Raw genomic sequence first — 57671 nt, forward strand, 5'->3', positions numbered from 1 at the left:
CCTAAAGCGTCTGGAAGCACGTGACTTCAGTCATGTGAGGATAGAGTTTTTAATTCACATAAAATTCAAAGAATCAAGGCAACCAGTGCGGAAAATATATGGCAAAACGGACGTGTTAGCGTTGACTGACAACTTGTGTATGAGATATAATAAATTCTAACAGCAGACAGGATGACTTGATCTACCTGAATGCAACTACACAGACACGTTCAAATTTTATAAATACTAAAGAACAGACTCTGATGGCGAGGAAACATATGTATAGGGGTTACTTGTTCACAGGTAGTATCCCGCGAGGCGTTTTGCCATGAATATGGCAAAATCCCGAGAAATACAGGGCAAAATCCCATCACCGAAGGTGATTTGGAATGGATTTTGACCAAGTTACTGTGAACGGAGTGAACAGTAACTTATAGGACCGGGTAGGTCACTGCAGATCCGAGCAGGAATAGTTGTTGGCATGAATTTACAGGACTTCTCTACCCTGATGGGCGAGGAGTCTTTTTGTGTATAAGGGGGAAAATAATGAGAGGACTACGGAAATACCTGACGCCATTTGCACCAGATCAGTCAGGTGCAGTATCGGTACTTTTTGAACTGGGAGGTATTGTGGTGATCTGCGATGCGGGGGGATGTACCGGTAATGTATGCGGATTTGACGAGCCGCGGTGGTTTGAACAGAAAAGTGCGATCTTCAGCGCCGGACTTCGAGATATGGATGCGATCCTTGGACGTGATGACCGTCTGGTGACGAAGCTTGCAGATGCAGCACAGAAGGTAGATGCAACGTTCGCAGCAGTGATCGGAACCCCGGTTCCGGCGGTGATCGCAACGGATTATCTGGCATTGAAACGCATGAGTGAGAAGAAGATAAATCTGCCGATCCTGACCGTTGATACAGATGGAATGGAACTTTATGACAAAGGCGAGGAGAAAGTTTTTGTGGAGCTTTTCAAAACTTTTGCAACGGAAAAATATCCAGTGGAAGAGCGCAGGATCGGTATCCTCGGAATGACTCCGCAGGATGTCAGCGACCTTGCGGCAGCAGACAAAATACGTGCCCTGTATCAGCAGAAATATGGTCAGCAGGCGGTCTGTTACTGTATGGGCGACGGACTGAAAGAAGTAAAAAAAGCTTCCTCAGTGAGTAGAAATATCGTGGTTTCTCCGGCGGCACTTATGGCGGCGAAATATCTGGAAAAGACATTTGGAACGCCATATGAAATCCACTATCCACTGGTAGAGGAACTGCTTCCGAAACTGGATTATACCGGCAAAAAAGTCCTTGTTGTACACCAGCAGGTGATCGCCGATTCCATCCGCAGAGAACTGCTGGAGAGAGGCGCAAAGACCGTCCAGACAGCAGGCTGGTTTATGATGAAAAAAGAACTTCTGGCAGACGGAGATATGTCTCTTCGTGACGAGGATGACTACATAGAACTGGTACAAAATGGAGATTTTGATATCATTTTTGCAGACGGATGTATGGAGCGCATGACACCGGAATTTAAAGGAAGCTTCATAAATACAAGACATTTTGCAGTATCAGGGAAGCTGATCGGGAAGTAAAGTCAGCTGATCACGAGCAGACAATTGTAAATAAAAAATCCTGCTGTATCTATGGAGTGATATAGCAGATTGGAGAAGATTATGAGTGAAGAAATCACCAGACAGATCCGCATTTACGGAATCGTACAGGGGGTAGGATTCCGGCCAACGGTCAGCCGCCATGCGGCCACGCGGGGCATCCGTGGAAATGTCTGTAACAAGGGACCTTATGTGGAAATTTACGCACAGGGATCAGAGGAAGCGGTCAGAGGATTTATCTCAGATATCCAGAACCGGCCGCCGAAACGTGCAGCGATCCTCAAAGTAAATGTCGAAAATGTAGAGCATCCGGAAGCGTATACACAGTTTGATATCATCGAAAGTGAGAAGACAAAAGGAGAGATTTTTGTCTCACCGGACATTGCAATCTGCGATGAATGCAAGGAGGAAATATTTGATCCCAGGAATCGGAGATATCTACATCCGTTTATCAACTGTACCTGCTGCGGACCGAGACTGACGATTCTGGATTCGCTTCCTTATGACAGAGAACGGACCAGTATGAAAGAGTTTCCGATGTGCCCGGACTGTGCAAAAGAATACTATGATCCGGCGACAAGAAGATACGATGCACAGCCGGTCTGCTGCAATGACTGTGGACCGGAAGTATACCTGATCGGCAGAGAAGAAAGAGGCAGGGCTGCGATCACTTATGCGAGAAAAACGATTGCAGAGGGCGGGATTGTTGCGATCAAAGGCATCGGTGGATTTCATCTCTGCTGTGATGCTTCAAATGAGGGGGCAGTCAGCCGCCTGCGGCAGCTCAAACGTCGTCCGATGAAGCCTTTTGCAGTGATGGCAAAAGATCCCGAAGCTGTCAGAAAAGAATGTGAAGTTAGCGCAGAACAGTCCAAAATTCTCGACGGACATCAGAAGCCGATCCTGCTTCTGGATAAGAAAAAAGAGGCTGAGATCCTCTGTCCATCCGTGGCACCGGGCAATCCAAAAGTCGGTGTGATGCTGCCATATGCACCGGTACAGCTTCTGATCTTTACGTATGATGACGGGATTGAAATGCCGGAATTTCTGGTAATGACCAGTGGAAATATATCCGGTGCGCCGATCTGTCGTGACGATCGGGAAGCAGAGGCAGAACTGTCTGGATTCTGCGACTGCATGCTGTCCCATGACCGCAAGATCCGTATCCGCGCAGACGATTCTGTAATGGATTTTTATGAGGATAAACCATATATGATCCGCCGTTCCAGAGGTTATGCACCACTTCCGTTTATGGTTTCCACACCATATCAGGGACAGGTGCTCGCAATCGGTGGAGAACTCAAAAACTCCTTCTGCATCGGTGTGGATAACCGTTTTTATCCGTCCCCATATGTGGGAGACCTGGAAGATCTGCGGACAGTAAAAGCACTTCGTGAGACAGTCGGAAGACTGGAAACACTGCTGGAAGTGGAGCCGGAGATCGTATGCTGTGATATGCATCCGAAGTACAATTCTGTGATGGTCGCAGAAGAACTTGGATTACCGGTAGTGAAGGTACAGCACCATTATGCACACATTCTTTCCTGCATGGCAGAGAATGACTGTGCGGATCAGGTGGTCGGCGTATCGTTTGACGGAACCGGCTATGGAACAGACGGTACGATCTGGGGAGGAGAAATCCTTCTGGCAGATCTGAATGGATTCGAAAGAACAGGAAGTGTCATGCCATTCCTGCAGATCGGCGGAGATGCTTCTTCAAAAGAGGGATGGCGTATCGCAGTTTCCCTGCTCTATGGAATGACAGGTGACAGGGAAAAAGCATCTGAGATCATAGAGAAATTAGAACTTTGTACGAAGCAGGAAGCAAATGTACAGTTCACCATGGCAGACCGTAAGATCAATGCCGTGATGTCAACCAGCGCAGGCCGTTTGTTTGACGGTGTGAGCGCGATACTTGGAATCCGCAGGAAGTCCACATTTGAAGGAGAGGCGTCCATGGCACTTGAATTTGTCGCGGAAGAGTATCAGAAGAACAGGTTAAAAAATGCGAAAAAGATGCCGGAGATATCGACTTATGAACTATTAAAAGAAGGCAATGACCGGCTGCTTCTCAACACCGGCTCCCTGATAAAAGAAATCCTGTACCGCAGGTTAAACGGTGAAGATTCTGACCGTCTGGCATACATTTTCCATCAGGAACTTGCCCGCCAGATCACGGCATCCTGTGTGAAGATCAGAGAGCAGAGCGGCTGTAATAAAGCAGCTTTAAGTGGCGGTGTTTTTCAGAACCGGCTGCTTCTGGAACTGACTGATCATATGTTGAAACAGCAGGGATTTGAAGTGCTGAAACATCAGCTTGTACCGCCAAATGACGGCGGGATCGCACTTGGACAGGCAGTGTATGCGATGGCATATTTAGATAGAAATAAGTAAAAAGGGAGGCATTACCATGTGTGTAGGTTTATCAGCAAAAGTAGTAAAAATCAGTGAAGGAACAGCAGTTGTAGACGCTGGCGGAGCTAAAAGAAAAGTTTCCGCACAGCTTCTGGAAGACCTGGAACCGGGTGATTATGTGATGGTCCATGCAGGTGTTGCAATCGCAAAGATCACTGATGAAGATGATGACGAAACAGATCAGTTAATGGAGGAACTGCTGTAATGGGAGAAGAGAGAAAAAAAACAGCCCGCGAGATCATAGAGAACTATGACGGTCCGGCAGTCCGCATCATGGAAGTCTGTGGAACACATACACACGAGATCTTTCGACTGGGAATCCGCAAACTTCTGCCGCCGCAGGTAGAACTGATCTCCGGTCCGGGATGTCCGGTCTGTGTGACACCGGTTGGATTTATTGATGAAGCAGTGTGGCTGGCACTGGAAAAAAATGTAACGATCTGTACCTTCGGAGATCTGGTACGAGTACCGGGAACGAAAATGAGCCTTGCAGGAGCGAGAGAAAAAGGCGCAAAGATCCGTATCGTTTATTCTCCGGCAGATGCAGAAAAATATGCACTGGAACATCCAGAAGAAGAGGTTGTCTTCCTGTCTGTCGGATTTGAAACTACAACACCGGCAGAATGTCTTTCTGTAAAGCAGGCAAAGAAGGATGGTCTTTTCAATTATTCTCTGCTGATGGCAAATAAGACCATGCCGCAGGCATACGAGGCACTAAAAGGAAGTGCAGATGTTTTTCTGTATCCGGGACATGTCAATGCGATCACAGGAACAGAACTCTGCGAACATCTGACAGAAGAAGGTGTAAGCGGTGTTGTTGCCGGATTTACTGCGAAAGAGCTTCTCACAGCACTTGCCGTTTCCCTGGTGAAATTCCAAGAAGGAAAACCATTCTTTGTAAACTGCTATCCGAGAGTCGTGAAACCGGAAGGAAGTCGCGAAGCACAGCAGCTCACTGAAGAAATGACAGAAGCCTGTGACAGTGAGTGGAGAGGGCTTGGCGTGATTCCGAGATCAGGTGTCTGTCTTAAAAAAGAGTGGAGCGATTTTGACGCAAGAAAGAAATACAATATTCCACCGATCCAGGGTAAAGCAAACCCGGCATGCAGATGCGGCGATGTCCTGCAGGGCAAATGCAAACCATCCGACTGCAAAGTATTCGGGAAAGTCTGCACCCCTCAGCACCCGGTAGGAGCATGTATGGTTTCAAATGAAGGCGCATGTTCGGCTTATTATGCGTATGGGGACAATAAATAATACCAGGGATTAAAGTTCCAAATGCTGAGTATGTTTACAGGTATAATAATGTTAAGAGAAAAGAGGACAATCCTATGAGCAGTTTAAAAGATAAAACAGTAACAATGGCGCACGGCGCAGGCGGCCGCCAGACTTCAGAACTGATCGACCAGATCTTTGCAGCACACTTTGCCAACCCGGATCTGACAGCAGATGATGCGGCAGTCCTGACACCACCGGCAGGAAAAATGGCAGTTTCCACAGACGGATTTATCGTCTCACCGGCATTCTTTCCGGGCGGAAATATCGGTAAACTTTCCATTTGCGGTACGGTCAATGACCTCGCATGTATGGGTGCAAAACCACTGTACCTGACCTGTGCATTTGTCATCGAAGAAGGCTTCCCGATGGAAAAACTGGAAGAAATCGCCTCCGCAATGGAAAAAACAGCCGCAGAAGCAGGCGTACATATCGTGTCCGGTGATACCAAAGTTGCAGGCAAAGGACAGGTAGACGGCGTTTTTATCACAACGACCGGAATGGGACAGATCGAAGACGGCGTAAAAGTCGGCGGAACCCTTGCACAGCCGGGAGATGCGATCATCGTAACCGGTGATGTTGGAAGACATGGATGCACGATCCTTCTTGCGAGAGAAGATTTCGGGATCGAAGCAGATGTCACCAGCGACTGCGCGCCGCTCTGGAAAGCAGTAGAAGCTGTCATGAACACTACCCACGATCTCCATGTGATCCGTGATGCCACAAGAGGCGGTGTCGGAACCGTCCTCTATGAAATTGCAGGACAGAGCAACGTCGGGATCCGCCTCGATGCAGCCTCCGTCCCGGTAGCACCGGAAGTTAAAGGAGTCTGCGGTATGCTCGGACTTGAACCGCTCTATCTGGCATGCGAAGGCCGCATGGTCATCATGGCTCCAAAAGCTGAAGCAGAAAAAATCGTCGAAACCCTCCGCCAGTGTCCATACTCCAAGGACGCTGCCATCATCGGAGAAGTCACCGCCGACCAGCCAGGCAAAGTAGTCATGACAACTGAGATCGGCACCCAGGCACTCCTGCCACAGCCGGGAGGAGAACTTTTACCACGTATCTGCTAATTGCGAAACAATGGAGCATTCTGTAGAATTATTATTAAGGAGGATAACCATGGACACAAGAGTAGCAGTAATATCCATCATCGTCGAAGACAGCGATTCCATCGAAACCCTCAACCAGCTTCTTTACGATGCCCGCGACTACATCATCGGCCGCATGGGCATCCCATACCGTGAAAAAGGAATCAGCATCATCAGCATCGCCATCGATGCCTCACAGGACATTATCAGCGCCCTTTCCGGCAAGATCGGCCGCCTCAAAGGCGTGTCCACCAAGACCGCTTATTCCAATGTCATCACACACGCGGAGGAAAAACATGATTAAAATAGCAGTATACGGCAAAGGCGGAATCGGCAAATCCACAACCGTATCCAACGTGGCAGCCACCCTCGCAGAAAAAGGACTGACCGTCATGCAGATCGGCTGCGATCCAAAAGCAGATTCCACGATCCAGCTTCGGCATGGAAAACAGATGCGGACCGTACTCGATCTCTATAATGAGAAAAAACAGAATCTCAAGCTCGAAGACATGATCACAACCGGCTATCAGAGCGTGATCTGCGTAGAGGCCGGAGGCCCCACGCCAGGACTTGGCTGTGCAGGACGCGGGATCATCACTGCCCTCGAAAAATTAAAAGAAACAGGAGCTTACGAGACTTATAAACCGGACATCGTCCTCTACGACGTTCTCGGAGACGTCGTCTGTGGCGGTTTCTCCATGCCGATGCGAAAAGGCTATGCAGACAAAGTTTTTATCATAACTTCCGGTGAAAACATGGCAATCCATGCCGGAGCCAATATTGCCATGGCCGTACAGAACTTCAAAAACCGTGGTTACGCAACCCTTGGTGGCATCATCCTGAACCGCCGCAATGTAAAACGAGAAGAAGAAAAAGTACAGGAACTTGCCGATGATTTTGAAACGCAGATAATCGGAAAACTCACCCGCAGCGACCTGGTCACAGACGCAGAAGAACAGGGCAAAACCCTGATGGAATGTTACCCGGACAGCGAAATGGCAGCAGAATACCGCACACTGGCAGAAAACATTCTGGCTATCTGCAGAAAGGACGGGCTATGCTGAAACGAGTTGGCGGTGAAATAAACCCGGAAGGTGCAGTCATAACGATCGGAGAAGCTGATTTTCCTGTTCCATTTCCGCTCGGACTGGAATTCAACTCTCCGGCACATGGCAACTGGAATATCGTCCACACCGGAATGCTTATGCCTGAGGCGATCCAGATCTATGTCTGCGCAGACAACTGCATGCGAGGCGTCGTTCTGACAGCGGCAGAGATGAATGCGGCAGACCGTTTTTCCTTTGTCACTGTGGAAGAAGAAAATCTCCTGAACGGAAATCTGGAGGATGTGACGATCGAAGGAGTGACAGATGTCCTCAATAAATTAGAAAAGAAACCAAAAGCAGTGCTCCTTTTTACTGTCTGTCTGCATCATTTTCTGGGATGCGACCTGGACAGAGTCTATGAAGAACTAGGCACACGTTTCCCGGAGATCGTTTTTGTGCGCTGCTTCATGGATCCGATCATGCAGAAACATGGACTGACACCGGATCAGAAACTGCGAAAGGCAATGTACGATCCGCTTATCACGAAGGAGCCAGATCCGCTGACAGTAACGCTCGTTGGAAGCGACTTTGTACTTGATGAAAGCAGTGACATCAAACGATTGCTGAGAAGTACCGGTCACACTTTGCGGGAACTTCCAGCCTGTAAAACATGGGCGGAATACCAGCAGCTTGGAAGTGCAGAAATTTTTGTTTCCTGTTACCCGCCGGCAAAATACGGTGCAGCCATGCTGACAGAACGCCTGAACAGAACACATCTGTATCTTCCGGGTTGTTTTGATTATGAGGAGATCAAAGAAGAAATTCGAAATCTGATAAAGGAGCTTCAGGCAGGATGGAGCCGGGAGGATACTTCGAATACAAAGTGTGCAGATATCACATCCGAAGAAATAGAAGCATTTTACCAGAGAGAGATCACTCTTTGCGAAGATTCCATCAACCACGCAAAATCCATCATCGGCGGCACCCCGGTCGTTCTGGATTATCTGTACCACCCAAGACCATTAGGTCTCGCAAAACTTCTTCTGGAACACGGTTTCCATGTAACAACCGTCTATCTCGACAGCATAAGTTCGGAAGAAAAGCCGGCCTTCGACTGGCTGAAACTTCATCATCCGGACCTGGAACTGCGTGCCACGATCCAAACCAAGATGCGTGTCCTTCCGCGCGGGACAGAAGGTAAAGTTCTTGCTATCGGACAGAAAGCCGCCTGGTTTTCCGGCAGCAGAAATTTCGTCAACATGGTACAGGGTGGCGGCTTGTGGGGCTTCGATGGGATCCGAGGAACCATGGAACTGATGACAGAAGCTTTTCTCGAAGAAAAAGATCCCGAGGATCTGATCGTTCGTAAAGGATGGGGGTGCGAAAGCTGCATATGAGACAGTCATACAAAATCATACCGATCTACACCGCCGATGTTTCTGGTGTATGCTCTGCCCTGTATGACCTGGGCGGCATGGTAGTCATACACGACCCGTCCGGCTGTAATTCGACTTATAATACACATGACGAGATCCGCTGGTACGACCAGGACAGTCTGATCTATATTTCCGGGCTGACAGAGATCGATGCAGTTATGGGAAACGATGCAAAATTCATTCACGATATTGAAGAAGCGGCGAAAGAACTAAAACCGAAGTTCATCGCACTTGCAGGCTCGCCGATCCCATTTATGAACGGGACAGATTTTCCTGCAATCGCGCAGGTGATCGAAACAGAGACAGGAATCCCGGCTTTTGCAGTTCCGACAAATGGCATGCATGATTATACTTACGGAGCAGGTCTTGCACTGGAGAAAATCGCAGAACGATTTGTTAAGAAACCGCATCATATCAGACCGCATACCCTTAATCTTTTCGGCGTAACCCCGCTGGATTTTGGCCCGCAGGCAAACGTAGATGCCATGAAACAGACTTTACGCCAACGTGGCTGGGAGGTCATTTCTACCTGGGCGATGGGAGATACGCTTGAGGATTTATCCCATGCAGGTGAAGCAGAAGTAAACCTGGTCGTATCCTCCGTAGGTCTTCCGGCAGCAAAGATCCTCCAGGAAAAATTCGGAACTCCATATGTTATTGGAACTCCGGTTGGAGGATTTACAGAAGAACTCATCCAGGCAATAAATGAAGAAGTTTCACATCATAATGAAGCAGACAAGAACAACATTCTCGCGGCATATCTTAAGAACCGTCTGGCAGGAACTCCGCAGATAACTCTGATCGGAGAAGCCGTGACCATGGGCTCCCTGGCAGTAACCCTCGAAAAACAATACAACAAACCAGTCCGTGTCATCTGTCCGCTGGAAACTCACGAAGGTCTTCTCGCACCGAATGACTGTACAGCAGATGGAGAAGAAGAAATGGAGCAGCTTCTAAAGGATGCAGGGATCATCTTTGCAGATCCTCTTTACCGCCCGATCTGTCCGCCGGATTCTACATTCATCGAACTTCCGCATATCGCTTTTTCCGGCAGGATTTTTCTGAAAAAGATCAAAAAATGCGGGATCTTTGGAGAGTTAAACGATATAAAATTGCCGTAAAAACGTACATTTTAGTGGATAAAAGCGTTGAAGACTTCTATAATAAATATAGTATGTTTTGGACTTAAGAAATCTTATTCAGCTTTCAGACCTACATGCAGCACTGTAGCGACTGGAAGCTTTTTTTAATACAGGAAGGAAAAGAATGGAAATTTTTACATCTCTTGCAGCAACTCACCTGGAGGATCCTGAGCGGCTCAAAGGTTATCTCAGCAAGATCATGGTCTCCAGCAATCATCTCCTTTCCCTGATCAATGATGTGCTTGATATGAGCTGCATTGAGAGTGGCAAAGTCAAAATAGAAGAAAATGAATGCAGTATTCCTGTAGTGATGCATGACCTCCGAAATATCCTTCAGTCAGACATCAAGGCGAAGCGATTGGATTTCTTTATTGATACAGTCGATGTAGTACTGATGGATGTTCAGATGCCGGAAATGGACGGCTACGAAGCAACAAGACGGATCCGAAGACTGGAAAATCAGGAGATCGCATCGAAGCCGATCATAGCCATGACAGCCAATGCCTTTGAAGAGGACGTACAGGAGGCACTTAAGGCAGGAATGAATGACCATATGGCCAAACCGATACGGATTGAAACACTCTATGCACTGATGAGAAAATATTTGTAAAATATTACATTGACTAAACAAAAATTCAGTGATATGATAAAGAAAAAAGTACGGGAGGAATTCATCATGAAAACACTTGAAACTAAAAACGCACCAGCAGCAATCGGACCATATTCACAGGCAAAAATGGTAGGAAACTTCGTATTCGCATCAGGTCAGATCCCGGTAGACCCGGCTACAGGCGAAGTTGCAGGCGACAAGATCGAGACTCAGGCAGAGCAGTCCTGCAAGAACGTTGGAGCAATCCTCGAAGAAGCTGGTCTTACATTTGACAACGTTGTAAAGACAACATGCTTCCTTGCTGACATGGCAGATTTCGCTGCATTCAATGCAGTTTATGAGAAATACTTCACAAGCAAACCGGCTCGTTCCTGTGTTGCTGTAAAACAGCTTCCGAAGAACGTTCTGTGCGAAGTAGAAGCAATCGCAGTAGCAGAATAAATCATAAGAAATACAGCACAAGAAGGGGATGTTTCGACACCCCCTTTTTGCGTTGCAGGAGAATAAAATGAAAGACCATCATGTGAAATTAACGGAAACAGACCGTGAGATCCTGAAATCCTACAGCATGATGCTGGAAGGGCTGTCCATGTATCTTGGGGAAGGGTACGAACTGGTGCTTCACAGTCTGGAGGATTACTCAAGCTCTGCGGTCAAAGTAATTCATGGGCTTCACACAGGAAGAACAGAAGGCGCGCCTCTCACAGACCTTGCACTTGATCTTCTGGAAGAGATGCAGAAGGAAGATGCAGATAGCCGCGGGATTACGTATTTTACTCACAATAAGAAGGGGGAACCGCTGAAATCCGTGACGATTCCTGTCCGCGGAGAAAAAGACCGCATCATCGGACTGCTCTGCATCAATTTTTATCTGAACACACCATTCTCAGAATATATCAGCAACTTCGTGGCATGCGGCTTGAAACCACAGGAGCAGTACGAAAACCGCAAAGAGAATTTTTCCTCCAGCAGCGTGGAACTTCTGGAAGACATGGTAGAGGAGATCCGACGCGAGGTCATTGAGGACAAAGACATCCCGACCTCCAACCGAAACAAGGAGATCATCCAGAGACTTTATCAGAAAGGCATCTACAACATGAAAGATGCGGTAGTCAGGACCGCGGAAATCCTTGGAATCAGCAAGAATACGGTGTATCTGCATTTGAGGAATCTGGAGCAGGAATAGAACAGGAGGCAGCATGGCAAAGAAGAAATTTTATGCAGTAAGACAGGGAAGAAAGACCGGGATGTTCCTTACCTGGGACGAGTGTAAGAAGCAGGTGATGGGGTATCCGGGCGCGATATATAAGAGTTTTGGGACGGAAGCGGAAGCGAAGGAGTATCTGGGGATTAGGCAGGAGGCAGGTATATCTGGTGCTTCTGGTTCTGGTGTGGGAAGTGTGGTGGCTGCAAATGGGATGCAGGCAGACAGTAATGCAGCAGACGCAGTAGAAATCTACGTCGACGGAAGTTACCACGCAGGCACGAAAGAATTTTCTTACGGAATGGTCGTTCTGATCGATGGAAGAGAAGAAAAGTTTTCACAGAAAATGTCCGACCCGGAGCTGGCACAGATGCGAAACGTGGCTGGTGAGATCAAAGGAAGCGAGGCGGCGATGCAGTACGCTCTGGATCACAAAATTCCTTCTATTATCATCTACCACGATTATCAGGGGATTGCGAGCTGGTGCAACGGCGACTGGAAGGCAAATAAAGCCGGGACGATCGCGTATCGCGATTTCTACCAGAAAGCGAAAAAGAGTGTTCATATTGAATTCCGCAAGGTTAAGGGACATTCTAATGATAAATATAATGATATGGTGGATGAACTTGCAAAAGAAGCACTTGGAATCCATTGACAAAATCCGTCAAAAAGCCTTATACTATCACTGACTCTGGCATGACCAGAGCAGAACTTTTTGAGGAGGATATTATTATGAAAAACAACAGCAGTATCAAAACCGTAGTTGCTGTCGGAATCGGCGCAGCATTGTTCTTTGTACTCGGACGTTTTGTTGCAATACCGAGCCCGGTACCAAATACAAACATCAGCCTTCAGTATGCAGTACTTGCACTTCTGGCTGCTATGTACGGACCGGTTGCAGGCGGACTGATCGGTTTCATCGGTCACGCTCTGATCGATCTTTCCTGGGGTGGAAGCCCGTGGTGGAGCTGGGTTATCACATCTGCATTTGTCGGTGTGGTCATCGGATTATTTGCCAAGAAACTCAACGTTCAGGACGGCGAGTTCGGTAAAGGCAAAGTTGTAGTATTTGTAGTTTCCAACGTGATCGCACACGTGATCGGCTGGGTAGTTGTAGCTCCTGTTCTTGACATCCTGATCTATGCAGAACCGGCAAACAAAGTTTTTGCACAGGGTGTGTTCGCAGCAGTTTCCAACAGCATTACCGGCGTGATCGTAGGTGGACTTCTTGTTCTGGCATATACCAAGACCATTGCAAAAAAAGGTTCTCTGGATATGGAATAAGATGGTTGCTTAAAAGTAATAAAGCCTTCTCATATGGCTGTTCTGGCTTGTGAAAAGGCTTTTTCTATTGCATTTGTTATTTATTGTGAGTATTAAATTTGAGGTGTTTAAATGACTGAAAAAAAATCCCCTGTTATTTCATTCAAAGATTTTTCATTCCAGTACCGGGCGCAGAAAAAGCCCACACTGACCGGAATCAATCTAGATATTTATCCGGGCGAAAAGGTGCTGATTGCTGGCCCATCGGGAAGTGGTAAGAGTACACTCGCTGGTTGCGTGAATGGTCTGAATCCTTTTTCCAATCCAGGCGAGTGCAAAGGTACGCTGACAGTAGATGGCGTAGATGCACCGCACAGCAGTATTTTTGAACTGTCTGCACATGTAGGAACTGTTCTGCAGGACCCGGATGGTCAGTTTATTGGTCTGACTGTCGGCGAGGACATTGCGTTTGCACTGGAAAACAGTTGTACACCTCAGGATGAAATGCATGAAATTACGAGACATGCCGCAGAATTGGTAGGAATCGAGAGTCATCTGGATTATGCACCGCATGAACTGTCTGGCGGACAGAAACAGAGAGTCAGTCTTGCAGGAGTCATGGTGGATCAGGTAAAAATCCTTCTGTTTGATGAGCCTCTGGCAAATCTCGATCCGGCCGCCGGTAAACAGGCAATCGAGCTGATCGATGAGATCCAGAAAAAAACAGACACGACGGTTCTGATCATTGAGCATCGTCTGGAAGATGTCCTCTGGAGAAATGTTGACCGTATCGTACTGGTGAACGAGGGAAAAATCCTCGCGGACATGACGCCGGATGAACTTCTTTCTACAAGTCTGCTTGCAGATAACGGAATCCGTGAGCCGCTTTATGTGACTGCCATGCGTTACGCAGGAATTGATATTACAAAAGAGAAGAAACCTGCACACGTAGATTCTGTTGTGCTGGACGATATAGACCGTAAGAAACTTCAGGATTGGTTCGAGGCACAGCCGATTCAGGAAGATGCAGGAGAACGCGAAAAACTCCTGGAAGTCCGCAACTTAAGCTTCGGTTATACGAAAGACCATCAGACACTGCGAAATGTAAGCCTGTCGATCGATAAAGGTGAGATGGTCAGCATTGTGGGACGAAACGGTGCAGGAAAATCAACATTTTCCAAGCTGGTCTGCGGATTTGAAGACCCGGATTCCGGAGAGATTTCCTTCCACGGAAAAGATCTGTTGAAAGAAAATATCCGTCATCGTGCGAAATACATTGGATATGTCATGCAGAATCCAAACCAGATGATCTCCAAGACAATGATCTATGACGAGGTAGCACTGAGCCTTCAGAAATCTGGAATGGCAGAGGCGGAAGTTCACCAGAAAGTAGAAGATACGCTCAAAATCTGCGGGCTTTATCCATTCCGAAACTGGCCGGTATCGGCATTGAGTTTCGGTCAGAAAAAGCGTGTGACGATCGCAAGTGTACTTGTGCAGGATCCGGAACTGATCATCCTGGATGAGCCGACTGCAGGACAGGATTTCAAGCATTATACAGAGATCATGGAGTTTTTGCGTAAGCTCAATGAGCGTGGAGTGACGGTTGTTATGATCACGCATGATATGCATCTGATGCTGGAATATACACCAAGGGCACTTGTGTTTTCAGATGGACAGCTGATCGCAGACCGCAGAGCTTCTGAAGTACTCTGTGATCCGGAACTGATCGAGCGTGCCGCGCTGAAAGAGACAAGTCTCTTTACACTGGCAAACCACTGCGAGATCACACCGCCGGAGGTATTTGTAGAAAGATTTATCGGAGAAGACAGGGAGGTGAGAAGCCATGGCCGCTAAGACTGTATTAAACTATCTGGACCGCGACAGCGTAGTACACAAGATGACAGGAACTACCAAGCTGGCATTTTTCCTGCTGTTTACGTTCGCAAGCATGATCACTTATAATATCTGGGTGCTGCTGGGGCTTTTTGCAGTCAGTCTTGCAGCGTTTAAGCTCAGCAAGATCAAATACCGCGAAGTGCGGTTTATGATGATCTTTATGCTTGTTTTTTTGCTTTTGAATAATGTGTTTATTTTCCTGTTCGACCCGAATCAGGGAACGAATCTGTATGGAACGAGACATGTGCTTTGTCATTTGTTCTGGAGATATGATGTGACCGCGGAGCAGATGTTTTATATGCTGAATATCTCTCTGAAATATTTCGTGGCATTGCCGGTAGCGATTCTGTTTATTTCTGCGACAAACCCGAGTGAGTTTGCGGCGAGCCTGAACAGCATCGGAATTTCCTATAAAGTAGGATGTTCTGTGGCGATCGCGCTTCGTTATATCCCGGATATCCAGAGAGATTATCACAGTATCAGCCAGGCACAGCAGGCAAGAGGAGTGGAGCTTGGAAAGAATGAGCATTTCTTCTCCAGGTTGAAGAACTCTGTCAATATTTTGTTGCCACTGATACTGACAAGTCTGAATCGCATTGATACAATTTCCAATGCGATGGAGTTGCGTGGTTTTGGAAAAAATAGGAAACGGACCTGGTATACCAGGAGGCCGTTTGCAAGACGTGATTTTATTGCCCTGGGGCTGGGCGTGGTGCTGTTGATTGTAAGTTTTACTGTAACTATTAAGTTTGGACGGTTTTATAATCCTTTCATATAGTAAGAGTACTAACTTTGCTGGGAATGGAAACTTAAGGTAGTTGGATGGGTGTTGGATTTACTGGGAAAACGGAAATTAAGGGTATTGGGATGACTGGTAGAAGAGTAAGTATATATTGGACCAAGAGAAATTTAGGTGGAAAATGGCCTGTAGAAGAGTAAGGTGTCTGGGAGTCCATAGAGCGACCGAAAATAGATGGTTTGAATTGCAATCATTTCTACTCAGGTCAATACAAGCTTTAAAATTAGATGCTCCAGCCCCTGGAATCTTGATTTACGACCAATAAACCAATAGTATGCTAAAATGGCAGGACATCTTCTCCATATAAAAGAGAAGAATCCTGCCATTCTTACATATTGCGATATCATTCATACGAAAGTCTTCTGACCTGAAACACCAAGAGAATTTTTCAAAGGGTACTACATAAGAAAAAATTCCCGTCAAACACCCAGCCCAGGGGTGGCGAGGGGACGGGCGACGTCCCTTCGCGGTTTTCTTACATTCCAAATGTAAAACAAATCCCCCAGGGTACACACCCTGAAAAAACCAAATGTCAATGAAATTAACGGGTCAAAGGGCAGTCCCCTTTAATTACTGAATTGCAGCCTTCTTAACCTGCACCAGTGCCTTCGCCACCGCCGGAATAGAAATCACAATTACAGTAATAATAGCTTCTGCAACCAGATAGCTATAATTATACACAATAGGATAAACCGCAGTCAGAGATTTCGGGAAATTTTCCGGCATATAACTCATCCAATACAGATATCCCCCAAGTGCATGAAACGCACCCCTTGCGATAACCGCCGCAATATATCCCTTAAGCAGTCCATGGCTCTGCTTTGCAAAAAATCCCGCAACGCCAAGTGCAGCAAACGCAAGAATATAATCACAGCAAACCTGGAAGAAGGAAAGTACATATGGCTCCTGGATAAACTGCAGGATTCCATAAGCAAGACCGACAGTAATACCGGTTCCAACACCATACCAGTTAGCAACCAGTACAATGAGCAGCATACTGCAAAGAGTAACACTTCCACCCCACGGCAGAGTAAAAATCTTCAGATAAGAAGTAACAAAAGCAAGCGCCATTGCCACAGCACAGAACACAAGCTGCCTTGTAGTAAGCTTCTGTTTCTCTGAATGCTTGCCTGCAAAATAGATCGCAGCCAGAAACAGAACGATTCCGGCGATGATCGCGATGGCATATCCGGCTGTAGTCAGCCCGCCGTCACTTGTAACCATAAAGTTAAACATAAAATAAGACCTCCCTCGTCTTCGATTGAAATAACAGCCTTCGAAAAAGATGACAAGATTACCTTCGTCATCCTGAACCGGACCGATGAAGAACTCACAGCACATATCCGCCTCGGAGAATACTGTACAGAGATTACTGTTCAGCCGAAGTCCATCGGGTCCGGCGTGATGACGGAGTGGAAATAAATTAATAGTTGACATTTCGATAACTATGGCATATGCTAATAATAGCTAAGAAGTGAGGATAAACTTCCATAAGGCAAAACGAAAACCCCCAGAGTTGCCGCTCTGGGGGTTTTCTTGCTCGTTAACGGTGAGCTGTTCCGTTTAGGCTGTTGCTGCCTATCGTCTTCCGCTCAGCCATTTGCATATGTAGTAGCTAACTACGTTTGCTAACACGGAGACAAGAAATGAGGATAAAAATTCTTCCATAAGATTCACCTCCTTCCTGCTGGAGGGTCGGCAGCATTTATAGTATAACACAAATAAGAACAAAATGGGCGTAAAATATAAAATGTTTAGTACTGAAATATAAAAATGTAATCTTTAACGTTTTCAAGTTTTTTGACTTTAAACCCCAAAAGTACTTGTGTTTACAGGTTACTATGAGCTATACTGAAATGGTATCTGTCCGGAGCCTTATGTTTCGGTCGTGTGTGAAAATTGGGAGAGGATTTAAATTATGATTGTTACTTTAATTGAGAAAGTTTACAGCTTTCTGTGGGGAAATCTGGTGCGGATTCCGCTGCCGGGAGGCAGTTCACTTGGAATTTCACTGTTGATCATCCTGCTGATTCCTATAGGAATCTATTTTACGATCAGGACACGTTTCCTGCCGATCCGTCTGTTTCCGGATATGGTAAGTGCGCTGGTTGAGAAGAAGAAGGACAAAAACAGCCTGTCATCGTTCCAGACACTGGTCGTATCGACAGCGACCAGAGTTGGTATGGGAAATCTGGTCGGCGTGGTTGCGGCGATATCAGCCGGAGGAGCCGGGGCAGTGTTCTGGATGTGGATCACAGCACTGATCGGTTCGTCCACCGCCTTTATCGAGGCGACACTGGCACAGCTCTACAAAGAAAAAGACCCGCTGTATGGCGGTTACCGGGGCGGTCCGGCATACTATATCCATGCATACATAGAAGAAAAACAGCACAAAAAGAGAAAGAAAGTCGTGCTCTCTGTATTATTTGCAATCTCCGGTCTGATCTGCTGGTGTGGTATCAGCCAGGTTATCAGCAATTCTGTTGTTTCTTCCTTTAAGAATGCATTTTCTATTCCGCCGATCTATACGACGGTTGTACTGGTTGTAGTTGCTGCAGTGATCGTGCTTCGTAAGAATGCGACAGTCAAAGTGCTTGATATGGTTGTGCCGGTAATGGCAGTGTGCTATTTTGCAATCACAATTTTAATTATTGTGATGAACATTGGAAGCCTTCCGGGAGTTTTTGCAAGGATCTTTCAGGAAGCATTTGGACTTCGTCAGGCGGCAGCCGGCGGTTTCGGCGCAGTACTGATGAATGGAATCAAGAGAGGTCTGTTTTCCAACGAGGCAGGTTCCGGCTCTGCACCGTGTGCGGCAGCAGCGGCAGAATGTGATCAGCCGGTTAAGGCAGGACTTGTACAGGCACTTGGTGTTTTTGTAGATACGATCGTGATCTGCAGCTGTACTGCAATGATCATGCTCCTCGCACCGGAAGAAAAAGTCGCAGGACTTTCCGGGATGGATCTTCTGCAGACGGCAATGGAACATCATCTCGGAAGATTCGGCGTGATCTTCATTGCAGCGACACTGTTCCTGTTTAGTTTTTCCACCTTCCTTGGAATCCTGTTTTATGCGAGAAGCAATGTGGCCTATCTTTTTGGAGATAACTGGGCATCCCAGACTGCATACAAAGTTCTTGCACTTATTATGCTGTTCATCGGCGGTCTTGCGGCCTATACTTTTGTATGGGACCTTGGCGATGTGGGAATCGGCCTTATGACAGTCTTCAACATCATCATCCTGTACCCGCAGGGCGAAAAAGCATTGCGAGAGCTCAAAAAATACGAAGAAAGCAAAAAAGCAAAATAAATCAAAAGTCTTCCGGAACAAAAATTCTGGAAGACTTTTTTTATAAAAAACAAATTTGCAAAACTCCGGAGTATACTGAAAGTATAAACAACAGAACATACTTCTGAAGGAGGAAACATGATGGAAAATTTAAAGATAATGTGGAAAAAGACAGCGTGTGCAATTATGATCGTGGCAGTATTGGTCACTGGAATCCTGACACCGACACAGACGACACAGGCGGCAGTTTACAGTTGGATGAGGACTGCAAAAACAATGTATCTTAACAGGACGATCAACGGAACGGCAAGAAATAATGTAAAACCGACGCTGATGGATCCATATGACTGTTATGACGATTATTTTTATGTGAAAATTCCGGCAAGAATGGAACTATATCTTTCCATTTCTGTAGAGGGAACTTCTCCGTTTGATTTTATCAGAGTTTATAATAACAGTGGAAATGAAATCGGTTCTGTGTACAGTGGATGGTCTTATAACAGAAGCTCAAATAGATGTTATATCAAGATAAAAATGAATTTAAACGGCGGTTCTTATTATATCCGTCAGGCAGATATTTATAGATCCAACAGCGAAAAACACCGCTATTCCGTACGGCTTACCGGTCAGTTTGCAAATGCAGTTTCCTTTAGCGGACTCAGAAAGGCTTACTCCGGAGCCGCGAAATTAACATGGAGACGATTCAGTGGTGTAGATGGCTATGAAATCTTCCGGAGCACTTCTGCCCGTGGCACTTACAGACGAATTGCAACCGTCGGAAGAGGAACTACTTCCTGCACAAACCGCGGACTCAGAAGAAACGCCAGATACTACTACAGAATCCGTGGCTACAAAAACATAAACGGAACAAGAGTATACACAAAAACTTCTGCAACAAGATCTGTCAGAGTATAGCAAAATAATAAAATATCTGTATATCCCAGGCATCCGGCTTTTCGAAACCGGGTGCCTGATTTTGAGTTCACCTGCTTAATGCAACATCCCATTGGTTTTTGCACAGAAAAATGGTATAATTTTTTCAGCAAAACTTAAAGGGGAAGAAGGAGCATATATGGCGTCGACATTCGAAAAAATGATACAGGATTTCAGCAAAAAAGACACAACGAAACTTCTTGAAAAAGAAAAATGGTGATATCATTACAGCGACAACATATTCCGCAGATACGGAACTTGCTGATGGCGGAAAGGCAAAAATGCTGTCCATTCGTATCGAATAATATCAGGCGGCAGTCTGAAATACCATAAAAAAAACAAATATGCAAATCTTTTATTGTAAAATTATAGTGTAATATTATAATTAGAATAAAGGGGCGTGTATTATGGAAAATGGAGATATTGGATTATTAAGATACTGTTTTTCAGCAGCGGGTCAGAAAAATCAGAAAGAGACAGCAGACTGGCTTCAGAAAGTTTCAGACTGTCTGCAAAATGCCGGAGCAGGGAAGGTATTTATGGATGAAAAAAAGGACGAAATACTTTTCCGGGTCAATCACCGGAAAGCATCAGAGAAAAAAGACATTATAGAATACAGAGTAAAAATAATACCGGGCAGCAGCCAACTTACACTTGTACAGACAAATCTATGGGAGAACGAAGCACAGGCCAAAAAACTGATGTGCTGGTATGCGGCAAAACGTAATGAAAGACTCACGCATGATATACAGTATTCCATGAACCCGGTCCAACTAAAAGGAAAGGTCATACTCAGAAATGGATGGGAAACGGAACTGATACGTAGAACAGGAGAGATGAATCGCATCGTCATGAATGACAGAGAGATTTTTGAGGCATTGAGCAGAGGAAAGGTGCCGGACTGTATACAGAATCAGGTTCGCCAGGAGTACCAGGAGTATGAAAGGGAAATCAGACATGGCGTCGATATTTGAAAAGATGATACAGGATTTCAGAAGGAAAGATATGGCACAGCTTCTGGAGGAATGCATGAAGCCAGATGTGAAAAAAGCGAAAAAAATTCCACTGAGGTATCGTCTTATTGCAATAGGCTTTGTTTCACATATGACACTGGATGAGCTGGACAGCAAGTTAAAAGAGAACGGGTGTGAACAGCTGTATGCCCGTAATCAGGTGGAGGCAACGCTGATCTATGCTTTCCTGAAGGGATTTTCTTACGAAGAGTGGCTGAATCTGGAAAGGATCTGCCGGGAAATGAATGATGACAGAACCGATATGTGGTTTAACAGTTCGACCGTAACATATCGGGAACTTCGGGAATATGTCCGCCAGAATTCTGACATCACAGAAGAGGAACTTCAGACTCAGAAAGTTACAAGAAAGCTTCGCAGACAGATCGAAAAAAGTACTACCGAAGAAGATTTTCTGAAATTTATGGAGGACAACCGGGAAGATTTCTGTGTGGTCCGTGAGAAAGCCAGATATTATTTCTGCAAATATCTGTGCTATTATATCGAAGAGAAAACAGAAGCATACCTGGCAGCAAGAAAGAGTGGTTTTGGTCAGGAACAGACACTTGCAGAACTGAATGTACTGAAGTGCGTAGAGCTTCTTCGAAAGAAGTTTAAAGATGACCAGGAAATTCGTGAAGCGCTTCTGGACTGTGCGATTTCTTTTGGAAATATTTATGATGCATTTAATTATTTTTATTTTGAGTATGTTTCTACAGACTGGATGGAAATTCTGATGGATGGTTATCAGGGAAGCCTCAGTAGAATGTCAGAGAAAGAAATCGAATTTCTTGCCCATGCGATCCGGTCATATGAGGATGGATGGGATGAATTGTCAGATGAAGAAGTAATCCAAAGAAAAGTGCAGGAGATAGAAGAACAGGAATGTCTGAAAGACAGTCAGTATGCAAGGGAAGAAAGCAAGAGACAAACTTATCAGAAGAATCGTTCCGGAGAGAAATCGGTCCGCAGTTATATCAAAGGAGTGACGGATCTGGACAGGACGACACTTATCTGTTATCTTCTGTTTATGGGACAGGAATCTCTTGAAAACAAAGAAAGAGTGATGACCAGAGAAAGACTGGATCAGATTCTTCTGGAATGTGGATATGCAATGCTGCGGGACGGCGATGACTTTGATCGTTTTGTGATCCAGTATTTAGAGGTGGATGACCGCATGGGATTTCTCATGGAGAGTGTTGCAGATGCGGCAAGAAGCGAAAAGAATTTTTATCTCTATCATATGTATCAGGGAGCTGTAAGTGAAAATAAAAAACTCAGAACTCTGATAGACTGAGAGATTGCAATAAAAATCTGCATAACGGATGGAGAACAGAGCACGTATGGGAAAGATAACAATAACACTTAGAGAAGATCGCCTTCCGGAAGGAATCGTTTTGGCTGGAAAATGCCGTATTTTGAGGACTTTGCGGATGGGAGAATTTTCTGTTACTTATGAGGCAATGCTTGGAAACAGGAAAGTAGCTGTCAAAGAGTTTTATAACAGGGGCTGTATGTACCGGCAGGGTAACAGAGTTGTTCTGACAAATGAAGAAGACCAGCAGGAATTTGAGAAAGCAAAGCAGAAATTTGTAGAAGAGGCACGACGGCTCAGTAAGTTTGCCTCACAGCCGAATGTGGTTCGGGTGTATGGTTATTTTGAAGCAAATAATACGGTTTATATTATCATGGAGTTTCTCGATGGTCCCGGGCTGAATGAATATTTCCGAAAAAAAGGAAGAGTAGAGGCGGCAGAGATGTTTGGCATGCTGCTTCCGGTAATGCGGACACTGGACAAAATTCACGAGTCTGGAATCATTCACAGAGATATCAGTCCGGATAATATTAAATTTGCACAAAATGATGCTTCAGGGACAGGATTGAAGCTGATGGATTTTGGGTCTGCCAGAGATTATCTGAACAGAAATACCTATACTATGGAACTGAAGGATGGCTATGCTCCGCTGGAGCAGTACTCAGAACATGAACAGGGACCATGGACAGATGTTTATGCGCTCAGTGCAGTTATATATCGTGGAATCACAGGACAGAGACCAATGAGATCCGTCAGACGGGCAGAACATGATGATCTGCGCATGCCGTCGCAGCTCGGAATCCCGATTCCTCCTGTAATAGAAGAAATATTAAAAAGAGGATTGAGTATTCGGAAAGAAAACCGCTATCAGAAAATGGCGTCTATGATAAAAGATGTAGAAAAATTTTCGGGAGGAATGTGAAATGAGAGAAGCAGCAGAGAAACGACGGAAATTGTGGATACTGTTACTGGCTGTAATCTGCAGCAGCTTTGTAGTGGCAAACAGCAGTGTGATGCCTGTTCAGGCGGCAGAAGATACGGATGCGAATACCGGGGAAGTTGTGACTTCCGGCACATTTGGAGAATATAATGGAGAAATCTATACTGTGGATAAGGTTGCAAAGAAAGGGTATCACTGTATCTCCGGACAGTACAAAGATACGATGGCAATTTATCAGGACAAGATCTACTGGCGCAAATCCAGCACAGTTTCTGGTCAGTCGAGTGAGATCATCCGTATGGATCTGGACGGAGATAATCAGACGGTTCTTACAAATTCAGCGAAACCTAATGCAAAATTCTGTATCTATAATAATTATTTGTATTATACCTCCGGTGATGGCAGTCAGAACTACGATGGAAGAAAGATTGATCTTGCGACAGGAGAGGATGTAGAGAGCGGCAGTTATGTTTTTCGTTATGGAAATGAAAAGATATGGGTCTCTACGGGGATTGAAGACGGAGACTGGTATGTTTCAGAGCCCGGATTTGAAAATATACAGAAGGACGACAGTATCGAAGGTTCTGTACTGGGAATCGTAGGAAGCAAAGTCTGCTATATCTATCAGGATGGTGATACCTGGACAACCTGTGGATATGATATAAAAACAGGAAAGAAAGTAGTTCTTGAAAAGGGAAATGCTTCCAGATCAGTTGTCACAGGAGATGGACTTTACTACAAAAAGACAGAAGATGGAAATACTGTACTGTACAGAAGAAATATGCGAGATGGTTCTGTATCACAATACGATTTTGGCGGAATGAATCTGTATATAAGTGGCTGTAATGAAGTTGGAGATGCGACTTTCTTTATACAGTTCCTGCCGGATCAGGGTGAAAATAACACAGAATTATGGAGACTGGACCGCAGTACCGGGGAAAAAGAACGGATTGCTACCTGGTACAATGAAAATGCAGAAAATGCAGCAGAGGAACCATAAATACAAAAAAATGCCTCAGGGCAGTTTTTTATTAAAGAAACAGAAACTTGTATAGAAAAGAATGCAGTCAGAATCGTGTGGAATGCTTGCTGTAAACTGGCAGAAATGCTATATTTATTTTACAGACATAAATAAGAAAAGAATCGCTGTTTTTTGTATGGCGGGATCAGCTGTACAGGGAAGAGCGGGATGCGGAGGCATAGATCATGTTTAAAAAAATAGGAGATGAACGTGCATTTAACGGGATTCTGAATCAGATCATAGATAATATCCAGAATGGAAAACTAAAGGCAGGTGACGCACTTCCGGCAGAGCGGACAATGGCAGAGACTATGGGCGTGTCCAGACCGGCGGTAAGAGAAGTACTGCGGGCACTGGAACTGCTTGGGATCATCAAACCGGTTCCGGGAGGCGGGAATTATATTACTGAGAATCTGGATACCTGGCTGATCGGGCCTTTGACTATTCTTTTTAAGCTGAATAATGGATATCTGAAACAGAACCAGCAGTTCCGTGCAGCATTGGAGAGAGAAGCGGCAATCCTTGCTGCAAAGAAATGTACTCCGCTGGATGCAGCAGAACTCTGGATGATCCTCGACCGTCTGGATTCAGAGGAAGATGAGAAGACAAGGGGAGAGCTGGACCGTGAACTTCACACCAAAATTGCAAAGATCGCGGATAATCCGATGGTCTACAGTGTTCTGGCAGCAGCAGACCAGCTCACGGACAACATTGTATCCGGCACCAGAGATTATATCATGAGAAAAAATAATTCATCCAAAGACATAGATGAGCAGCATCACCGTCTGGTAGAGGCAATCATCAACAACGATGTGGAACAGGCAGAACACTGCATGTCTGAACACATGGATACGATCGAGCGTTATATGGATGAAATGCAGAAAGAGCGCAAACCAGAGGGAAAACGTATCTGAAAGTGTTGAAAGTAAATAATGAATAGATTACAATAGAGACATTAAAACAGCAACATCAAAATACTAAGATTCCACGGAGGATAACAGAAATGGATTACGCAAAAGAATCTTTAAGATTACATGGAGAATGGAAGGGCAACATCAGACCGGAAGCCGGCATGCCTGTTATGGAAGGAAAATGTGCATTATTCAAGGCTTTTGGTGATGTAGATGCATTCCCGCTCTGTATCAAGAGCAATGATGTGGATTAGATTGTAAATACGATTTATCTGATCTCAGGATCTTTTGGCGGAGTCAATCTGGAGGATATTTCCGCACCGAGATGTTTCGAAATCGAAAAGAAACTCAAAGAAAAATGTGACATACCGATTTTCCACGATGACCAGCACGGAACTGCGATCGTAGTATCTGCGGGGCTGACTAATGCGCTCAGACTTGTGAATAAGAAATTCTCAGAGGCCAGGGTAGTCATCAATGGTGCCGGATCTGCAGGTATTTCTATCTGTAAACTCCTTCTGGAACTTGGAATCGGTGATGTTGTTATGGTTGAACGCAAGGGAATCCCTGCACCGGGAGAAGAGTGGATGAACCCGGCACAGAAAGAAATTGCAGAAAAGACAAACAAAGAACAGATCCATGGAGACCTCAAGACTGCTATGAAGGGCAGAGATATCTTTGTCGGCGTATCTGCACCGAATATTGTCACAGCAGAGATGGTAAGCACAATGGCAGACGATGCGATCGTTTTTGCCATGGCAAACCCGCCACCGGAGATCATGCCGGATGAGGCAAGAAAAGGCGGAGCCAGAGTTATTGCAACAGGACGTTCTGATTTCCCGAACCAGATCAATAATGTACTGGTATTCCCGGGCGTGTTCAGAGGTGCTTTTGACGTAAGGGCAAGTGATATCAACGAAGAAATGAAGATTGCAGCAGCAAAGGCTATCGCAGATCTGATTTCAGATGAAGAACTTTTTGAGGACAATATTATTCCGAAGGCATTTGACAAGAGAGTGGGACCGGCAGTTGCGAAAGCAGTTGCAGAAGCGGCAAGAAAAACAGGCGTAGCCCGCATCTGACCGTATGATTCGGTAGTTGTATTTCAGGATGAAAAAAGAAGAAAATACAAGACTAAAAGAAATTCGAAGCCATGGGACCAAAACGTTCCCCTGCGCTGTATACAGAACAAGTTCAAAAGGTCAGGGTGTTATGGTGAAACATCACTGGCACGATGAAGTAGAGATGCTTTATTTTGATAAAGGTGGCTTTCTTTTGGAAGTCAACATGGAAGTTTATCCGGTTGAATCCGAATGTATCTGTTTCATTAATCCGGGAGAACTGCACAGCATTACAAAAATCTGCTCAGAGGAGTCGGGAGAGGACGCAATTGTGTTTCACCCGGCTGTCCTGAGTTTTGAATCTTATGATGCAGCGCAGATAGAACTGCTCCAGCCGATCCAGAACGGGCGGCTGCTTTTTCCGAGGCAGATTTTTCCAGGAGATGCTGTTTTTGAGGAGATTCGCCAGTACTTCAAAGAGATCCTGATGATTTTTCACAAAGACGGGACGGAGAAACTCTGGATGACCAAAGGCGGCGTTACCGATGATGTGGTGAGCCAGATGTACATTAAGTCCTCTTTGCTCCGGATCCTTGCAGTTCTGTGGAAATATCAGCTTTTTACTGTTATGACGGAGAATGGCAATAAGCGTGTTGAAGAGATCAAGAAAGTTCTTTCTTATATAAAGGGACACTATGACGAAAAAATATACATAAGAGATCTGGCGAAACTCATTAATATGAATGAACAGTATTTCTGCCGCTTTTTTAAGAAAAGCATCGGACGTTCACCGATGGTATATATCAATGAGTTTCGGATCCGTCAGGCAATGCATTTTCTGGAGGATACGGACGAGTCTGTGACAGAAGTTGCAATGGAGTGTGGATATAATAATCTCGGCAATTTTCTGCGGGAGTTTCACAGGCAGACGGGGACAACACCTCTGAAGTACAGAAAGAACAGCCAGAATAAGAAGAAATCTTTGACAAATATCTAAAGAATAGGTACAATAGCAGATATGTGAAAGGGGATTAAGATATGGCAAACTGGGAAAACAATATCCGCAAAGTTGTTCCGTATACTCCGGGAGAACAGCCAAATCAGCCGGATATGATCAAACTGAATACAAATGAAAACCCATATCCGCCGGCGCCGGGAGTACGAGAAGTGCTTCGCAATATGGATACCGATACACTGAGACTTTATCCGGATCCGGCAGCACTGGATCTTGTACGCGCAATTGCTGATACTTACGGGCTTTCGGATAATCAGGTGTTTGTAGGCGTAGGGTCTGATGATGTACTTGCAATGAGTTTCCTTACTTTCTTTAACAGTGAGAAACCAATCCTGTTTCCGGATATCACTTATTCTTTCTACGATGTATGGGCAGATCTTTTCCGTATTCCGTATGAGAGGCCGGTACTGGATGAGCATTTCCACATTCGCAAAGAAGATTACTTCGGGGAAAATGGAGGAATTGTATTTCCGAATCCAAATGCACCAACAGGTGTGGTAATGCCGCTTTCTGAAGTGGAGGACATTGTTGCACACAATCAGGATGTGATTGTGATCGTAGATGAAGCCTATGTGGATTTTGGCTCACAGTCAGCGCTTCCTCTCATCGAAAAATACGAGAATCTTCTGATCGTTCAGACATTTTCCAAGTCCAGGTCTATGGCGGGAATGAGAATCGGTTTTGCAATGGGTTCACCGAAACTGATTAAATATCTGAATGATGCCAAATATTCTTTCAACTCTTATACTATGGACAGAACCGCCCTGGCAGCAGGTGTGGCAGCAGTCAAAGATCAGGAGTATTTCTGCGAGACCTGTCATAAGATCATAGAGACAAGAGAGTGGACAAAGAAGGAACTCAGCAAACTCGGCTTTTCTTTTGAGGACTCCAAGGCAAACTTTATTTTTGCAACGCATGAGACCTGTCCGGCAGAGGATCTGTTTAAAGCACTGCGTGAACGCCACATCTATGTGAGATATTTCCCGGGTGGACGAACAGGAAATCATCTTCGCATTACTGTAGGAACCAGAGAAGAAATGGAAACTTTTATTGGATTCCTCAGAGACTATTTATCTGAATAAGGAGAAATATATTGGAAGTTTTAGTAAACTGGTTTACAAATACTCTTGGGCAGCATATCTCAAGAGAAATGGTGATCTTTATTATTTCCATGATTCCAATCCTGGAACTAAGGGGCGGACTTCTGGCAGCATCGCTTCTTAATATATCTATGGTGAAAGCGATTCCCATCTGTATTTTAGGAAATATAATTCCGATCCCGTTTATTCTGTTGTTTATCAAACAAATCTTCAAATGGCTCAAAAAAACAAAAATTTTCCGTGGACTTATTATAAAAATGGAAAACCGTGCAATGGGCAAGAGTGACCAGATCAAGAGATATGAATTTCTGGGGCTTTTGCTGTTTGTAGGAATCCCGCTTCCGGGAACCGGTGCATGGACAGGCTCACTGATCGCATCTCTTCTGGAAGTAGATATCAAGAAATCTTCGATCGCAATTTTCTGTGGTCTTATTATGGCAACTGTTATCATGAGTATAGTTTCTTATGGCGTTCTTGGAAATCTGATTCATTAAGGACCTGTAAGAAGAAAAATGAGAGGTTTTTTATGAGAGAAAAATATGAATCGTTGCCGCTGGCAACATTGAAAGACCTTGCAAAAGCAAGGGGATTAAGGGGAATTTCCACTCTGAGAAAGCCGGAACTGATCAACCGTATGCTTGAGGAGGATGAGAAGGAGGCTGCTCAGAAAGAATCTGCACCAAAGGTACAGAAGAGCGTTCAGACTGAAAAACCACAGGAAGTGGTGAGAGAACAGAGATATTTTGAACGGGCAAATGAAAAATCAGCACGTCAGAGTTTCAGAACTCGTGAAAACCGTACTTTTTATGATAATAATGAGAGACGAAATTATCAGGAGCGGAACAACTATCAGGAACGAAATCCGGAAGGTTATGCATATCGCAGTCAGGAGGACTATCAGGAGAGAACTCCGGAGTTTTTTAAAGCCCCGTCAGAGACAGCGCAGCTTGACAGCGGCGAGAAAGCAGATGGCATTCTGGAAGTGCTTCCGGATGGATACGGTTTTATCCGCTGTGAAAATTATCTGCCGGGAGAAAATGATATCTATGTTTCACCGTCCCAGATCCGCCGCTTCAATCTGAAGACCGGCGATATCCTTAAAGGAAGCATCCGCATCAAGACACAGGGTGAGAAGTTCAGTGCACTTCTCTATGTGGATTCGATCAATGGATTCCATCCAAGTGAAGGACAGAGACGTTATAATTTCGAAGATATGACTCCGATCTTCCCGAATGAGAGACTTCGTATGGAGCGTCCGGGCGGTACAGTTGCCATGCGTATCATGGATCTGTTAAGCCCGATCGGTAAAGGTCAGCGAGGCATGATCGTATCTCCACCGAAGGCTGGTAAGACCACACTTCTCAAGGATGTGGCCAAATCTATCCTCAAAAACAGCCCGAATATGCATCTCATCATTCTTCTGATCGATGAGCGTCCGGAGGAAGTAACTGATATCAAGGAAGAAATCCAGGGCAGCAATGTAGAGGTTATTTATTCTACATTTGACGAACTTCCGGAGCATCACAGACGAGTTTCAGAGATGGTCGTTGAGCGTGCACGCCGTCTTGTAGAGCATAAGCAGGATGTTACGATCCTCCTTGACTCCATTACGAGACTTGCCAGGGCATACAATCTCTGTGTAAATCCAAGTGGAAGAACGCTTTCCGGTGGTCTGGATCCGGCAGCCCTTCATATGCCGAAGAGATTTTTTGGCGCGGCACGTAATATGAGGGAGGGCGGAAGCCTGACGATCCTTGCAACGGCACTTGTAGAGACCGGAAGCAAGATGGACGATGTCATTTATGAAGAATTCAAGGGAACCGGTAACATGGAGCTTGTACTTGACCGTAAACTCCAGGAAAAACGAGTCTTCCCTGCAATCGATATTCAGAAATCAGGTACCAGAAGAGAGGACCTTCTTCTTAGTAAAGAAGAGCAGGAAGCTGTCTATAATATGCGTAAAGCACTGAACAGCCTCAAGGCTGAAGATGCAGTAGAGCAGATCCTGAACATGTTCTCCAGGACAAAGACAAATGCAGAATTTGTCCAGATGGCAAAAAAACAGAAATTTTTATAAATAGCTTGCAATTCAATATTCATTGTGTTATAATCAGAAAGCTGTGAAATAGTAAATTCGTCAAATTAATACGAATAGAAAATAGAACGAACATAGAGAGGTGAAAATCATGCGTGAAGGAATCCATCCGAACTACTATCAGGCAACTGTAACCTGCAACTGTGGAAACACATTCGTAACAGGATCTACAAAGAAAGATATCCACGTAGAAATCTGTTCCAAATGCCATCCATTCTACACAGGACAGCAGAAAGCGGCTCAGGCTCGCGGACGTATTGATAAGTTCAACAGAAAATACGGCTTAAACAAATAATCAGACAGAATAAGAAACTAGAGAACAGGTTGAGGTTGGGAAATCTCAACCTTTCTTTGCTTCTGTGGATAATTGGAGTGATATATGAAACCATCAAACATTGGCGGACAGGCGGTAATGGAAGGTATCATGATGCGCCACAAGGACAAATATGCAGTTGCAGTACGCCGTCCGGATAAAGAAATAGAATTGAAGGTTGAGGATTACAAGTGCACCTTCGGTAAGGCTTCTTTCCTTAAGAAGCCGATCATCCGTGGTGTGGTCAGCTTTGTGGACGGACTTGTAGTCGGAACCAAGTGCCTCATGTACTCGGCAGAGATCGCAGGAGACGAGGAGGACGAGGAAGAAGCGGCAAAGAATGCGAAACTTTCAGAGGAAGAACTTTCTGCCAAGAAAGAGAAGGAAGCAAAGCAGTTCCAGTGGCTTCTGTACATAACGGTTGCGATTTCCATTGTTGTCTCCGTAGCAGCTTTTATGCTGCTTCCGTATGCACTGGCAAGCCTTCTTCGTAAGGTCGGAGCTTCTGAGTTTGGAGTGACTGTGGCGGAGGCTTTTGTGAAACTGGCACTGTTTCTGGGATATATGTTCCTGATCTCCAGAATGAAGGATATCCAGAGGACCTTCATGTATCATGGAGCGGAGCATAAATGCATCAACTGTGTGGAGCATGGAATGCCTCTGACAGTAGAGAATGTAATGGCAAGTTCCAGACAGCATAAGCGTTGTGGAACCAGTTTCCTGTTTCTGGTCATGCTGGTGAGTATCTGCCTGCATTTTGTTTTTGTGCTGGTGCCTGTTTACTGGGTCCGCCTTTTCGGACGTCTCCTGATGGTGCCGGTCGTGGCGGGAATCTCCTTCGAGATGATTCAGTGGGCCGGAAGAACGGACAGCAAACTGGCAGATTTTTTCAGTAAGCCGGGTCTGGCAATGCAGAAACTTACGACCAAGGAGCCGACACCGGACATGGTTGAGGTTGCAATCAAGGCAGTAGAAGCAGTTTTTGACTGGAAACAATATCTGAAAGATGAGTTCGGCTGGGAGCCGGATGAAGAAAATGAGGAAGACCATGCAGACATTTCATGAGCTGTTGACTGAGGGAACACAGCTTCTTGTAAGTGCGGGGATTGAAGAAGCCAGGTTGGATGCCTGGCTCCTTCTGGAGTATACGGCAGATATCGGCCGTGCCTGGTACTATGCTCACCCGGAAACGGAAGCAGGAGAAAAAACAGCCCTCAAATATCTTGAATTATGTAAACAAAGAGCAGAGCATATCCCGCTTCAGCATCTGACACATCAGGCGTGCTTTATGGGATATGATTTTTATGTGGATGAGAGAGTCCTCGTGCCGCGGCAGGACACAGAGGTTCTGGCGGAGGAAGCACTGGACCGTCTGAAGGAGATCCCGAATCCGAAGATCCTGGATATGTGTACGGGATCTGGATGCCTGCTTTTAAGTATCCTTATGGAGAGATCGGATGCTTTTGGAACCGGCGTTGATATTTCTGAGGACGCACTTAAGGTTGCCGGACAGAACAGAAAAAACCTGAATCTCGAAGAACGGGCAGTTTTGGTACAAAGTGATACATTTTCGGGAGATTATTTTCAGAAAAACAGTGGAAATACATCCTTGGAATATGATATGCTTATTTCAAATCCGCCTTATATACCTACGGCGGATATTCAGCAGTTGATGGATGAAGTAAGGTTTCATGATCCGGTACTGGCTCTGGACGGGCGCGAGGATGGCCTTTATTTTTACCGCAGGATCACCGAACAGGCGGGCAGCTATCTCAAACCGGGCGGCTGGCTGATGTACGAGATCGGCTGTGAGCAGGGAGCAGATGTATCTGCGATCATGAGACAGAATGGCTTTGTCGATGTCGCTGTAAAGAAAGATCTTGCAGGACTTGACAGAGTGGTAATTGGTAAAAAGCAAATGCAGGAGGAACAGCATGTTTGATAAACTTGATGACTTGCTGATTCGTTTCGAGGAAGTTCTGAATGAACTCGGAGAACCGGGCGTGACAGACAACCAGGAACGTTTTCAGAAGCTGATGAAGGAACAGAGTGATCTGCAGCCTATCGTAGACACTTATACAGAATACAAGAAAAACAAAGAAACCATCCAGGACAGCCTTTCCATGCTGGAAGAGGAGAAGGATGAGGATATGCGCGAAATGCTCAAGGAAGAACTTTCCGATGCCAAGAAGCGCGTGGAAGAACTGGAACAGGAACTCAAGATCCTGCTTCTTCCAAAAGACCCAAATGACAGCAAGAACGTTATCGTGGAGATCCGTGCAGGTGCCGGCGGTGATGAGGCGGCGCTTTTTGCAGCAGAGATCTACCGTATGTATGTGAAATACGCAGAATCCAGAAGATGGAAGACAGAGATGATGAGTCTCAATGAGAACGGCATCGGCGGATTCAAGGAAGTCACTTTCATGATCCAGGGACAGGGTGCTTATTCCCGCCTGAAATATGAGAGCGGAGTACACCGTGTACAGCGTGTACCGGAGACAGAATCCGGCGGACGTATCCATACTTCCACCTGTACTGTAGCGATCATGCCGGAGGCAGAGGAGATCGACTTCCACCTGGATATGAATGACTGTAAATTTGACGTATTCCGTGCGTCCGGTAACGGTGGACAGTGTGTCAACACCACGGACTCTGCGGTACGTCTGACACATATTCCGACAGGAATCGTTATTTCCTGTCAGGATGAGAAATCCCAGCTCAAGAACAAGGACAAAGCACTCAAGGTACTTCGTTCCCGTCTGTATGAGATGGAACTGGCAAAGCAGCATGACGCAGAGGCAGAAGCAAGAAGAAGCCAGATTGGAACCGGTGACCGTTCCGAGAAGATCCGTACTTACAACTTCCCGCAGGGACGTGTGACAGACCACAGGATCAAACTTACTCTTCATCGCCTGGAAAGCATTCTCGGTGGTGACCTGGATGAGATCATCGACAGCCTGATCGCCGCAGACCAGGCAGCTAAATTAAGTTCATTAAATGAAGAAGAATAAAGGGAGGAACTTCAAATGAAAAAAACTGCACTTGTAATCATGGCAGCCGGAATCGGAAGTCGCTTTGGAAAAGGAATCAAACAGCTTGCACCAGTAGGACCTAATGGTGAGATCATTATGGACTACTCTATTCATGATGCACTGGAGGCAGGATTCAATAAAGTTGTATTTATCATCCGCAAGGACCTGGAAGAAGAATTCCGCCGCGTGATCGGTGAGAGGATCGAGAAAGTTACAGAAGTTGCATACGCATTCCAGTCCCTGGATGATCTTCCAGAAGGATTTGAGAAACCGGCAGACCGTACAAAACCATGGGGAACAGGGCAGGCAGTCCTTGCTGCAAAGGCAGTTCTTGACGAGCCATTCATGGTAATTAATGCAGATGATTATTACGGTAAGGAAGCATATGTCAAAGTCCATGATTATCTGGTACAGGAACAGCCAGAAGATGGAATCCATCACATCTGCATGGCAGGATTCCGTCTTGGAAATACCTTAAGTGATAACGGAAGCGTTACCAGAGGTGTATGCCACATCGAGGACGGTGCACTGGTTGGTGTTACAGAGACACACAATATTTTCAAGACAGCAGACGGTGCAGAAGCAAGAGATGACAATGGAAATGTAGAGAAACTGGATATCAGAAGTCTTGTTTCCATGAACATGTGGGGACTGACACCGGCATTCATGGATACTCTGGAAAAAGGTTTCGTAGATTTCCTTCAGAATGTAGAAGAGGGAGATATCAAGAAAGAATATCTTCTTCCGGAAATGATCGACCGTCTCATCAAAGATGGCAAGGCAAAAGTAGATGTACTTGAGACAAAGGATACCTGGTTCGGCGTAACTTATCAGGAAGATAAAGCTGCTGTAACAGCCGCATTCAAAAAACTTGTAGAAGACGGAGTATATCCGGCACAGCTTTATAAATGATTTAATCTGGATCTAAGGAGAGTGACATAAGATGGGTAAATATTTTGGAACAGATGGTTTCCGTGGAGAAGCCAACGTACAGCTGACAGCAAATCATGCATTTCAGGTAGGCCGTTATGTGGGCTGGTACTATGGTCGTGAGCACAAAGCAAAGATCGTGATCGGCAAGGATACAAGAAGAAGCAGCTATATGTTTGAATATGCACTGGCAGCAGGACTGACCGCTTCCGGAGCAGATGCATATCTTCTTCATGTAACGACAACTCCAAGTGTTTCTTATGTTGTCCGCACAGAGGATTTTGACTGTGGAGTCATGATCTCTGCAAGCCACAATCCATTTTATGATAATGGAATCAAGCTTCTGAACGGAAACGGACAGAAGATCGAAGCAGAGGTAGAGGCAAGGATCGAGGCATATCTGGACGGCAGACTGGAAGAACTTCCATATGCGACAAGAGAAGATATCGGACGTACCGTTGACTTTGCTTCCGGACGTAACCGTTATATCGGTCATCTGATCTCTATCCCAAGCTGTGATTTCAAGAATATCAAGATCGGTCTTGACTGCTCCAACGGAAGTTCCTCTGCGATCGCCAAGAGTGTATTTGATGCGCTGAGAGCCAAGACTTATGTGATCAACGATGAGCCTGATGGAACAAACATCAACAGAAACTGCGGTTCCACACATATCGAAGTTCTGCAGAAATATGTTGTAGATCATGGACTGGATGTAGGCTTTGCCTATGATGGTGATGCAGACCGCTGTATCGCAGTTGACCATAAGGGAAACATCATCGATGGCGACAAGATCATGTATGTCTGCGGTAAATATCTCAAATCACAGGGCAAACTCAAGGGAAATACTGTTGTTACTACGGTTATGTCAAACATGGGTCTGTACAAAGCCCTTGAAAGAGAAGGAATCAATTATGAGCAGACAGCAGTCGGCGACAAATATGTAGCAGAGAACATGATGGAAAACGATTACAGTATCGGAGGCGAGCAGTCCGGACATATCATTTTCAGCCGTTATGCAGCTACCGGTGACGGTATCCTGACATCTCTCATGCTCATGGAGGCATGTGTCGAGCAGAAAGCAACTCTCTGTGACCTTGCAAAAGAAATGAAAGTGTACCCGCAGATTCTCCGCAATGTCCGTGTGGCAGACAAGAAGACGGCAAGAGAAAATCCGGCAGTTGTAAAAGCTGTTGAGGATGTTGCAAGAGCACTTGGAACAGACGGCCGTATCCTTGTGAGAGAGAGTGGAACAGAACCACTGATCCGTGTTATGGTAGAAGCTGGTACAGAGGATATCTGTGCAGAGCATGTAAATCATGTGGTACAGGTGATGGAATCAGAAGGATTAATTGTAGAAGGATGAGAAACAAAAAAATCATATGTCTGCTGGCAGCCGGTCTTGGAGCATTGCTCCTGACCGGCTGTGGTGGAGAAAATCAAAAAACATATGAGCAGGCAAATGCAGATCTGGAAGAGGCTAACTATGATTATGCACTGAATGAATACCAGGCCTGTATTTCTGCCGGATATAAGCTGGCACAGTCTTACAGGGGATCAGGAATTGTCAAACTGCGTACCGGCGATTATCAGGGGGCGATCGATGACCTGACAAATGCGCTGAATGATGAGAAAACGGGCAAGTCTGACAGAAAGGATCTTCTGGAATACCGTGCTGCAGCAGAACTCAAGGCAGAATTGTATGATCAGGCGATGGCAGACTGTCAGACGCTGGCTGAGGATTATTCGCTGAATGCGAATGATTATTATCTTACGGGCTGTGTGGCGCTTGCCATGGATTCTTATGATGAGGCTTCCTCCAATTTCTCAGAAGCCTATGGAAGTGATTCTACTTATGAGATGGCGATCCAGATCTACGAGGCATATCTGGGACAGGATATGGAAGCTGACGGCACGAGATACCTGGAAGCTGCACTTAAGACAGAGGCAAAGACAGCCGATGATTACTGCGAACGTGGCAAAGTTTATTATTATATGGATGATTATGAGAATGCCAGGACAGAGCTTACAACAGCTGCTGATAAAGGCAGCACAGAGGCAACACTGATCCTTGGCATGGTATATATGGCGCAGGGAGATACTTCCAATGCCCGTAGCTTTTATCAGCAGTATATTGATGCGGATGGAGATGATCCGGCGAAGGGCTATAATGGTCTGGCACTCTGCGATATCTCAGATGGAGATTATGACAGTGCACTTCAGAATATCAGCCAGGGTCTCGGAGATGCGACATCGGATGAGATGAGAGATCTTCTGTTCAACGAGATCGTTGTCTATGAGAAAAAACTGGATTTTTCTACCGCACTTTCCAAAGCCCAGGAATATGTACAGACATTTAAGGATGATGATGCAGCAGCGAAGGAACTGACCTTCCTTCAGTCAAGAGTTGGAAACCAGGCAGCGGCAGGGGATGCCAGTGAGGCAGACACTTCCAATGAAAGTACAGCGGAGGAATCAGCAGATACTGGCACAGACGAATCTTCCGAGGAGAGTTATTAAGTTATGCAGTTTTATGAATTTAAGGAAACCCAGGAGAGGGTGATCCTCATTGGTGTTCAGACAGAAGTGGGAGACGATGTAGAAGCTTCTCTGGATGAACTTGAAGAACTTGCTGAGACTGCCGGAGCAGAGACAGTAGCGAAGGTGATCCAGAACAGAGAGGCAGTCCATCCTGGAACCTATATCGGCAAAGGCAAGATTGAAGAAGTGGCATCCCTTTTACGCGCTCTGGATGCCAATGGAGTCATCTGTGATGATGAACTTTCTCCGGCACAGCTGAACAATCTGGAACGGGAACTGGACTGCAAGGTTATGGACAGAACCCTTCTGATCCTGGATATTTTTGCAGGACGTGCTGTATCCAGTGAGGGTAAGATCCAGGTCGAACTGGCGCAGCTTCGTTATCGTGCGGCGCGCCTCGTCGGACTTCGAGAATCCCTGTCCCGTCTGGGCGGCGGTATCGGTACGAGAGGACCTGGAGAGAAGAAACTGGAAACAGACAGACGACTGATCCGTACCAGGATCTCTGCACTCAAGGCAGAACTTGCACAGGTGGAGAAACACAGAGAACTGATCCGCGGTAAGCGTTCCAGAGGAAACCTCAAGACAGCGGCGATCGTAGGATATACGAATGCAGGAAAGTCCACTCTTTTGAATACACTGACAGGAGCGGGGATCCTGGCAGAAGACAAGCTTTTTGCCACGCTGGACCCGACAACGAGAGTGCTCGAACTCAAGGACGGACAGCAGATCCTGCTTACAGATACTGTAGGATTTATCCGTAAACTGTCGCATCATCTGGTAGAAGCTTTCAAGAGTACACTGGAAGAAGCAAAATATGCAGATTATATCATCCACGTGGTGGATGCATCCAACCCGCAGGCGGAGCTTCAGATGTTCACAGTTTATGAAACTCTCCGGGAACTGGGAGCGACCGGCAAAAAGATCGTTACACTTCTGAACAAACAGGACCAGGTAACAGGAAGCGGTATCCGTGATCTCAAAGCGGATTATACTGTGAAATGTTCTGCACGAACAGGAGAAGGTCTGGATGAATTTAAGGACGTCCTTGCGAAACTTCTGGCGGAGGATCAGATCTATCTGGAGGAATTGTACCCGTACAGTGAAGCTGGCAAGATCCAGAAGATCCGTGAGTTTGGAAGCCTTCTCTCAGAAGAATATCGTGAAGATGGAATTTTTGTAAAGGCACGTGTACCGGCAGAAATCTTTGTTTCTGTGATGCCGAAATAACGTGCGAAAAGCCCGAAAATACGGGCAAAACCGGCAGATATCATAAGAAAAATATAACAAAAACAAACACTATATAGTTGTGAAATGATTAACATGACACAATATATAGTGTTTTTTATATATTGACGCAAAGGGCATAGTTTGATACAATAGGTCTACAGCGCATGACAGGGAGGTATGGTGTAGCATGTTTCAGGTAGTTAAACGTGACGGAGAGATCGCAGACTTTCAGATGTCCAAGATCACTTCAGCCATTGACAAAGCATTTGACGCAAAAGAAAAAATTTACAGTAAGGATATGATCGATCTTCTCGGACTTCGGGTTACGGCAGACTTTCAGAATAAGATCCAGAACAATAAAGTAACCGTAGAGGACATCCAGGACAGCGTGGAGAACGTACTGATCCAGGCCGGATACAGCGATGTGGCAAAGGCATATATCCTTTATCGCAAACAGAGAGAAAAGATCCGTAATATGAAATCAACGATCCTCGACTACAAAGAAATCGTAGACAGCTATGTTAAGGTCGAGGACTGGCGAGTAAAAGAAAATTCAACAGTAACATATTCCGTCGGAGGTCTGATCTTAAGTAACTCCGGTGCAGTAACAGCCAATTACTGGCTTTCAGAGATCTATGATAACGAGATTGCAGAAGCGCACAGAAATGCAGATATCCACATTCATGATCTGTCCATGCTGACAGGCTACTGTGCAGGATGGTCTCTCAAGCAGCTGATCCAGGAGGGACTTGGCGGAATCGAGGGCAAGATCACATCCGCCCCGGCGAAGCACTTAAGCGTTCTGTGTAACCAGATGGTCAATTTCCTTGGGATCATGCAGAATGAATGGGCAGGAGCACAGGCATTTTCTTCTTTTGATACTTACCTTGCTCCGTTTGTCAAGGCAGACGGACTTGCTTATCCGGAAGTCAAGAAGTGCATTGAATCCTTTGTTTATGGCGTAAATACCCCAAGCCGCTGGGGAACACAGGCACCGTTCTCCAATATCACACTTGACTGGACCGTTCCAGACGACCTCGCAGAGCTTCCGGCGATCGTAGGCGGCAAGGAAATGGACTTCAAGTACAAAGACTGCAAGAAAGAGATGGATATGGTCAACAAGGCATTCATCGAGACAATGATCGAGGGTGATGCCAACGGAAGAGGATTCCAGTATCCGATCCCGACCTATTCCATTACGAAAGATTTTGACTGGTCAGATACAGAGAACAACCGTCTGTTATTTGAAATGACAGCGAAATACGGAACTCCGTATTTTTCAAACTATATCAACAGCGATATGAAACCGAGCGATATCCGCAGCATGTGCTGCCGACTTCGTCTTGACCTTCGTGAACTCCGCAAGAAGAGCGGCGGATTCTTTGGTTCCGGTGAGAGCACAGGTTCTGTCGGCGTAGTAACGATCAATATGCCAAGGATCGCATACCAGTCCAGGACACCGGAGGAATTTTACCGTAGACTGGACCGCTTGATGGATATTTCCGCAAGATCACTGCATATCAAGCGTGAAGTGATCACGAAACTTCTGAATGAGGGACTGTATCCGTACACCAAGAGATATCTGGGAAGTTTTGACAACCACTTCTCGACAATCGGTCTTGTAGGAATGAATGAAGCTGGTCTGAATGCGAGATGGCTCGGATGCGACATGACTGATGAACGTACTCAGAAATTTACCAAAGAAGTTCTGACACATATGCGTAACCGACTTTCTGATTATCAGGAGGAATATCCGGGAGAACTCTTTAACCTGGAGGCGACTCCGGCAGAGTCCACCGCATACCGTCTGGCAAAACATGACCGTAAACGCTGGCCGGACATCCGTACAGCAGGAAGCAAGGGCGACACACCGTATTACACAAACAGTTCCCATCTTCCGGTCGAATTCAGCTCTGATATCTTTGATGCACTGGATATCCAGGACGAGCTTCAGACGTTGTATACTTCAGGAACTGTATTCCATGGATTCCTCGGAGAGAAACTTCCGGACTGGAAAGCAGCAGCATCTCTGGTACGCAAGATCGCAGAGAACTACAGACTGCCGTATTACACGATCTCACCTACCTACTCCGTATGCAAGGAACATGGCTATCTGAGCGGTGAGCACTTTACCTGTCCGAAATGTGGCAAGAAGGCAGAAGTTTACAGCCGTATTACAGGATACTATCGTCCGGTACAGAACTGGAACGATGGTAAGGCACAGGAATATAAGAACCGTACTTTATATGATGTGATGCATTCTTCACTCAAGAAGGTACACACCAGCATGGTGACAGTGACAGAGGATGATGTCAAAGTAGAACCGGTGGAAACACATAAATACCTGTTTACTACAAGTACCTGTCCGAACTGCCGTATGGCCAAGAAAATGCTGGAAGGCGAAGATCTGGAGATCATTGATGCAGAGAAGAATCCGGACATGGCGCGCCAGTTCGGGATCATGCAGGCACCGACTCTGGTCATCACAGATGGAGAGCATCTTAAGAAATATGTGAATGCATCCAATATCCAGAAATATGTGGATGAAGAATTAGACTAAAATATCAGACCGTCAGGAGCACAAGAAATGTTTCTGACGGTTTACTTTTTGTATAAAGGTGAGTATAATGAAAAAAGTTAGTATATTTATACATACAGGACGAGGAGAGAGAAAATGATCAAACAGAATATCGTATTCATCGAAAACAAAGCAGGAAGCCTTCAGAAAGTAACAGGTCTCCTCAAAGAAGCAGGAATTGACATCTATGGATTTGCATGTTTTGATGCACCGGAATTTGCACTGTTCCGTATGGTGACAGACAAAGCAGATGAGGCAGAGAAGATCCTTACAGAGAATGGATATATGAACCGTGTGACAGAGGTCATTGCCGTAGACATCAAGGATGAAGTCGGCGGCCTGAATGCTGTTCTTGAAGTTCTCGGAAACTGCAATGTAAACCTTGATTATATTTATACATCTTATCATAGAGGAAACAGTCTTCCGATCATGATCCTTCAGACAGACGATGTTTTTGTCACAGAAAACGTACTGACCAACAATGGCTTCCGTGTACTGAACAGTCTGGAGGGCTAAAGATCATCATGAACAGCACTGCTTTTAAGAAGGGACTCCATGACGGAGTCCCCATTGGTCTGGGATACTTTGCGGTATCCTTTACTTTTGGTATGATGGCGGTTGCAGGCGGGATCTCAATCGCCGCCGCCGTACTGATCTCACTGACAAACCTTACTTCAGCGGGACAGTTTGCAGGGATCGGGATTATTTTTGCTTCGGGATCTCTGTGGGAGATGGCACTGACACAGCTTGTTATCAACTTGAGATATTGTCTGATGTCATTCTCACTTTCCCAGAAACTGGAACGAGGTGTTTCTACAGGGCACAGACTGGCTGTTGCTTTTGGTGTGACGGATGAGATCTTTGGTGTCAGTGCCAGCCAGGAGGGGCGTGTCAGCCCATGGTACAACTATGGTGTGATGGCAGTTGCGATTCCAGGATGGACACTGGGTACTCTGGTCGGGGCAGTCTCAGGAAATCTTCTGCCGGATTTCCTGGTCAGTGCACTGAGCGTGGCAATCTATGGAATGTTCCTCGCAGTCATCATACCGCCGGCAAAGAAAAACAGAGCGATATTAGGTGTTGTGATCGGAGCAATGGCAGTCAGCACCATCTTTGCAGTTGTTCCGGTTCTGAATAAAGTTTCTGCCGGATTTGTGATCATCATTACAACCGTACTGGTAGCCGGAATCGCAGCATATTTCTGCCCGGTCCCGGAAGAGAAGGAGGCGTAGAGAGATGAAGCCAAATATATATGTTTATATCCTGGTCATGGCAGGTGTTACCTACCTGATCCGTATGCTTCCATTGGTCCTTTTTAAGAAGGAGATCACAAGCCCGTTTGTAAAATCTTTCTTATATTATGTGCCATATGCCTGTCTTGCTGCGATGACTTTCCCGGCGATCCTGACAGCGACTGCAGGAGGAATCCTTTCCGGTGTGGTAGGACTTGTCGTGGCACTGATTGTCGCGTATAAGGAAAAGAGCCTTCTGACGGTGGCATTATTCGCATGTGCGGCGGTGTTTATTGCAGAAAGAATCATGGGATTTGTGATGTGAACAGGGAGAATGTACAGGGAAAAAGACACATTCTGCAAGATATCTGGAAGTTTTGTTGATTGACACTTCTCAGGGCGTATGGTAGTATGATAAATGCATATATTACGATGTTACGCTGAAGATAGTATAGGATATAAGCTGCAGCGTAATAAAACAGAGGAAGGAAATTATACGATGTTAGAGAATTTGAATTCGTATCTTGATGATCCGATTGACGGAAACAAACAGGATGATGAGGTAGAGATTGATCTGCTTGAGATTTTTAATGTGTTAAAATCCAAATTCCTGATTCTTCTGACAGCAGGTCTGCTGGTTGGCTGTCTCTGCGGATTATTCACGAAATTTGTAATGACTCCGGTATATACCTCTACATCAAGCATTCTGGTTCTGTCCAAGGAGACAACACTTACTTCTCTTGCTGATATTCAGCTGGGAACCAGTCTGACAAGTGATTACACCGTACTGATCAAGTGTACACCTGTTCTTGAACAGGTAATCAAGAACCTGGATCTGGATATGGATTCTGATGCTCTGAGAAAAAGTATTTCCATAGAGAATCCATCCGACAGCCGTATTCTGGAGATTTCTGTACAGAATACAGATCCGGAGCAGGCAAAGAAGATCGTAGATGAGATCGCTAATGTAGCATCCAATTACATTGGAGATAAGATGGAGGTTATTCCGCCTAAGATCATTGAGATTGGTAAGATCCCGGCAGTTCAGTCTTCACCAAGCATGAAGAAGAATGTCGTAATGGGATTTATCCTTGGCGTGGTAGCAGCAGCAGCAATCGTAGTTGTGATCACAATTATGGATGATACTCTGAAATCAGAAGATGATATTGCGAAATATCTCGGCATTTCTGTTCTTGCAGTAGTTCCGGACAGAAAGGACTACGTCCACTACAAAGGCAAGAAACGCAGGAAAAAAAGACACTGATTTGGATGGAGGAATCTTATAAATGAGGAAAATTGCAATAAAAGATATCAGAAAGCAGGATTATTTCTATACAGAAGCAATCAAGACTCTTCGTACCAACATCCAGCTTTCAGGAAAGAGTATCAAGACGATCATGGTCAGTAGCTGCTTTCCGAATGAGGGGAAGAGCGATATTGTCCTTAGTATAGCTCAGGAGTTAAGCAGTATTGGCAAGAAAGCGCTTATTATAGACGGAGATATCCGTAAGTCTGATTTTGCGATCCGTCTGGGAGTTGAAGAGGAAGTAGTTGGGCTGTCTCAGTTCCTCAGTGGACAGGCAGAGGTCAAGGATCTTATTTATTCAACCAGTTACCCGAATTTACATATTATTTTCGGAGGACCGATTGCACCGAACCCGTCAGGCCTTCTCAGTGAGGATCTGTTCCGGACATTCATGAAGGAGATTCGGAATTATTATGATTATATCATTGTAGATACACCTCCGATCGGAAGTGTAATCGATGCAGCGGTAATTGCGAGATACTGTGATGGTGGGATTTTTGTCATTGAACCTGGTGTCGTAAGCTATAAGCTTGCACAGAAGTGCATCAAACAGCTTGAGAAGAGTGGATGCCGTATTCTTGGGGCAGTAATGAATAAAGTTGACACCAAGAAGGATAAGTATTATTCTTCCTATTATAAACATTATGGTGGCTATTATCAGAAACTGGCAACATCAGAACAGACAGAAAAAACACAATAAAAGAAAGCAGGTTAGAAGTGAGCTGGAACAGTAGAAGAAATAGTAAATTTACAAATATTATTCTGGTGATCATTTGTATTGCATTGATTGTGGTTCTTGGAGGACTGTTACTGACAAACCGCAAGGAAATGAAGCAGGAATCAGAACGTCTGCAGAAACTGTCAGAGAAGCAGGAGACAGGAATTGACAATTATGAAACTGTAAAGGAACATGCGTCTGAACTCAAAGAAGAAGCAGGTGAAGAAGACAGCACAGGAACTGCTGATACTTCCAAACAGAAGCAGGAAGCAGCGACAAATAAAGCGAAATCTTCGGATACTGATAAGACTTCAGAGGAAGACAAGACTTCTGATACAGACAAATCTTCAGAGTCCAAGGACAGTGAGACACAGAATGCTGATAAGAGTAATACAGCGTCCGGGAACAGTGAAAAGAAATGAAGACTAAGAGAAGAAGATCTCAGAGACAGAGTAGAGCAAGGATTGTGATTGTTGTCATTGTGATTATTCTGGTGGCAGCATTGTGTGTTGGATATTTTCTGTGGAAGCAGACACAGGGAGTTGTGAAGACCAGTACAGGTGCCAGTCAGGGGGAAACGGTCAGTTCATCAGACCAGAGTACTGTTGAGTATGAAGGAGCGACGTACCGTTACAATGATCATCTGAGCAATTACCTATTTATGGGAATTGATTCAACAGAAGAAGTCAGTGAGATGGAGAGTCAGTTGGATGCCGGACAGGCGGATTCTATTTATTTAGTATCTCTGGATCGGGCGACTGAGCAGGTGCAGGTACTTTCCATTCCACGTGACACAATTACAGAGATTGAGGTTTTTAACCCGTCAGGAATAAGTCTGGGAATGACGGACAACCATATTAACTTGCAGTATGCCTATGGAGATGGTAAGGAAGAAAGCTGTGAACTGATGAAAACAGCAGTTTCGAATCTTCTTCATGGCCTTCCGATTCAGGGATATTATTCTATGAACATCAGCGGTATCTCCGAGATTGGGAAGCTTGTAGGTGATGTGGAGATCGTTGTACCGGATGACAGTCTGGAAGAATACGATCCTTATTTCAAAGAAGGAGCAACCGTAGTTATCAATGGCGATAATGTAGAAGAATTTTTGCGTTATCGAGATTCGGGCAAGAGTCAGAGTGCACTGGTTCGCCAGCAGCGGCAGAAGATCTATCTGAAGGCTCTGATCCCGAAACTTCAGGAGAAGACACAGACAGATTCCTCTTTTGTGGGTAATATGCTGAATGATATCCAGCCTTATACCGTAACAAATATGGGAAATGATGTGTTTGTCAAACTCCTGAATGCAGCAGGAAACAGTACACTGGAAACACAGACTGTTCCTGGTGAGGGCGTAGAAGGGGAATATTATGACGAGTATCATGTAGATGATGATGCACTTTACAAACTGGTTCTTTCTATGTTTTATAATAAGTTGTAAGAGATAGTTAGCACGTAAGTACTATTATCTAAATAAAAATCCCAAAGGAGAGATGAAAGATGAAGCTCAAAAAACGTATCATGGCATGTGTTGTTGCAGCAGCAGTAGTAGTTACTTCTGCAGTTACTGCAATGGCAGCAGGAAGTATCGACAAGACTGGTAAAGCAGACGGTTACAAAGTTGCAGTTGTAGATACAACTACACCTATTTACCAGGAAATTTCCAAAACTTACACAGTTCTTCCGGGCGCAGTTGTTGATGTAAACAAAGGCACAGATGTAATGAAAGATTTCATCGCAGCAGCAAAAGAAGAAACAACTGCAAACGCTAATCTGACAGAAGATCAGAAAGCAAATCTCTTAGAGATCGCTGAAAAACTTGAAGGAACAGAATTCGTAACAGCATTCTACTCCCTGACAGAAGATGAGAACTCTGATGTAACTATCGAAAAAACAGAGGATGGTAAATACAAAGTAACTCTTACTGTTCAGAACCTTACAAAAGACTTAACAGGACTCAAAGTTCTGGCTTACAATGCAAAAACAGGACTCTGGGAAATCGTTGAGATTCCGGCAGAAGATATCGATTTAGAGAACCACACAGTTACAATCACTCTGGAAGACATTTCTCTGTTCTCCATCATCTCTGATGCTCCGGCAGCTAAATAATTAGTTCAGAGGTTTCATATTAATGAAGTGAATTCAATCCCCTTGGATGACCGTAATCGGTTGTCTGAGGGGATTATTTTTTGTATTACATATCTCAAAAGAAGAACTGGTGGTGCAAAAGTTGCCTGAATTCAGCACTATTGAGAAAGTTTTTCATAATAAACTCCACAAGTTGACAACCTGGATAGTTTAAACTAACATAATAGTAACAGTGTTATACCACTATAACAGAGTATGAAAAGGAGACTATTATGTTTTTGGAAATAAGGGATATCAGGAAATCATTTGGCTCCGGGGACAGCAGGGTAGATGTCCTCAAGGGTCTGGATCTGGATATTGAAAAAGGAGAATTTTGTGTGCTTCTGGGTCCATCCGGTTCCGGCAAATCCACGCTTCTGAATATCATTGGCGGGATCGAGAGCGTAGATGCAGGAAGCATTTCCATTGAAGGTGAGAAACTGGCAGATATGAAAGAAAAGAAACTTTCCCAGTACAGGCGGAAGCATCTGGGATACATCTTTCAGATGTATAATCTGATACCGAATCTGACTGTCCGTGAAAATATCGAAGTTGGGGCATATTTGAGTGACCGGGCACTGGATGTGGATGAGCTTCTGCATACACTTGGACTCTATGAGCACCAGAGGAAACTTCCGAACCAGCTTTCCGGCGGACAGCAGCAGAGAACTGCGATTGGACGTGCCATCGTAAAGAATCCGGATATCCTGCTCTGTGATGAGCCTACAGGAGCACTGGATTACAATACTTCCAAGGAGATCCTGAAACTGATCGAGACTGTTAATCAGAAATACGGCAATACCGTCATCATGGTAACGCACAACGATGCGATCAAGGATATGGCAGACCGTGTAGTTAAACTGCGTGATGGCATGATACGTAAGAATTATCAGAATGAACATAAGATCCCGGCAATGGATCTTGACTGGTAAGGAGGCGGTATCATGAAAAATCCTCTGAGAAAAAGGATCCCCCGTGAACTCAAAGGGGAATTCGGCAAATATCTGGTCGTGTTTATCCTGATGGTTACGACGATCGGAATGGTATCCGGTTTCCTGGTTGCAGATGGCAGTATGATCCAGGCATACAATGAGGGATTTGAAAAATACAACATCGAAGATGGAAACTTCCGCACCGGAGAGCGGCTGTACCGTGGACAGCGCGAAGCGATCGAAGAAAAAGGCGTCAAAGTCTATGAGAACTATTATATAGAAGATACTCTCACCAATGGCAGTACGATGCGTTTCTTCAAGAACCGTACAGATGTCAACAAAGTCTGCCTGATGGACGGCAAGCTGGCAGAAAAAACAGGCGAGATCGCAATCGACCGTATGTATGCGGATAACAATGACCTGAAGATCGGAGATACGCTGGAGGATGGAACAAAATCCTGGACGGTCACAGGGCTCGTTGCACTTTCCGATTACAGCTGCCTGTTTCAGAACAACAGTGACACAATGTTTGATGCGGTAAAATTTGGTGTTGGTCTGGTAACGGAGGAAGAGTTTGACACTCTCGATCAGGACAAACTCCAGTATAACTATGCCTGGACTTACAATGAAAAGCCACAGAGCGAGATTGAGGAAAAAGATGTTTCCGAAGATCTGATGAAGGCAATGGGAAAAGTAGTCACACTGGAAAATTTTGTTCCACAGTATCAGAATCAGGCGATCATTTTTACCGGTGACGATATGGGAAGCGATAAGGCAATGATGGTCATGCTTCTGTATATCATCATTGTGATCATGGCATTTGTATTTGGCATCACAACCAGCAATACGATCGCCAAAGAGGCCGGTGTCATCGGAACACTCCGGGCATCCGGTTATACCAGAGGCGAGCTGGCCCAGCATTATATGACACTTCCTGTCATTGTGACACTCATCGGTGCACTGATCGGAAATATTCTGGGATATACGGCGTTCAAAGATGTCTGCGCCGGTATGTATTATGGAAGCTACAGCCTTCCGACTTATGTGACGATCTGGAATGCAGAAGCGTTTCTTCTGACAACTGTGGTTCCTGTGGTGATCATGTTTGTGGTCAACTATGCAATCCTGCATCATAAGCTGAAGCTTTCCCCGCTTAAATTCCTTCGAAGGGATCTGTCCACCAGAAAACAGAAAAGAGCCCTTTATTTAAGCCCGAAACTCAAGATCTTCCACAGATTCCGTCTGCGTGTGATCTTCCAGAATATCAGCAACTATCTGGTGCTTTTTGTGGGAATCGTTTTTGCAAACCTGCTTCTGATGTTCGGGCTTCTGCTTCCGTCCGCACTGGATCATTATCAGATGGAGATCCAGAACAATATGCTGGCAAAATACCAGTATATGTTGTCTGTGCCGGTCAGTGTGATGGGAGGCAGCAATAAACTGGAAAGTATGCTGGATATGCTTCTTTTTTCACGTGATACGGAAACGGATAATGAAGATGCGGAAGAATTCAGTGCCTATTCACTGAATACGCTTCCGGGCAAATATAAGAGCGAAGAAGTGTCTCTTTATGGCATTCATGATGACAGTAAGTATATCGATGCGGATTTTTCGGATGGAGTTTATATCTCACAGGCATATGCAGATAAGTTTTTGTTGAAGCCGGGAGACACGATCACCCTCAAAGAAAAATATGAAGATGATGAGTATACATTCGGAATCGGCGGGATCTATGATTACAATGGAGGTCTCTGTATCTTTATGCCGCAGGATGAACTGAATCAGATGTTTGATCTGGGAGATGATTATTTCAGTGGCTATTTCAGCAACTCAGAGATTACGGATATCGACAGCAGCTACATTGGTTCCGTGATAGATCTGGATGCATTGACAAAGATTTCCAGACAGCTGAATGTATCAATGGGAAGCATGATGGGGCTGGTCAACGGCTTTGCGATCGCAATCTATATGATCCTGATCTATCTCCTGTCCAAGATCATCATCGAAAAAAACGCACAGTCCATCTCCATGACAAAGATCCTTGGTTACACGAACGGAGAGATCAGCAGGCTGTACATCATGTCCACATCGATCGTAGTCATCCTGTGCCTTCTCATCAGTCTGCCGATCGAGGCGACCGTGATGGAAGTCCTGTTCAGGGAAATGATGCTGCAGAGTATTTCCGGCTGGATTGCCTTATGGATCGACCCGATGATCTATGTGCAGATGTTTGCAGCAGGATTTGTGACCTATGGTATCGTTGCGCTGCTGGAATACAGAAGGATCCGCAAAGTTCCTATGGGCGAAGCTCTCAAAAATGCAGAATAAACTGGAATAAAATTCGCACTTCATATTGTTAAAGTGTTAAATAGCTGTTATAATAAAAGGACGAAATTGTTCACGGAAAAGAATTCCATTTTGCAGAATATAGAATAGATAACAGAGGTGAACGGAAAAGAGGAAACGATATGAGCCAGTTAGATGTACTTAGAGAGAGCCTGGGACAGTGTGACGAGATCCTTCTGGATGCACTGCTCATGCGTAACAGAATTGTAGAGGATATCATGGTTTACAAGGAAGCCAACGATATCCCGATCCTCCAGCCGGAGCAGGAGGCAAAACAGAAGGAATGGCTTGCCAGAAGAATGGAAGGCAAGCGTCATAAGAACGAAGTAGACGCAGTATTTGAGGAGATCACCAGAAACAGCAAGAAGATCCAGGCACGTAAACTGTTTGATTACAATATCGTGCTGATCGGTTTCATGGGAGCCGGCAAATCTACAATCTCTGATTTTCTTCGGACAGTTTTTGCCATGGAAGTTGTTGAGATGGATCAGATCATCGCGGAGAGAGAGGGAATGTCCATCTCCGATATCTTCGAGACCTATGGAGAAGAATACTTCCGCAATCTGGAGACAGAACTGCTGATCGAGATGCAGTCCAGGAAAAACGTTGTCATCTCCTGCGGCGGTGGTGTTCCGATGAGAGAGCGCAACGTTGTTGAGATGAAGAAGAATGGACGTGTCGTTCTCCTTACCGCAAAACCGGAGACAATCCTGAACCGTGTCAAGGACAATCACGACAGACCGCTCCTTGAGGGCAACAAAAACGTTGATTTCATCGCAGACCTGATGGAGAAACGCCGCGAGAAATACGAAGCTGCTTCTGACATCGTGATCGAGACAGATGGCAAGGACAAGCTGGAGATCTGCGAAGAACTCGTACACAGCCTCCGCGCCCTGGATGCAGAGAGTAAATAAGGCAGCAAAATAGCATACAACTCCCTGTCAATAGCATAATTTTACTATCATTTATAAAGATTTTACTAAAATATCCAGATGAGTCCCATCTGGATATTTTTTTTCGCAAAAATTGAAAGGTGCATCAAAAAACAGTCCATTTTGTTTAATATATCCATATGGTATTATAATCTCATCAAAAAGCTATACGAAATAGCTAATAAGAACGAATAAAAAATGGGAGGTTTCTTATGAAGAAAAAATTAGTTTTAGCGATGGCAGCAGCAATGGCAATCACATCCTGTGCAGTTCCTGCATTTGCTTCTGATGATGCAGCAGGCGGCGGAAAGATCGGAATTTCCATGCCGACACAGTCTCTGGAGCGTTGGAACAGAGATGGTTCTTATCTGGAAGAACAGTTCAAAGCAGCTGGCTATGATGTAGAGCTGACATACTCCGACAACGAAACAGACCGTCAGGTAAATGATATCCAGAACCTGATCTCCGACGGAGTTGACCTTCTGGTAGTTGCAGCTATCGATGGTGAAGCACTTAACACAGTTATGGATGAAGCTAAAGATGCTGGAATCCCGGTTATTTCTTATGACCGTCTGATCAAATCCGATGCAGTTTCCTACTATATTTCTTTCGATAACTACACAGTAGGTACTCTTCAGGGACAGTACGTAATCGATACTCTGGATCTTGACAATGCAGGTGACAAAACCTACAACATCGAGTTCACAGCAGGTGACCCGGCAGATAACAACGCTGGATACTTCTTCAACGGTGCTTACGATACTCTGAAACCTTATCTGGATGCAGGAACATTAAATGTAGTTTCCGGACAGACAGATTTCGACTCTGTTGCAACAGCTCAGTGGGATACACAGACAGCTCTCGAAAGAATGCAGAACATCCTCGCTTCCTACTATGCAGACGGAACACAGCTTGATGTAGCTCTTTGCTCCAATGACTCTACAGCACTTGGTGTTACACAGGCGATCGAGTCTGACTATGCAGGCAAAAATGACGTTCTGATCACAGGACAGGACGGTGACGAAGCAAACCTTGCAAACATCGTTGACGGAAAACAGTCCATGACCGTTTACAAAGCAGTTGCAAACGAAGCAGTCGTAACACTTGACCTTGCAGAAGCAATGCTGAAAGGTGACACAATTGATGAATCTCTGATCAAAAACTCTGGCTGGGATTTCGATTGTGCATATGATACAGAATCCTATGAAACATCTGATGGAAACAAATGCCCATCCTTCCTGCTTGTTCCTACAGTTGTAACCAAAGACAACATGAAAGAAGAACTTGTTGACACAGGATACTACACACAGGACGATGACGGATACCTTCATCCAGCAGGCTGATACTTCCGCAGGCAGTGAGCAACCAGTAAATATATAAACTTGAATTAAATGGGCGGGGTGAATGCCCCGCCTGCTTTTTGGAAAGGGGGCGCCATTTTGGCAGACAATATTTTAGTAATGGATCACATTACGAAGGAGTTCCCCGGTGTCAAAGCTCTGGACAATGTAAATCTTGAGGTCCAGCGAGGAGAGATTCACGCGCTGATCGGTGAAAACGGTGCGGGAAAATCCACACTGATGAACGTATTAAGTGGTCAGTATCCATATGGAAGTTATACAGGTACCGTTACCTATGAAGGCGAGGAATGTAAGTTTAAAAACCTGAACGACAGTGAAGCGAAAGGTATCGTCATTATTCATCAGGAACTTGCACTGATTCCGTTGCTTTCTATCGGAGAGAATATGTTTCTCGGAAACGAGATTAAGAATAAAAGAGGCAGCATTGACTGGGACAAAACATACAGTGAAGCAGAAAAACACATGGCTCAGGTTGGGCTCCATGAATCTGCACAGACACTGATCAAAGATATCGGAACAGGTAAACAGCAGCTGGTAGAGATCGCCAAGGCATTTTCCAAGAAGGTTAAACTTCTGATCCTGGATGAGCCTACCTCTTCTCTGAATGATGAAGATGCCAAAATGCTTCTGGATCTTCTGATGGAATTCAAGAAAAACGGTCTTACCTCTATCATCATCACACATAAACTGAATGAGATCATCTATTGTGCAGACCGCTGTACGATCATCCGAGATGGTACAACGATCGAAACACTGACAAAAGGCGTAGATGACTTAAGCGAAGACCGTATCATCAAAGGTATGGTTGGCCGTTCTATGGATGACCGTTATCCGGCCAGAAAGCATAACGTCAGCAAAGATGTCATGCTGGAAGTAAAGAACTGGACCGTACATCATCCGCTTTATCCGGAAAAAGTCGTAGATGACAATATTTCCTGTAAAGTACATAAAGGCGAGGTTATTGGTTTCTCCGGACTGCAGGGTGCAGGACGTACTGAGTTTGCAATGTCCGTATTCGGAAAGAGCTACGGAAGCAACATCAGTGGTGAACTCTATATCAAGGGAGAAAAAGTAAACCTCAAGAATCCGCGTGATGCGATCCGTCATGGTCTTGCCTATGTAACAGAAGACCGTAAGACAAACGGTGTGATCCTCGGAGAATCTATTCGATTTAATACAACGCTTGCACGACTTTCCAAAGTCTGTGAAAAGGGCGTGATCAACACAGATCTGGAAGTGCACCTGGCTGATGAGATGACAAAGGAAATGGGAACCAAGACTCCTTCCAATGAGCAGAAGATCGGCAACCTTTCCGGTGGTAACCAGCAGAAAGCACTTCTCGGCAAATGGATGTTTACAGAACCGGATATCCTGATTCTGGATGAGCCGACACGAGGCATCGATGTAGGTGCAAAATACGATATCTATTGCCTGATCAACAAAATGGTAGAAGATGGAAAATCAGTTATCATGATCTCATCCGAAATGCCGGAGCTTCTTGGTATGTGTGACCGTATCTACGTTATGAGTGAGGGCCGTCTGGCAGGCGAACTCAGTGCCGAAGAGGCAACACAGGAACGTATTATGGCTTCGATCATGCAGGAGCAGAATAAGAAATAAGGTCGAAACGTGAATTCGATTCTACCGGGAAAGGGGTAAAAAAATGAAGTTTAATGTAAAAGATTTCTTAAGAAAATATACAATGGTCATTGCACTGGTAGTTGTATTTATCCTGTTCTGTGGCCTGACAGATGGAAGACTTCTGTATGCACAGAATATGTCAAACCTGATGCTTCAGAATGGTTACGTTCTGGTTCTTGCATGTGGTATGTTGTTATGTATCCTGACAGGTGGTAACATCGACCTTTCTGTAGGTGCTGTTATCTGTATGGTCGGTGGTCTTGCAGCTGTCATGATCGGTAACAAAGGAATGAACCCATATCTTACCATTATCATCTGCCTCGTTGTAGGTCTTCTGGTAGGTGTATGGCAGGGTTACTGGATCGGTTACAAACGTATCCCTCCATTTATCACAACACTTGCAGGTATGTTCATCTTCCGTGGATTTGGACGTCTGATCCTGGACAACAAGACTGTTTCTATCCAGGACAAAGGTTTCCTGAATGTATTTACATCCTACATCAACATTCCTGGACTTGACGACACAGCAAACTATTCTGCACTGATCGTTGGTATCGTAGTTGCAGTTTATGTGATCTTCAACGTAGTTCGTTCCAGAGCAAACAAAGCAAAAAGAGGATATCGCCAGAACACAGCATTTTCTGATTACAGCAAAGCAGTCATCATCGCAGCAGTTATCCTCTGGTACTGCTACAAACTGTTCCAGTACAAAGGTATCTCCATCATGTTCGTATGGGTTGTTGCAATCTGCCTGATCTACAACTTCATCACATCCAGAACAGCATTTGGACGTTACTTCTACGCAATCGGCGGTAACGAGAAAGCTACACAGCTTTCCGGTATTGATACAAACAAAGTTTACTTCATCGCGTATGCAAACATGGGACTTCTTGCAGGTCTTGCAGGTCTTCTTTGTGCAGCACGTGTAGGTTCTGTAAACGGTAGTACAGGTACATCCTTCGAGATGGATGCGATCGGTTCCTGTTTCATCGGTGGTGCTTCCGCATACGGCGGCAGCGGTACTGTAGGCGGTGTAGTGATCGGTGCTCTTCTCCTCGGTGTCATCAACATGGGTATGTCCATCATGGGTATCGGTGATTCCTGGCAGTACGTAGTAAAAGGTGCCGTACTTCTTATCGCAGTTGTATTTGATGTATTATCCAACAGAAAGAACGGCTGATCGATCTGATCAGATTAACAAGAGGAGTCATTGTGCAAAAGCAATGGCTCCTTTTGCAATGCTGTCATAATTGTGTTACAATATGAAAAAATACAAAGGAATTATGATGAATTATGAAAAAATTTACACTGACAGTTTTTTGCATACTGGCAGGATGCATCTTTTTTCTGTCAGGGATCTGGGTCTACTTTCAGAAATCCATGGATAAGGTGGATCTGGGCGAAGGAGAATATGCAGCGAGTTATCAGAAGCACTATCTGATGATCTCCAATGACAAAGATACCCTGATGTGGCAGTCCATCTACCAAAGCGCCAGCGAAACTGCCAAAGAAGCCGATGCCTACGTCGAACTTCTTTCACCGGAACAGATGAAGAATTACACACAGGAAGACTGTCTGCGGATCGGGATCGCATCTCACGTTGACGGGATCATTCTTGAAGCAGACGGAAGCAAGGCCGAGCAGAAACTGATCGAAGAGGCTGCCCGCGAGGGAATCCCGGTTGTCACGATCCTTACAGACGATTCTGCATGCCGCAGGATCAGCTTTGTCGGTCTGAACAGTTATGAGATGGGAAGTGCTTATACTGACCAGATAGCAGGAATGCTGAATGAAAAAGGGACCACACAGATCCTGTTTCTTTCGACTTCCAGTTCCAAGACACAGGAGACCAATCTTGTTTACTATCAGGTAAAAAAAGAACTGGAATCCAGGAAAAAAACAGGCCAGTCTGTCAATCTGTCAGAGTACTGTGTGGATAGCAGTGCAGATTTTGACACGGAAGAATTTGTCCGGGATATGTTTGTAAATGAGGAAAGTCTGCCGGATGTCCTGGTATGCATGGATGAAGTCGTGACGGAATGCGTATATCAGGCCCTGGTCGATTATAACCAGGTTGGAAATGTCAAGGTGATCGGTTACTATTATTCCGATGTGATTCTGAATGCGATCGACAAGGGGATCCTGTCCTCCACGATCGCGATGGATATGGATGAAGTAGGAAAATACAGTGTCAACGCACTGGAAGAGTATTTATCTCTTGGGCACAGCAACGGATATTACAGTGTCAATCAGCATGTGATCACAAAGGATAACACCGATGAGTACAGAACGGAGGGCGAAAAATGACAGAAAAAAAGGACACCCCTTCCGTAAATAATTCCATACAGACCAGACTGAGTGGAGTCATGCTCATGGTGCTTGTCTTTGCACTCGGGATCAATTTCTTTATTTTCAGTCAGATCCAGAATGCCGTTACCAGGATCGATGCGGTCTTTTCCAGCAATGTCGATGTGAATGAGCTTTCGGAAGCACTGGAACTTGTTGAGAACACAGTCTATGAATACCTGAATACAAAAAGTACCGAGACACTGGAAAACTATTACCGTTATGACCAGAATTACAAAAATCTGATCGAAGATCTCAACGACAAAAACATGGACAGCGAAGTAAAGATGCTCGAAAAAAACATCCGCAGGATGTCCGAGAGTTATCTGGATCAGACAAATGAGACAGTTCAGGCGAAGCGAGGAAGAAATGTAGAGAAATACAAGACTTCCTACGAAACAGAAAATCAGCTCTATGAATATATCAACACTTACATATACAAATTAAATAATTTGCGCTTTAAGACAAACTCAGCAAATTATCAGTTATTACTGTCATCGATGAATGTGCTGTACAGACTCTGCCTGATCGTACTGATCGTCGTCTATGTGGTTGGGCTTGCAGTGACGGTCCTTCTGGTGCGGAATATGATCCGCCCGCTGACCGCTCTTTCCAATACGGCACATGAGGTTGCAAAAGGAAATCTCGATGTTCCGCAGCTTCCTATTGTTATGGATGATGAAGTTGGAGTCGTGACGAGAAGTTTTAACCAGATGCTGGAGAGCATCCGCGAGAACATCGACCAGCTCAAGGAAAGCATGGAGCGGCAGGCGCAGATGAAGGAACGAGAGCTTATGATGGAGGCACACCTTAAGGAAGCACAGCTGAAGTTCCTTCAGGCGCAGATCAATCCGCATTTTCTGTTCAATTCCCTGAATGCAGGTGCACAGCTTGCGATGATGGGAGATGCGGACAAGACAGGTATATTTCTGGAAAAAATGGCGGATTTTTTCCGGTATAATGTGCGCAAGATGGAAGAAGATGCGATGCTCTGGGAGGAGATCGAGGCGGTAGATAATTATATCTACATCCTGAATGTGCGCTTTGCCGGAGATATTGTATATATCCGGGAAATAGATGAAGACATCGAAAACATCCGCATTCCAAGCATGATCCTTCAGCCGCTGGTAGAAAATGCCGTCCAGCATGGAATCCATGACTGCATGGAGACGGGACGCATTGTGATGTCTATCCACAGAAACCAGGATATGATCGATATCACGGTCAGCGACAATGGTGCGGGAATGACGGAAGAAATGATCGCGAAGGTTATGGAAGGAAGAGCAGTGCAGGATGAAGAAAACCGCTATTCTACAGGAATCGCGGTACATAATGTCATAGAAAGACTGAAGCTGTATTACAAACAGGAAGGACTTATGACGATCGAGAGTGACGGACCTGGAACCGGAACGAAAGTTCATATTGTCATTCCGATGGAAAAAGAGGAACTGGAGTAGCATAAGAAAGTGGAGGGGAAACAAAACAATGTATCGTATATTGGTAGCAGATGACGAGGGAATTATGCTGGAAGCTTTCAAAAGTGTGATATCCAGTACATTTGGGGACAGCTGTATCACAGAAACTGCCAAGACAGGAAGAGCAGTGACAGAAAAAGCAGAAACTTTTCATCCGGACATTGTCTTTATGGACAT

54 protein-coding genes and 2 pseudogenes (1 of these 56 running past the window's edge) are annotated in these 57671 nt (G+C 45.2%); 55 read left to right on the forward strand and 1 reads right to left on the reverse strand.

Annotated features, from left to right (window positions below):
- The first annotated feature begins 525 nt into the window (after window positions 1-525).
- The 16 genes and pseudogenes from DXC01_RS06795 to DXC01_RS06870 all read left to right on the forward strand — a co-directional run bounded on the left by DXC01_RS06795 (window position 526) and on the right by DXC01_RS06870 (window position 15746).
- Window positions 526-1569, forward strand: a complete 1044-nt coding sequence (locus tag DXC01_RS06795) for a nitrogenase component 1 (protein WP_118698586.1) — start codon at window positions 526-528, stop codon at window positions 1567-1569.
- 81 nt (window positions 1570-1650) lie between these two features.
- On the forward strand, window positions 1651-3981 hold the full coding sequence (gene hypF, locus DXC01_RS06800) for a carbamoyltransferase HypF (protein WP_118698587.1): 2331 nt from the start codon (window positions 1651-1653) through the stop codon (window positions 3979-3981).
- A gap of 16 nt (window positions 3982-3997) precedes the next feature.
- Window positions 3998-4207: a HypC/HybG/HupF family hydrogenase formation chaperone gene (locus tag DXC01_RS06805; RefSeq protein ID WP_022213579.1), complete on the forward strand. Its 210-nt coding sequence runs from the start codon at window positions 3998-4000 to the stop codon at window positions 4205-4207.
- Window positions 4207-5259 (forward strand): hydrogenase formation protein HypD, encoded by a 1053-nt coding sequence (gene hypD, locus DXC01_RS06810; protein ID WP_118698588.1) that lies wholly within the window; start codon window positions 4207-4209, stop codon window positions 5257-5259. Before DXC01_RS06805 ends, hypD begins: the two co-directional genes overlap by 1 nt.
- Before the next feature lie 74 nt (window positions 5260-5333).
- The gene (gene hypE / locus DXC01_RS06815) at window positions 5334-6350 is read left to right on the forward strand and encodes a hydrogenase expression/formation protein HypE (protein WP_022213577.1); all 1017 of its coding nucleotides are present in this window, start codon (window positions 5334-5336) and stop codon (window positions 6348-6350) included.
- Window positions 6351-6399: 49 nt separating this feature from the next.
- Window positions 6400-6672, forward strand: coding sequence for a TM1266 family iron-only hydrogenase system putative regulator (locus tag DXC01_RS06820; protein WP_022213576.1), 273 nt, complete (start codon window positions 6400-6402; stop codon window positions 6670-6672).
- Window positions 6665-7432 (forward strand): nitrogenase iron protein NifH, encoded by a 768-nt coding sequence (locus DXC01_RS06825; RefSeq protein ID WP_022213575.1) that lies wholly within the window; start codon window positions 6665-6667, stop codon window positions 7430-7432. The genes DXC01_RS06820 and DXC01_RS06825 overlap by 8 nt, the downstream gene beginning before the upstream one ends.
- Window positions 7426-8811 carry a nitrogenase component 1 gene (locus tag DXC01_RS06830; protein ID WP_118698589.1) on the forward strand — a complete coding sequence of 462 codons (1386 nt, stop codon included), beginning with the start codon at window positions 7426-7428 and terminating at the stop codon, window positions 8809-8811. Before DXC01_RS06825 ends, DXC01_RS06830 begins: the two co-directional genes overlap by 7 nt.
- The gene (locus DXC01_RS06835) at window positions 8808-9971 is read left to right on the forward strand and encodes a nitrogenase component 1 (protein ID WP_118698590.1); all 1164 of its coding nucleotides are present in this window, start codon (window positions 8808-8810) and stop codon (window positions 9969-9971) included. Before DXC01_RS06830 ends, DXC01_RS06835 begins: the two co-directional genes overlap by 4 nt.
- A gap of 403 nt (window positions 9972-10374) precedes the next feature.
- Window positions 10375-10602: pseudogene (locus DXC01_RS21230) on the forward strand (response regulator); the annotation flags it as partial.
- A 66-nt stretch (window positions 10603-10668) separates the two neighbouring features.
- Window positions 10669-11043 (forward strand): RidA family protein, encoded by a 375-nt coding sequence (locus DXC01_RS06845; RefSeq protein ID WP_022213698.1) that lies wholly within the window; start codon window positions 10669-10671, stop codon window positions 11041-11043.
- Window positions 11044-11110: 67 nt separating this feature from the next.
- Window positions 11111-11788: a helix-turn-helix transcriptional regulator gene (locus DXC01_RS06850; protein ID WP_118698592.1), complete on the forward strand. Its 678-nt coding sequence runs from the start codon at window positions 11111-11113 to the stop codon at window positions 11786-11788.
- 13 nt (window positions 11789-11801) lie between these two features.
- Entirely contained in the window at window positions 11802-12461 is a 660-nt protein-coding gene (locus DXC01_RS06855; RefSeq protein ID WP_022213696.1) for a ribonuclease H1 domain-containing protein, read from the forward strand.
- A gap of 77 nt (window positions 12462-12538) precedes the next feature.
- Complete coding sequence (locus tag DXC01_RS06860) at window positions 12539-13090, forward strand: ECF-type riboflavin transporter substrate-binding protein (protein ID WP_022213695.1); 552 nt, start codon at window positions 12539-12541, stop codon at window positions 13088-13090.
- Between the two features lie 111 nt (window positions 13091-13201).
- Window positions 13202-14926 carry an ABC transporter ATP-binding protein gene (locus DXC01_RS06865; protein WP_118698593.1) on the forward strand — a complete coding sequence of 575 codons (1725 nt, stop codon included), beginning with the start codon at window positions 13202-13204 and terminating at the stop codon, window positions 14924-14926.
- Window positions 14916-15746, forward strand: coding sequence for an energy-coupling factor transporter transmembrane component T family protein (locus DXC01_RS06870; protein ID WP_118254428.1), 831 nt, complete (start codon window positions 14916-14918; stop codon window positions 15744-15746). The genes DXC01_RS06865 and DXC01_RS06870 overlap by 11 nt, the downstream gene beginning before the upstream one ends.
- A 591-nt stretch (window positions 15747-16337) precedes the next feature.
- Here DXC01_RS06870 and DXC01_RS06875 read toward each other — a convergent pair.
- The gene (locus DXC01_RS06875; RefSeq protein ID WP_118698594.1) at window positions 16338-17003 is read right to left on the reverse strand and encodes an energy-coupled thiamine transporter ThiT; all 666 of its coding nucleotides are present in this window, start codon (window positions 17001-17003) and stop codon (window positions 16338-16340) included.
- Between DXC01_RS06875 and DXC01_RS21430 the strand changes: the two genes are divergently transcribed.
- The 39 genes and pseudogenes from DXC01_RS21430 to DXC01_RS07070 all read left to right on the forward strand — a co-directional run.
- Window positions 16890-17189, forward strand: a complete 300-nt coding sequence (locus DXC01_RS21430; protein ID WP_118698644.1) for a glycoside hydrolase family 30 beta sandwich domain-containing protein — start codon at window positions 16890-16892, stop codon at window positions 17187-17189. The two genes, DXC01_RS06875 and DXC01_RS21430, sit on opposite strands and share 114 nt — an antisense overlap.
- A 496-nt stretch (window positions 17190-17685) precedes the next feature.
- Window positions 17686-19077, forward strand: a complete 1392-nt coding sequence (locus DXC01_RS06885) for an alanine/glycine:cation symporter family protein (protein ID WP_118698595.1) — start codon at window positions 17686-17688, stop codon at window positions 19075-19077.
- Window positions 19078-19194: 117 nt separating this feature from the next.
- A complete protein-coding gene (locus DXC01_RS06890) occupies window positions 19195-19971 on the forward strand; it encodes a fibronectin type III domain-containing protein (protein WP_147399626.1) in 777 nt (258 codons plus the stop codon).
- Between the two features lie 425 nt (window positions 19972-20396).
- Entirely contained in the window at window positions 20397-20963 is a 567-nt protein-coding gene (locus DXC01_RS06895) for a hypothetical protein (RefSeq protein ID WP_118698597.1), read from the forward strand.
- The gene (locus DXC01_RS06900) at window positions 20929-22296 is read left to right on the forward strand and encodes a hypothetical protein (RefSeq protein ID WP_118698598.1); all 1368 of its coding nucleotides are present in this window, start codon (window positions 20929-20931) and stop codon (window positions 22294-22296) included. The genes DXC01_RS06895 and DXC01_RS06900 overlap by 35 nt, the downstream gene beginning before the upstream one ends.
- 46 nt (window positions 22297-22342) lie before the next feature.
- Complete coding sequence (locus DXC01_RS06905; protein WP_158583623.1) at window positions 22343-23236, forward strand: serine/threonine protein kinase; 894 nt, start codon at window positions 22343-22345, stop codon at window positions 23234-23236.
- A 1-nt stretch (window position 23237) separates the two neighbouring features.
- The gene (locus DXC01_RS06910) at window positions 23238-24254 is read left to right on the forward strand and encodes a DUF5050 domain-containing protein (protein ID WP_118698600.1); all 1017 of its coding nucleotides are present in this window, start codon (window positions 23238-23240) and stop codon (window positions 24252-24254) included.
- A gap of 206 nt (window positions 24255-24460) precedes the next feature.
- Window positions 24461-25189: a FadR/GntR family transcriptional regulator gene (locus tag DXC01_RS06915; protein ID WP_118698601.1), complete on the forward strand. Its 729-nt coding sequence runs from the start codon at window positions 24461-24463 to the stop codon at window positions 25187-25189.
- A gap of 89 nt (window positions 25190-25278) precedes the next feature.
- Window positions 25279-26268 (forward strand): annotated as a pseudogene (locus tag DXC01_RS06920) (NAD(P)-dependent malic enzyme).
- A 130-nt stretch (window positions 26269-26398) separates the two neighbouring features.
- Window positions 26399-27244: an AraC family transcriptional regulator gene (locus tag DXC01_RS06925; protein ID WP_022215414.1), complete on the forward strand. Its 846-nt coding sequence runs from the start codon at window positions 26399-26401 to the stop codon at window positions 27242-27244.
- Window positions 27245-27285: 41 nt separating this feature from the next.
- On the forward strand, window positions 27286-28344 hold the full coding sequence (gene hisC / locus DXC01_RS06930; protein ID WP_118698602.1) for a histidinol-phosphate transaminase: 1059 nt from the start codon (window positions 27286-27288) through the stop codon (window positions 28342-28344).
- A gap of 11 nt (window positions 28345-28355) precedes the next feature.
- Window positions 28356-28856 (forward strand): COG2426 family protein, encoded by a 501-nt coding sequence (locus DXC01_RS06935; RefSeq protein ID WP_022215412.1) that lies wholly within the window; start codon window positions 28356-28358, stop codon window positions 28854-28856.
- A 32-nt stretch (window positions 28857-28888) separates the two neighbouring features.
- Entirely contained in the window at window positions 28889-30439 is a 1551-nt protein-coding gene (rho, locus tag DXC01_RS06940) for a transcription termination factor Rho (protein ID WP_118252117.1), read from the forward strand.
- A 109-nt stretch (window positions 30440-30548) separates the two neighbouring features.
- Window positions 30549-30752, forward strand: coding sequence for a 50S ribosomal protein L31 (gene rpmE / locus DXC01_RS06945; protein ID WP_022215410.1), 204 nt, complete (start codon window positions 30549-30551; stop codon window positions 30750-30752).
- A gap of 84 nt (window positions 30753-30836) precedes the next feature.
- Window positions 30837-31835: a DUF1385 domain-containing protein gene (locus DXC01_RS06950; protein ID WP_118698603.1), complete on the forward strand. Its 999-nt coding sequence runs from the start codon at window positions 30837-30839 to the stop codon at window positions 31833-31835.
- Complete coding sequence (gene prmC, locus DXC01_RS06955) at window positions 31819-32712, forward strand: peptide chain release factor N(5)-glutamine methyltransferase (RefSeq protein ID WP_022215408.1); 894 nt, start codon at window positions 31819-31821, stop codon at window positions 32710-32712. Before DXC01_RS06950 ends, prmC begins: the two co-directional genes overlap by 17 nt.
- Window positions 32705-33781: a peptide chain release factor 1 gene (prfA, locus tag DXC01_RS06960; protein ID WP_022215407.1), complete on the forward strand. Its 1077-nt coding sequence runs from the start codon at window positions 32705-32707 to the stop codon at window positions 33779-33781. The genes prmC and prfA overlap by 8 nt, the downstream gene beginning before the upstream one ends.
- Window positions 33782-33796: 15 nt before the next feature.
- Complete coding sequence (locus DXC01_RS06965) at window positions 33797-34714, forward strand: nucleotidyltransferase family protein (RefSeq protein ID WP_118252115.1); 918 nt, start codon at window positions 33797-33799, stop codon at window positions 34712-34714.
- A gap of 31 nt (window positions 34715-34745) precedes the next feature.
- Complete coding sequence (gene glmM, locus DXC01_RS06970; protein ID WP_118698604.1) at window positions 34746-36095, forward strand: phosphoglucosamine mutase; 1350 nt, start codon at window positions 34746-34748, stop codon at window positions 36093-36095.
- Window positions 36092-37249: a tetratricopeptide repeat protein gene (locus DXC01_RS06975; RefSeq protein ID WP_022215404.1), complete on the forward strand. Its 1158-nt coding sequence runs from the start codon at window positions 36092-36094 to the stop codon at window positions 37247-37249. Before glmM ends, DXC01_RS06975 begins: the two co-directional genes overlap by 4 nt.
- Window positions 37250-37252: 3 nt before the next feature.
- On the forward strand, window positions 37253-38500 hold the full coding sequence (gene hflX / locus DXC01_RS06980; protein ID WP_118698605.1) for a GTPase HflX: 1248 nt from the start codon (window positions 37253-37255) through the stop codon (window positions 38498-38500).
- A gap of 187 nt (window positions 38501-38687) precedes the next feature.
- Entirely contained in the window at window positions 38688-41060 is a 2373-nt protein-coding gene (locus tag DXC01_RS06985; RefSeq protein WP_022215402.1) for a ribonucleoside triphosphate reductase, read from the forward strand.
- Between the two features lie 114 nt (window positions 41061-41174).
- Window positions 41175-41594, forward strand: a complete 420-nt coding sequence (locus tag DXC01_RS06990) for an ACT domain-containing protein (RefSeq protein ID WP_022215401.1) — start codon at window positions 41175-41177, stop codon at window positions 41592-41594.
- Window positions 41595-41602: 8 nt separating this feature from the next.
- A complete protein-coding gene (locus DXC01_RS06995) occupies window positions 41603-42310 on the forward strand; it encodes an AzlC family ABC transporter permease (protein ID WP_118252112.1) in 708 nt (235 codons plus the stop codon).
- A 4-nt stretch (window positions 42311-42314) separates the two neighbouring features.
- Window positions 42315-42635, forward strand: a complete 321-nt coding sequence (locus DXC01_RS07000) for an AzlD domain-containing protein (protein WP_022215399.1) — start codon at window positions 42315-42317, stop codon at window positions 42633-42635.
- A 174-nt stretch (window positions 42636-42809) separates the two neighbouring features.
- Window positions 42810-43574: a YveK family protein gene (locus tag DXC01_RS07005; protein WP_118698606.1), complete on the forward strand. Its 765-nt coding sequence runs from the start codon at window positions 42810-42812 to the stop codon at window positions 43572-43574.
- 22 nt (window positions 43575-43596) lie between these two features.
- Window positions 43597-44316 (forward strand): CpsD/CapB family tyrosine-protein kinase, encoded by a 720-nt coding sequence (locus DXC01_RS07010; protein ID WP_022215397.1) that lies wholly within the window; start codon window positions 43597-43599, stop codon window positions 44314-44316.
- A gap of 17 nt (window positions 44317-44333) precedes the next feature.
- Window positions 44334-44756 (forward strand): hypothetical protein, encoded by a 423-nt coding sequence (locus DXC01_RS07015; RefSeq protein ID WP_118698607.1) that lies wholly within the window; start codon window positions 44334-44336, stop codon window positions 44754-44756.
- Window positions 44753-45775, forward strand: coding sequence for an LCP family protein (locus tag DXC01_RS07020; RefSeq protein ID WP_118698608.1), 1023 nt, complete (start codon window positions 44753-44755; stop codon window positions 45773-45775). The genes DXC01_RS07015 and DXC01_RS07020 overlap by 4 nt, the downstream gene beginning before the upstream one ends.
- A gap of 59 nt (window positions 45776-45834) precedes the next feature.
- On the forward strand, window positions 45835-46443 hold the full coding sequence (locus DXC01_RS07025) for a hypothetical protein (protein WP_118252109.1): 609 nt from the start codon (window positions 45835-45837) through the stop codon (window positions 46441-46443).
- A 251-nt stretch (window positions 46444-46694) separates the two neighbouring features.
- Entirely contained in the window at window positions 46695-47393 is a 699-nt protein-coding gene (locus tag DXC01_RS07030; RefSeq protein ID WP_022215394.1) for an ABC transporter ATP-binding protein, read from the forward strand.
- 12 nt (window positions 47394-47405) lie between these two features.
- Window positions 47406-49721, forward strand: coding sequence for an ABC transporter permease (locus DXC01_RS07035; RefSeq protein ID WP_022215393.1), 2316 nt, complete (start codon window positions 47406-47408; stop codon window positions 49719-49721).
- Between the two features lie 140 nt (window positions 49722-49861).
- The gene (locus DXC01_RS07040) at window positions 49862-50653 is read left to right on the forward strand and encodes a shikimate kinase (protein ID WP_118252107.1); all 792 of its coding nucleotides are present in this window, start codon (window positions 49862-49864) and stop codon (window positions 50651-50653) included.
- 230 nt (window positions 50654-50883) lie between these two features.
- Window positions 50884-52014, forward strand: coding sequence for a substrate-binding domain-containing protein (locus DXC01_RS07045; RefSeq protein WP_118698609.1), 1131 nt, complete (start codon window positions 50884-50886; stop codon window positions 52012-52014).
- A 96-nt stretch (window positions 52015-52110) separates the two neighbouring features.
- Window positions 52111-53652: a sugar ABC transporter ATP-binding protein gene (locus tag DXC01_RS07050; protein ID WP_118698610.1), complete on the forward strand. Its 1542-nt coding sequence runs from the start codon at window positions 52111-52113 to the stop codon at window positions 53650-53652.
- A 43-nt stretch (window positions 53653-53695) separates the two neighbouring features.
- Window positions 53696-54853 carry an ABC transporter permease subunit gene (locus DXC01_RS07055; RefSeq protein WP_022215389.1) on the forward strand — a complete coding sequence of 386 codons (1158 nt, stop codon included), beginning with the start codon at window positions 53696-53698 and terminating at the stop codon, window positions 54851-54853.
- A gap of 113 nt (window positions 54854-54966) precedes the next feature.
- Window positions 54967-55980 carry a substrate-binding domain-containing protein gene (locus tag DXC01_RS07060; RefSeq protein ID WP_118252104.1) on the forward strand — a complete coding sequence of 338 codons (1014 nt, stop codon included), beginning with the start codon at window positions 54967-54969 and terminating at the stop codon, window positions 55978-55980.
- The gene (locus DXC01_RS07065; RefSeq protein ID WP_022215387.1) at window positions 55977-57476 is read left to right on the forward strand and encodes a sensor histidine kinase; all 1500 of its coding nucleotides are present in this window, start codon (window positions 55977-55979) and stop codon (window positions 57474-57476) included. Before DXC01_RS07060 ends, DXC01_RS07065 begins: the two co-directional genes overlap by 4 nt.
- Before the next feature lie 28 nt (window positions 57477-57504).
- Window positions 57505-57671 carry the start of a response regulator gene (locus DXC01_RS07070; protein WP_022215386.1) on the forward strand. 1429 nt of this gene lie beyond the right edge of the window, so the window shows 167 of its 1596 coding nt (coding positions 1-167); the start codon lies at window positions 57505-57507; the stop codon falls past the right edge of the window.

Source organism: Blautia sp. OM07-19 (genome assembly GCF_003481595.1).
Classification (GTDB): Bacteria; Bacillota; Clostridia; order Lachnospirales; family Lachnospiraceae; genus Blautia_A; species Blautia_A intestinihominis.

What these genes read in the sequence shown, in the direction of transcription:
- DXC01_RS06795 (WP_118698586.1), top strand. Translation starts at nt 526, where the DNA reads ATGAGAGGACTACGGAAATACCTGACGCCATTTGCACCAGATCAGTCA.
- hypF (WP_118698587.1), top strand. Translation starts at nt 1,651, where the DNA reads ATGAGTGAAGAAATCACCAGACAGATCCGCATTTACGGAATCGTACAG.
- DXC01_RS06805 (WP_022213579.1), top strand. Translation starts at nt 3,998, where the DNA reads ATGTGTGTAGGTTTATCAGCAAAAGTAGTAAAAATCAGTGAAGGAACA.
- hypD (WP_118698588.1), top strand. Translation starts at nt 4,207, where the DNA reads ATGGGAGAAGAGAGAAAAAAAACAGCCCGCGAGATCATAGAGAACTAT.
- hypE (WP_022213577.1), top strand. Translation starts at nt 5,334, where the DNA reads ATGAGCAGTTTAAAAGATAAAACAGTAACAATGGCGCACGGCGCAGGC.
- DXC01_RS06820 (WP_022213576.1), top strand. Translation starts at nt 6,400, where the DNA reads ATGGACACAAGAGTAGCAGTAATATCCATCATCGTCGAAGACAGCGAT.
- DXC01_RS06825 (WP_022213575.1), top strand. Translation starts at nt 6,665, where the DNA reads ATGATTAAAATAGCAGTATACGGCAAAGGCGGAATCGGCAAATCCACA.
- DXC01_RS06830 (WP_118698589.1), top strand. Translation starts at nt 7,426, where the DNA reads ATGCTGAAACGAGTTGGCGGTGAAATAAACCCGGAAGGTGCAGTCATA.
- DXC01_RS06835 (WP_118698590.1), top strand. Translation starts at nt 8,808, where the DNA reads ATGAGACAGTCATACAAAATCATACCGATCTACACCGCCGATGTTTCT.
- DXC01_RS06845 (WP_022213698.1), top strand. Translation starts at nt 10,669, where the DNA reads ATGAAAACACTTGAAACTAAAAACGCACCAGCAGCAATCGGACCATAT.
- DXC01_RS06850 (WP_118698592.1), top strand. Translation starts at nt 11,111, where the DNA reads ATGAAAGACCATCATGTGAAATTAACGGAAACAGACCGTGAGATCCTG.
- DXC01_RS06855 (WP_022213696.1), top strand. Translation starts at nt 11,802, where the DNA reads ATGGCAAAGAAGAAATTTTATGCAGTAAGACAGGGAAGAAAGACCGGG.
- DXC01_RS06860 (WP_022213695.1), top strand. Translation starts at nt 12,539, where the DNA reads ATGAAAAACAACAGCAGTATCAAAACCGTAGTTGCTGTCGGAATCGGC.
- DXC01_RS06865 (WP_118698593.1), top strand. Translation starts at nt 13,202, where the DNA reads ATGACTGAAAAAAAATCCCCTGTTATTTCATTCAAAGATTTTTCATTC.
- DXC01_RS06870 (WP_118254428.1), top strand. Translation starts at nt 14,916, where the DNA reads ATGGCCGCTAAGACTGTATTAAACTATCTGGACCGCGACAGCGTAGTA.
- DXC01_RS21430 (WP_118698644.1), top strand. Translation starts at nt 16,890, where the DNA reads ATGCTTGCCTGCAAAATAGATCGCAGCCAGAAACAGAACGATTCCGGC.
- DXC01_RS06875 (WP_118698594.1), bottom strand. Translation starts at nt 17,003, where the DNA reads ATGTTTAACTTTATGGTTACAAGTGACGGCGGGCTGACTACAGCCGGA.
- DXC01_RS06885 (WP_118698595.1), top strand. Translation starts at nt 17,686, where the DNA reads ATGATTGTTACTTTAATTGAGAAAGTTTACAGCTTTCTGTGGGGAAAT.
- DXC01_RS06890 (WP_147399626.1), top strand. Translation starts at nt 19,195, where the DNA reads ATGATGGAAAATTTAAAGATAATGTGGAAAAAGACAGCGTGTGCAATT.
- DXC01_RS06895 (WP_118698597.1), top strand. Translation starts at nt 20,397, where the DNA reads ATGGAAAATGGAGATATTGGATTATTAAGATACTGTTTTTCAGCAGCG.
- DXC01_RS06900 (WP_118698598.1), top strand. Translation starts at nt 20,929, where the DNA reads ATGAAAGGGAAATCAGACATGGCGTCGATATTTGAAAAGATGATACAG.
- DXC01_RS06905 (WP_158583623.1), top strand. Translation starts at nt 22,343, where the DNA reads ATGGGAAAGATAACAATAACACTTAGAGAAGATCGCCTTCCGGAAGGA.
- DXC01_RS06910 (WP_118698600.1), top strand. Translation starts at nt 23,238, where the DNA reads ATGAGAGAAGCAGCAGAGAAACGACGGAAATTGTGGATACTGTTACTG.
- DXC01_RS06915 (WP_118698601.1), top strand. Translation starts at nt 24,461, where the DNA reads ATGTTTAAAAAAATAGGAGATGAACGTGCATTTAACGGGATTCTGAAT.
- DXC01_RS06925 (WP_022215414.1), top strand. Translation starts at nt 26,399, where the DNA reads ATGGTGAAACATCACTGGCACGATGAAGTAGAGATGCTTTATTTTGAT.
- hisC (WP_118698602.1), top strand. Translation starts at nt 27,286, where the DNA reads ATGGCAAACTGGGAAAACAATATCCGCAAAGTTGTTCCGTATACTCCG.
- rho (WP_118252117.1), top strand. Translation starts at nt 28,889, where the DNA reads ATGAGAGAAAAATATGAATCGTTGCCGCTGGCAACATTGAAAGACCTT.
- rpmE (WP_022215410.1), top strand. Translation starts at nt 30,549, where the DNA reads ATGCGTGAAGGAATCCATCCGAACTACTATCAGGCAACTGTAACCTGC.
- DXC01_RS06950 (WP_118698603.1), top strand. Translation starts at nt 30,837, where the DNA reads ATGAAACCATCAAACATTGGCGGACAGGCGGTAATGGAAGGTATCATG.
- prmC (WP_022215408.1), top strand. Translation starts at nt 31,819, where the DNA reads ATGCAGACATTTCATGAGCTGTTGACTGAGGGAACACAGCTTCTTGTA.
- prfA (WP_022215407.1), top strand. Translation starts at nt 32,705, where the DNA reads ATGTTTGATAAACTTGATGACTTGCTGATTCGTTTCGAGGAAGTTCTG.
- DXC01_RS06965 (WP_118252115.1), top strand. Translation starts at nt 33,797, where the DNA reads ATGAAAAAAACTGCACTTGTAATCATGGCAGCCGGAATCGGAAGTCGC.
- glmM (WP_118698604.1), top strand. Translation starts at nt 34,746, where the DNA reads ATGGGTAAATATTTTGGAACAGATGGTTTCCGTGGAGAAGCCAACGTA.
- DXC01_RS06975 (WP_022215404.1), top strand. Translation starts at nt 36,092, where the DNA reads ATGAGAAACAAAAAAATCATATGTCTGCTGGCAGCCGGTCTTGGAGCA.
- hflX (WP_118698605.1), top strand. Translation starts at nt 37,253, where the DNA reads ATGCAGTTTTATGAATTTAAGGAAACCCAGGAGAGGGTGATCCTCATT.
- DXC01_RS06985 (WP_022215402.1), top strand. Translation starts at nt 38,688, where the DNA reads ATGTTTCAGGTAGTTAAACGTGACGGAGAGATCGCAGACTTTCAGATG.
- DXC01_RS06990 (WP_022215401.1), top strand. Translation starts at nt 41,175, where the DNA reads ATGATCAAACAGAATATCGTATTCATCGAAAACAAAGCAGGAAGCCTT.
- DXC01_RS06995 (WP_118252112.1), top strand. Translation starts at nt 41,603, where the DNA reads ATGAACAGCACTGCTTTTAAGAAGGGACTCCATGACGGAGTCCCCATT.
- DXC01_RS07000 (WP_022215399.1), top strand. Translation starts at nt 42,315, where the DNA reads ATGAAGCCAAATATATATGTTTATATCCTGGTCATGGCAGGTGTTACC.
- DXC01_RS07005 (WP_118698606.1), top strand. Translation starts at nt 42,810, where the DNA reads ATGTTAGAGAATTTGAATTCGTATCTTGATGATCCGATTGACGGAAAC.
- DXC01_RS07010 (WP_022215397.1), top strand. Translation starts at nt 43,597, where the DNA reads ATGAGGAAAATTGCAATAAAAGATATCAGAAAGCAGGATTATTTCTAT.
- DXC01_RS07020 (WP_118698608.1), top strand. Translation starts at nt 44,753, where the DNA reads ATGAAGACTAAGAGAAGAAGATCTCAGAGACAGAGTAGAGCAAGGATT.
- DXC01_RS07025 (WP_118252109.1), top strand. Translation starts at nt 45,835, where the DNA reads ATGAAGCTCAAAAAACGTATCATGGCATGTGTTGTTGCAGCAGCAGTA.
- DXC01_RS07030 (WP_022215394.1), top strand. Translation starts at nt 46,695, where the DNA reads ATGTTTTTGGAAATAAGGGATATCAGGAAATCATTTGGCTCCGGGGAC.
- DXC01_RS07035 (WP_022215393.1), top strand. Translation starts at nt 47,406, where the DNA reads ATGAAAAATCCTCTGAGAAAAAGGATCCCCCGTGAACTCAAAGGGGAA.
- DXC01_RS07040 (WP_118252107.1), top strand. Translation starts at nt 49,862, where the DNA reads ATGAGCCAGTTAGATGTACTTAGAGAGAGCCTGGGACAGTGTGACGAG.
- DXC01_RS07045 (WP_118698609.1), top strand. Translation starts at nt 50,884, where the DNA reads ATGAAGAAAAAATTAGTTTTAGCGATGGCAGCAGCAATGGCAATCACA.
- DXC01_RS07055 (WP_022215389.1), top strand. Translation starts at nt 53,696, where the DNA reads ATGAAGTTTAATGTAAAAGATTTCTTAAGAAAATATACAATGGTCATT.
- DXC01_RS07060 (WP_118252104.1), top strand. Translation starts at nt 54,967, where the DNA reads ATGAAAAAATTTACACTGACAGTTTTTTGCATACTGGCAGGATGCATC.
- DXC01_RS07065 (WP_022215387.1), top strand. Translation starts at nt 55,977, where the DNA reads ATGACAGAAAAAAAGGACACCCCTTCCGTAAATAATTCCATACAGACC.